This is a genomic window from Leptolyngbya sp. GGD, assembly GCF_026735145.1.
Classification (GTDB): domain Bacteria; phylum Cyanobacteriota; class Cyanobacteriia; order Leptolyngbyales; family Leptolyngbyaceae; genus Leptolyngbya; species Leptolyngbya boryana.
On sequence record NZ_JAPQKE010000012.1, the window covers coordinates 1 to 57,671 of the forward strand.

The window sequence follows — 57,671 nt, forward strand, 5'->3', positions numbered from 1 at the left end:
AATGCCTTCTTGCAACATATTGAGCGCCATCTCAGAGACTGTCTCTTGTCTGCCTTCTTGTCTGCCTTCTTGTTTGCCCTCACGCTTCCACTCTTCTACTCGTTTAAGATAAGCCGCAGATAGCTTCATGATTAGTTCCTCCTCTTCAGATGTCAGCTTGCCACGAGTCTCTAAAATGGTACGATAATCGGCTAATAAATCTCCAATACTATTATATAGCGGAAGTTCAGCAGGTATCTGGGCGAACTCCTGAATCGCTCGTTCTTGCTCGTTTTCGCGACCGAGTAATCGCAACCATAATGTCTCCTCAGTCTTCTCTAGCTGATGCACCACGATCAATTTAATTCGCTGTAGGCTCGGAAACTCATATACTCCTGCTGCGTCAGTCTCCACAACTGAAAATCCCTGACGAATCTCAGCCGAAGCAGTAGGCATCAGCAACCATAGATACGGTAATTCCGCCTCAGTAAGTCGCTGATTCCGTCGCTTTGCCTTTCGGAGTGATTCTCCTTCGGCAGAAATCAATTTTCCCTGGCAGGCGCGGATTTCGATCGCGGTTGCCGCATTCCGAAACACCTCGATAAGTCCATTGCGTGTGAGCAATCGTCCTAATAATCCCAGTTGCGATCGTTGTGCTTCCAATTGAGGATTCAACTCAAACCAAAGATCAGCCGCACGACTCTCAGCTTTGAGGGGACGATTGGGACGTGCTTTGCCGATCGTATTTAGTAGCTCAGCTAAATAAGCTTTTGCAAAATCATCATGCGGAAATTTGGACATTTGCTGGATTTCGAGCAGAATTCGTTCAATTGTACTATTAAATAACGCTTTCCAGAAACGAAATTTGTTCGATTTCTCTCTTAGCTTAGATCAATCAAGCTTTTTAACGTTTTAGCGCTTTTGATTTTGGTCTTGAAGAACTTAGAGTATTGTTATTCATACAGATAGATGTCGATCGCGATTACAAGAGCCGTGACTGCCTTGAGCGATCAACAGAGCTAAGTCGCAAGAGCCGTGATTGCCTTGCTAACAGACTCATAAAGTTTTAGCAATTTGCGCTGTGAGGAAAGCCTCACACTTGGAGTTTTAGCAATGACTCGTATCGTGCAGTCAAAGTCCCGGTTGGACTTGAAACATCGATTTGTGCAATTTTTTCGGCTTGATGAGGGATCGTTTATTCGTGAACATTGGGATTCCTTTTTACCCGTCGGTTTAGGACTGACGTTGTTTCTAGAAGACCGAATTCTAAGAGATTCAACGCTCACAGCATTTCTGATTCTGTTTGGATTGACCTTTCTATTTTCATTGATTCCACAACTCACACACCGAATGCAGCGCGTTTCTAAGCCGATGCAGTATGCGCTAGCAGGTGTTTGTGTCAGTGGAGTTGTTGTAATTGCGGCTCCGTTAGTTCTAGCTCAAGCTGCTCCAACTGCTGCTCAATGTGGCGGTGGATTATTTGGACCACTCGCACAGTTCTTCAGTACTGCTTTGGGGGCGACTGGCGGAGGTGGAGGTGATGTCTGCACGCTGTTTGGACTGATCCAAGCTGCGCTCGTGGTTGTCTTTGTGATTGCGATCGGGGTTGCCGTTTACCAAGTCGGTCAAGGAGCCGAATTCCGGACGGCGTTTACTCCTGTTGCTCTAGCATTGGTCGTCGTCGTGGCAGCAGGCATCATCATTCGATTGTTTATGGGCACTGGAACAACAGCGACTCCAACAACAGGTGGTTAAAGATGCAATCTCCTAAACCTCGTGCTGTGAATCGATTGGTGGGGAAACAGCCGAGCATTGGATACCTACCCGCAAATCAACTGCCCTTCTGGGTTGGCTTTATCCTTGCTGCAACCTTGCTGTGGCAGTTGTTCAATTTGACTCTGGCGCAATTTCTACTCCTTGCGTTCTTGCCTTGCATTGTGTTTTGGTCACTGACGGGGCAGAAAGAATGGAAATTTTTAGAGAAATTCCATGCGCCGCGACAGTGGGGAGTTGGAAAGGTGCGATGTCAATGGCAAAAACATTCTCCATTGCCACAGCGTCCAAAACTGGGCAAGCGTCGGGTCAGACATTCTGGTACAACTCAGCTATTTCAACCACTCGAGGATATGTTGCATTTAGTTTGCTATGGGCAGATCAATCTGCAAAATCTTCAAGTTGGATTCGAGCTACTAGAGCGACGGCAAGGGAAGCAGAGCAGCGGCCAAGAATTGCGATTCGTCTTTGGATTTCGGACAACAGGCATTCATGCAACGCTCTCTGAAGCACAAGCAGAGGCAATTCTACAGCGTCTGGAAGCTGCGCTGAAAGAACTGCCGCCTGGTGAGCGGTTAACATTTGAATACTGTTCATTTGCTGACGATCGCGATCGACAAACTGAACTCGATTCATTGCTAGGAACCCAAGTCAATCGTTTAGCTGAACTGTTGATCTATAGTCAGAAGGTGCGATCGCGGGAGCTATATCAGCGCGGTCTACGCCAAATCAAGCGCATTCGGATTCTGGGAACTTACACCGTTACAACGACTCAGCAGACCCAGAGCGATCGCGATTTAACGACTCAGCTCTTGCGATCGTTTGCCAGCTTCACTGAATGGTTTGCAGGCGAAAAAGAGCAAGCAGACGCGACGCGACTGCAAAAAATGGTGCATCTCGCATTTACGGAAGGCTTCCTGCGTCTAGAGTCGATTCTGACAACGCTGATGGGGCTAAACGTCGAGCCTTTAACCGCAGAGGAACTATGGGCATCAGATTATGCTGAACTACACACTCAAGCGACTCCTCCAATTCCACAACTCCTGATTCTGGATGAAAAAGGCTTGCGGTGTGAAGTGGCAAGCGCCGTTCATGCGACTAGCATTTTACTACGAGGAGAAAAGGCAGAAAGTGCAGTTCCGATCGCTGCAAGAGAATGGATTTACATTCCCCGCAAACGAAAGTACGCAGGCTTTATGCAGCTTGGTAAACCCTCAGCTTTTCCGTCCGCGCGAGGGCAGGTGCGCTACCTCTGGGAACCGATCGCCCGGAACCGACTGCGAGATCTCAAAGTTGTCACCGAACTTTCGACCTCAAATCGTGGGCTGCAAAAATTTAATCTAGAGCGACTAACGCGCAACTCAAAAGAACTCTCGATGCGGGCGTTGGGAGGCAAAACAGTTGATGTTGCTTCTGATATGAAAGTGAATGAAGCGATCGCAGCACGACAAGCCCTAGAACGCGGCTCTATGGTCGTGACTGTTGCTTCGGGCATTTGGCTCTACCGGAATAATCCAGCTGCCCTAGAGCAAGATTTCAGCTACCTCACGGACTGCCTAGCGACTTCGGATTCAGAGCGAGCTTACGAAATTACAGAAAATCTCTGGCTTCAATCGCTGCCGTATGTGTGGGATGGCTTGCTGACTAAACCTTACGATCGTCAAGATTACTATCTCAGTGATGAAGCCTCTGGACTTTTACCCTTAGTTGCACCACAGACAGGTGATCCGCGAGGGTTGGAATTTCTCACACTCGAAGGTGGAACTCCGGTTCACATTGATCCATTCACAATACTGATGCACCTGGCATTTTACGCGACGACGCGCGGTGGCAAAAGCGTGTTGCTGGCAGAATTGATGATGGGCTTTTACCTGCGTGGAATTCCAGTCGTAGGATTTGATTTTCCGCGCCCGACTGATGGAACCAGTTCATTTTCTGACTTGACTGCAATTTTGCAGCGTTTAGGAGCTAAGGTTGCCTACAACGACACTGGCACTTGCGCGAACAATCTGATCGAGATGCCGGACTTGCGGAATGTTCCGAACGCCAAGGAGCGCCAAGATGCGATCGTAGATTTTCAAATCGATGCGATTGTTGTCATCGTCATGGGCGACACCGATGATTCTTTTATGGAAAAATCCGTGAGAACCTTAGTGGCTCAATCGCTGCAAGATTTCCATACCATTCCTGAAATTAAAACGCGATACGATAACGCGATCGCAGCAGGCTTCGGAACCGCAGCTTGGGAAAAAACTCCTACCCTCTGGGATTATCTGGACTTTGCCAACGATTGGCTCAAAGCTCACTTACAGCAGAATGAACTTACTGTTTCTACTGTGATTCGAGAGGCAGCGGGGCAAATCCTAGAACAGCTACGTGGCTGTCTGAAGAGTGGATTAGGTCGAGCGATCGCCCGTCCAAGTTCTTTTCAATCTGATGTCTCGCTACTCATCTTCGCGCTGCGAGGCTTACGCAGTCGGCAAGATGCAGCAGTGTTAGCATTATCTGGCTACTCTGCTTTACTCAGACGCGCCCTCGAAAGCCCAGCTTCGGCATTCATCATTGATGAGAGTCCCATTCTATTTGAGTTTCCTGCGATCGCTCGAATTGTCGGGCAACTCTGCGCCAATGGTTTGAAGTGGGGCGTTCGCACCATTATCTCAGCCCAAACCGTCTCAACAATTTACCAATCCGCAGCAGGTAAGCAAATTGTTGAAACGATTACGACAACGCTCATTGGCTACATCAAACCGAGTGCTGTTGATTCATTCGTGGACTTGTTGGGCTATGACCGTGAAGTAATTGCTCAGTGCGCGACTTCTAGCTTTGAACCATCATCGCGAGAACTGCGATCTCACTGGATTATTTGCAAGGACGGCATATATACCGAGGTTGGCTTCTACCCCAGTGCAGTATTACTTGCGCTCACCGCCAACAACATGGAAGAACAGGAAGCGCGATCGCGGGTCATGAAGTCCTACAACGACCTATGTGATGGCGTTGCAGCCTTCTCTCAACTTTACACAGCAGCAAGACGTAAAGGCTTGCCCATGAACGAAATTCAGCCACAGTTACTTTTGACTGGAACAGATTGATAAAGGAGCATTCTCATGATTCAACTCAAACTATCTCAGCAGCATCCGATTCGGTCTTGGAAGCGATTTCGCCGAGTCTTAATGATTGGTGTAGGAGGAAGTTTAGGAATTACGATCGCTACGGGTTCAGCGATCGCACTTGATCTAGGGGGCGTTCAGAACACTGTAAATCAAGTTGGTGGAGCTTTGGGAGCAGCAGGCGTTCCAGTGCAAGGAACCGTTAATCAAATTAATGGGACGCTCTCAGAAATCAATCAGTATCTTCAGCAGTTGCAGAGCTTATACAGCTTGATTGCTTCTGGCAACCTAAGAGGACTTCTTGGAAGCCTAGATGGTGTTCTAGGAGAATTAGGACTCCCTGATCCTGAAGCGACTCAAGATGCTGTTTGGTCTGAGCGCGTTGGAGATATGCCGGGTAGTACAACTACAGCATCCGGGAGCAATCCAACCTCATCAGGTTCGATTCGCGATCTTGGCAGCATTACTCAATCGGTAAATCGAGGAATTGCTCAAGCAATTACTGCATCGGTATTGAGTAAAGCAGGACAGGAAAAACTGATGGCACAGCAGAGCGCGATCGCACAATACATCCAGCGCAGTGGGCAAATGGCTACTGAAGCACAAAGTAAAACTGTGACCCAGGATGTTCTCAAAAGCGTCTCCCAGCAGCAAGCGATCTCCGCTCAACTCGAAGGACATCTTTCGACTCAGCTCACTCAGCTTGAAATCGGTCAAGCCGCGACAAACTTACAGCTTGGAAGCATTGATTCAGGCGTTGGGCAACTGAATCAAACTCAGCAAAGTGAGCAAGCGCGACAGGCGGCAGTACTAGGTCAGGCTGGATCAATGGTTTACATTCCCGGACTTTACGCAACGACCCCGTAACATGACGATCTGGACAACTTCGACAACATTTCTAGCGGCTCAAGGCGGTGTTGACAAGCTTCAGGGCAGCCTCAATCAGCTTCAAAACACCGCTCAGTACTGGCAGACTGTTTGGCAAAGCACATTCTCACAGACGAATCCAACGAGTTCGTATTACCAAATTAGCTACATTGCAACGGTCATTGCCGTGATTGCTTCGGTGTTTTGGCTCACGCGATGGGCACACGAAATGTCTGGAAGTGGAACAGCTTTAGGAGCATTACCTAAAGTGCTGTGGCTAGTTGCAGTCCTGATTTTTCTCGGAAATCATGGACAGCGCCTAGCAGAGTTCAGCTTGGGCATTCATAACCTGCTTCATTCCTGGCAGAGTGGCATTATGCAAGTTCAAATTGCTGGAGTGCAGGCGCAAACTGTTCTCAACGATCGTTTAGCAACCGATCAAGCCAAAGATGAAGTCAAAACACTTCTCGCCCAGTGCGATAACCTCCGCGCCCCGGATGTTGCCATTCCTTCCCTTGATCCACCAGCCGATCGAAGTCAATTGTCGCAAGATCAAAAACAGGTCTATGCCAAGCTCGACTGTTATCGATCCGTTCAACAACAATTACCCGCCATTCAGCAGAAGTATGAGTCTGCTTACTGTGGTGGCGGGTGTGCTGGACTTGCAAGGCTATTTTCATCAGCAGGAGAAGCCTTTCAACGAGCATTTGATAGCCTTGGCAGGGAGGTTAACCAAAATGGCATCAATGCAGACTTTACCTCCTTCATCAATAACTTGGTGGATTTTGGAGTAGGTACGGTTGTTAACGATAACCTCAAATATATTCTCTACGCGATGCAGTGGATATTCAGCAACCTGATGGAAGCAGGCGAATGGTTGAATGCGCTGATTGGTCCAATTATGTTAGCGACCTCAGTTTTGCCGATCGAGCGCCTCAAACCGATCTGGGTGTGGCTGATCACATTTTTCTCAATTGGATTGATGAAAATCTATTACGCCCTACTACTAGGGGTGATGGCAGCCGTGATCGCAGGAGCGCAATTAACCAGTTTCAGTGATTTGAGTTTTGCTTTTCTTCTTGGCTTTTTCGCGCCTGTGATTGCGTTTTCATTGGCAACAGGTGGAGCCTTAGCTGCGATTCGAGGAATGTCTAGCACAGGAGCACAACTCGCACAGGCTGGCATTCAGATTGGAACCTCTATCGCATCATCGTTTGTGAGTTTAATTGGTCGATTTTTATAAGCTATGCAGTTACCTTTCCACAAAGCTAGATTCCATTCCTCAGCAATCATGCCCTTGTTTGTCTTAGTGACTTTGGGGCTACACCTACTATTGACGTTGCTTGTGTTTTACGGCGGATTTCAAGTGAGTCGTCTTGCCAATCGTCCCATTCCAGCGGCGGTTCAGCTTGAAGGGGGACGAATGATTCAGCAAACAGCAATGCCGCATGATTTTCGGAGTGCGGATGCGATCGAAACAGTGGTTAAAAATTGGGCGATCGCAACCTTAAGTTGGCGATTAAAACCAGACCAAGGTGCGCTAGATGCTGGCAAAGAAATTGGCAATGGACGAAAAGTTCCTTCTGTGACTTGGAAAACATCGTTTTTACTATCTGAACAAGAGAATTTTCGTTTGAAATTCTTGCAGATGCTCTCACAACTCATTCCATTCTCAGTGCTGAATGGACAAGCAACTACGACAGCTGAAATCATCAACTTATCAAAACCGCAATCAGCAGGAACTGGGCGATGGGTCATAGATTTAGTCAGTAATGTTCTACTGTTTGATAACCCAACTGCTCCAGGGAGATTGCTATTCACCTTCAACAAGCGAATTTTCATTAGAGCAATTCCAGTCGTCATCAACCCACTGCCTGAGCAAGCCAATGATGTTCAAAAGTTGATCTTCGACTTGCGGCTGGCTGGCTTAGAGATTGATGAAATACAGGATTTGCCGAGCTAATCGGCTGAAGAGGACTTGAAACATGGATCGTCAGGAAATTGCTAAAGCAGCAGGTTGGGAGCCAGATCCCGTAGAAACAAAAGTCATCTCGTCCGAAGTGACTTCTAGTGCGGACGTTGGATTGCTCGACGCAGAGGATCACATTGCGCCCCAATTCGTCGATCAAGAGCGCCCGTTTTGGTCGCGTCCAATGCCGCGAATTGTGGCAGTATCAATTCCAGCGACATTGGGACTTTGGGGATTAGTCAGCATGGTCGGCGGCAATCGTCCGCAGCAGGTTGCCCAAAACTCCACTCCTACTCCTTCTCTAACCCCAACTCCCACGGCTCCAACTGAAGACGCTGGAAACCTGCGAACCCGTTTGGCGCTTCAGTCTCAAGCAAATCAGCTTCAGCAGCAAGCAAAGAAGACTCCTCAAGCTAGAGCTACCCCACCAGTTGCAAAAGCACCCATTATCCGCTCTGCTTCACCCGCAGTTGTTCAGCCTACTCGCTCTGCTGCAATTGCTCCGCAAGTTCCTGCTAGAAGCTCAACCCGAACTTCTTCTGCACCACAAGTCGTGCGAGTCGTCTCGACTCCAGCAGCCTCTAAGCCTGCGCGAGATCCAATGCAAGCATGGCTGAGTGCCGCAGACATCGGAAACTATGGTTCAGTTGCAGTGAAGAGCAATACTGCAAACGCCAGCATCAGCGTTGATGATGTTTCTGGAGGAGTTGGATTACCACCACCAGGCTCAACTACCCCTGCAACTACACCTCCAGTCACAGCAACGTTTGAATCAACTCCAACTGCCCAAATTGCGATCGGGACTCGCGCCCAAGGAACGCTAGAAACTCCGATCGCTTGGACAGAAGCAATCAATAACCCCGTTCAGAATTTCTTGGTGCGATTGCAGGAACCGATTAAGTCAGCCGATGGAGCGATCGTGCTACCGAGCGGTGCTGCATTAGTGGTGAAGGTGACTAACGCCACGAATTCGGGACTTGCTCAACTAGAAGCAACTTCAGCGATCGTGTCCGAAAACGGTCGCAATGTTGAAAAATCTCTTCCTGAACACGCCGTTCTAATTCTGGGAAGTGGAGGAAAACCGCTACAGGCATCGCGCGATCGCGCTAGTCATTTCGGCACGGACTTAGGAGCAGCTTTGCTTTCGGGCGCATCACGAGCGGCAGGGCTAATCAATCAGCCCCAAAGTCAAATCGTGACGAGCGGTACAGGTGGTATTCAGTCAACAACAACTAACAGCAATCCAAATTTGGCGGCTGGTGTGATTGAGGGCATTACTCAGTCGTTGCTGAAAAGTCAACTCGATCGCGCTCAACAGTCTCATCAAGCAGCAAATAATCAATCCTCGATTTTTGTTCTAGGTCAAGGAACTTCAGTTCAAGTGTTTGTGAATCAGTTAGTCAGTCTTTAAGCAGTGAGAGGATAGTATGCAACCCATTCAAAAGGCGTTGAGCAGTGCGCTCATGCTTTGCGTTCCGAGCGTCTTTTTAGTTCAAATTGCAAATGCTACCGTTGTTCGGAATGTATCAAGCGACCAAGCACAAGGCATCGTTGGAGAAGCAATCAGTTTGGATGTTTCACCGGGAGTTGGACTCAACATCAGTTTTATTCAGACAGGTGAACTCGTCAAAAAAGCTTGGATCGATGATCCCTCCCGCATTACGTTGAGCTTCGATGGAACGCTGTGTCAAACGATTTCTCAAGGACAAGAATGTGACAGCGACCAAGGTGCAAGCGTCGTTCACTTGCGGCAAATTCGCCCGATTCAGTTTCCTGACCTGCCTCGCAGCAATGCAAATGGAACATTACTAACGCTGATTACAGAAGGATCTGAGGGGCGAAAACTCTATCAATTTCGAGTACGTCCAGTCACACGAGAACCCAAATACACCACGATCGCAGTGCGCCCGATCGCAAATCAATCGCTATCAATGGCGAACGCTCCAGAGCCTTCGTCGCAATTGTTCGAGTCCTCAGAGACTACTAAATCTACTGTAAAAGCTCCAGTTCCAGTGATCGCGCCTCTTCCGCAAATTGCATCAGTTCGTCAGTCGGCTATTGGGCGCGAACTATCTGAGCCTGAAGAACTGCGATCTCTGCGCGAGCCAGCTGCGATCGTAGAACAGCTATCAACACAAGAATGGGCAGACAGCCTTTCTTCAAGCACTTACTTTCAGGAGCTATCCAAGCTCTGATTTTTCAAACATTCAAATCTTTTTTCATCGCGTTATTAGATACGCACGAAGTTATGTCACTGCGTAGTCTCTACCGATTGCTTGTCGCTTTACTTTTCATCGTCAGCCTTGTGCTGATCATGCTCGGTTCAGTTTCTTGGATGTCCCGCAAATCTGTACAAGCGTTTGAGGCTTCCCCTTCGGTGTCCACTTTGTCCTACACGATGGGCACACAAACCGCGAAGGGACCAGACTGGAACCACATTCAATTTAGGACGTTGCCTGCGATTCAAGAACCAGGCTGGATCAAGATGCCTGCCAATTCAGTGAAGCAGCTAGGTTATGATCCGTCGCGCACTTGGTCAGCAGGTCAGACACCCGATCAGTTTGTCATGTTGGGCGATGTTCAAGATGCGTTTCACTTAGAAAAATTCAATCTACAACAGATTTCTCAACTGAGTCAGAATGCGATCGACACGCTCAATCTCAATGATTTTGGTATGAGTCAATGGCAAACTCCAAAGTCATTAGTCGAAGCGATTCCTGCGATCGCAGAACTTCCACTTAACCAAATCAAACCCCTGCAAGATCTGTGGACTAAGCAAGGTAGTGGAGCATTGGGAACAAACACCTTAGCGCAAATCGTTGAGCATGTTCCTACCTTTGCTGCAACGCCATTAGGTAAAAATCTCGATCTCACTCGATATTCACTCAATTCGATTCCAAACCTGACCTCTACATCGTTGTCACAGTTCAAAGGATGGCAGCGTAGCTTTGTCGAACAAGTACCAGGGCTGAATCAGGTTCCCTTTAGCCAGTTTCCTCAAGCGCCTGCGAGTGGAGTTGGAATCGCAGCGATCGCAGATGTCGTTTGGAGTGCTGCCGAACATGGCGATCCGAAAGTGACCGCCAACTCTTTTGTCACCGGAAGCGCTCTAAAAACCGGGGCAACGGCCCCAGTTGCTTGTGAAGCGGGAAAGCCCTGCTCTTATGTGGAACTCAGTGACCTGACCGGACAAACAGGCGCAATGCATGGAAAACGTTGGGCATCCGGAGCAACCCAGCGCGTAAAAGGTGGCTATGGCTTTTTAGCGAAAGTAAATGGAGGATGGGAACCGACTGGAAGGCTCGTTTACGGTTCTGCTTTCAAGGTGGTGATGACCAAGGCAAATGAAGCAAAAGGACAGGCAGATTTTGGCTTGTATTTGCGAGCTTGTATGCATGGCATTGTCGATTTAGGCTGTACGCCTTACTTCATTGGTCCGGTTCCTTGGATTCCAGTCCAAGAAAAAGGGTTGGTCATCATTGCTGGCAAGAATGCTCCAGCTGTCAAAATTCCGTCTGAGTTTCAGAATCAGGTGAGTACGATCGAAGGTCAGTACAACGCGATCGCAAATCCGGGTGGCGCATTCGATGATTGTGGAGGCGGTACTGTAAGTGGTGAAGCTGTAAATCGTGCGATCGCGGCGGCTCCATCGAGCGATCGTCCTTATGCTCAGAAAGTCATTCCACTGGTACTTGCAGATGCGAAACGTTACGGCGTGACCGACCCAGCGCAAGTGGCTTACATCCTAGCAACCGCACAAGCGGAAGTGAACTTTAATCCTCGCGATGAAGATGACGATTATTCTCGTTCTGGAGCCTGTGGGAACTATTGTGGGCGCGGACTGGTGCAATTAACCCATCTTGAGAACTATGATCGCGCAGGAAAAGCGATCGGAGTGGATTTAGTGAATCAGCCGCAACTCGCAAACCGCCCTGATATTGCATCGAAAGTGATGGTGATTGGAATGCGTGAGGGCTGGTTTACAGGCGTTGGATTAGGCAGCTATATTCGCGGTGGTTCGACAAACTTCTCTGGAGCGCGACAAATCGTGAATGATGGCGATCGCGCTGGCGAAATTGCTCAATACGCTCAACGCTACTATGAGGCAATTCGTGGAACCAATATTTCAGCACTAGCAGAGAAACCAGGACAAAGCTGTGCGCCCAAAGCAAAAGGTGCAACGGCTCAAAAGATTGCTCAAGCTGCGAGTCGTTCAGTTGGAGAAAGTACAGCAGCTGGACCAGGAGGCGGTAATGTTGCTTGTGCCTGGGAAGTCAATCGAGTTTTAGCAAAAGCAGGAATTCCCTCGATCGATGGCGATTCTGTACCCAACATGGTTGCGATATTAGAGTCAGGGCGAGGGCAGCGTGTCAATCCTGCCCAGGCAGAACCCGGAGATATTGTCATTGCCCACGATATGCAGCACGTCGGCATTTGCATCGATCAAGGCTGCAATCGGGTGATGTCGAATTCGAGCAGCCGAAAACAGTTTAGTTGGCAGTCTGATCGCAATTTTGATGGATTTTATGGAGGTGCAAGTGAAGGCATTTACCGGGTTAAATAAACTGCATTTTCAGCCGTGGATTGCAACTTTTTTGGCAACTCTCATCGCCTGGAGTATTCTTGTGACTCCTGTTTTTGCTCAAACTCAGTCCACGATCGCATCACCCGTTGTGCAGGCAGTTCAACAAGCCTTACAAAAGAATATGGACTATCCGAGTAAAGCAAGGTCACAGTTCGGAGTCGGACAAGTCACAAAAGTAGCTGTTCTTCCACCCTATGCGATGGCGACTTGGACTTGGGGACCGACGGGAGGATGGGCAATTTTGATTGAACGGAATCGCAAATGGCAAGTAGTAACGCGGCGCGACGACTGGATCGGATTACGAGGAGTGATCAAGTTCGGTGTGCCAGAATCCGTTGCGATTCAGTTGCTTGATCAGATTATTCCCGATTGGAAAACATTACCATCAGAGTAAAGAACTAGCCATGCAATTACTTCACACCTATCAACGAACTCGAAAACAGATTTGGAGATCGATCAGTTGTACAATTTTGATACTTCTAATTTGGGCAGTATCCTCTGAAGCTGTTCAGGCAAGCCCCTTGCTGTTCCCGGCTCAAATTCCGCTTGAGATTGCACAACTGCAATCAACCTCATCCATTTTTGAATCTATACTGAACGCATTACGCCAAACTGGAGTGCCGCTCCGTTTACCGCCCCGAATTCCCCTTAAATCTCCCATTTATACTGTCTTATGGAATGCTTCCAAGCAAGGCTATCAAGTGGCATTCACGACAAGTTCCGACTGTCGTGCAAACTACTGCCGTAATGGATTCATCAGTGCCGAAAAGCTGCTGCCGAATACGCCTGCTGTCAAGTTAGAATATGCATTTTTGAATGATCCAGCCTTTCGTCCAATTGCGCGATCTCCAGATGCCTTCGGAGCAGTCCAACTTGAAAAAGGCATTCAAGGCTTCTTTGTTCCTTGGGTACTGGGTGCAAATTACAGCGATGCCAAAGTCATTTGGGAGCAATCTGGCTACCGCTACACGGTCAGCTTGAAAAAGGGCGATCGCCAAGCCTTGATCGAAATGGCAAACTCTGCCATCAACTCATCACCTTGATTTGACCTTATGCCAACTCAACCAAGTCCCAAAACTAATGATTCAACACCTTCACAAGCGACTACAGCACAGCCACGATCGCTGACTCAAGATGCTCTGAATGGGTTAGCTCCCCTACTTCGATGGGACAGTGGAGGGCTACTATTTGGGTGTCTTGTTCTGGCACTTCTAATGGCGATCGGTGGACGGAAAAAGCACCTTGTCTTCGGACGTAAAGCAGGAGTATGGGAAAAACTAGCTGCCACACGACGCGCAGAACAACAAATGTGGAAACGCCAGCATAATCGCGTGACACTTTATGTAGGCACACCTCGCAATCGTGGACTCGCAGCACAACTAACAACTCTAATGGGACAACTTCCAACGCTGTATGTTCCTAATGCGAATGAAGGAATTACCGTTTGCGGTGGACCCGGAAAGGGGAAAAGCTATGCGTCGATCGATCCATTAATTCGATCGTCTTTAGATCAAGGATTCCCCACAATGATCTACGACTACAAAGGTGAACAACTCCGGCGGCACGTTGCTTATGCCGTTACCAAAGGCTACGAAGTCGCAGTCTTTGCGCCAGGATTTGACTATAGCTCAGTTTGCAACCCGCTTGACTTTTTAGAAGATGAAGTGGACTCCACGATGGCAAAACAGTTCGCGATTACGATGAATCGTAACTCAAAAGCTGGAGAAGCTTCTGGTAAGCAAGATGAGTATTTCAAGCAGGCTGGAGATTTACTGGTACAGGCAGTGTTAATGCTGGCAAAAGGAACACCTTACCAAGATTTGACAATGGTATGGGCGATTCTAAGCTGTCCTGATTTAGCTCGTCGAATGCTAGATGCTCAAACTCATGGAGAATTAGATGTTTGGGCATCAATTAGTGCAACAGCATTGACTTCGGTTGCTCATGCAGAACAAACAGGCGGCGGAATTATCAGTACAGCCGTCGCGACCTTTGCACCTTTAATTGATAAGAAGTTTTTGACTTGCCTTTGTGGGAAAACAACGCTACCGCTCGATCTGGTTGGGAAACGATTGATTGTCTTTCAGTTAGATCAACGCACTCGTGATGTCGTTGCACCGATCGTCGCGACGATTCTCAATCTATTAGTTGTTCGCAATCTTTCTGAGCGCCGTAAGGAGCCGCTAATTCTGGCAATGGATGAATTTCCAACGCTGTATCTGCAAGCGATCGTGCAGTGGGCAAACGAATACCGCGAAAACGGACTTGCGCTGATTTTGGGCTATCAGAACTATGCACAGTTGGAGAATAAATACGGCAAAGAAATGACTCAAAGCATTCTCGCAGCTTGTGCCACGCAGTTTATCTTCAATCCACAGCATGAGGAAAGCGCTCAACGCTACTCCAAGTACTTTGGCGAAGAAGAAGTGATCATTCGAGCGAGAAGCCGCAATCAGGGCAAAAGCTCAGGTACATCTCAATCCGAGCAGTATCATAAGCGTCCTTTGTTTGAGGCACGATTCCTGCTCACTCTGCCACGCGGAAAATGTGTGTTTGTGAATCCAGCGTATCAAGGTTCCGGTGAAGCGGCGATTCCCTTTTGCCTAGACGTGAAAATTCCAAAATGCGATGATGCAGCTCAACAGTGGAGCGAAGAAAAGTGGGACACGAAAGTACGGCAACGACTGGTTGATCGCGTTACTCGCACTCAGACAAACTGGACACCTGAAGCCATGAAATCACAGCTAAGAGAGCGATTTGAATTTGTGGATCAAATTTTGCTGCCAATGCTAGAGAGCGATTCGTCAGTTGATCCAATCGAAAAGTTTGAAAGCACGACGTTTGAAGAACTTGCTAACAATTGGTAGCCGGAGGAGTTATGCCATTATCATCCGATGATTTATCTTCCATTCACAGCGACGCTCAAAACGTTGGGGTTGAGATGGCGCAAGCGGGAACACAACTTCTCCGCGATGGAGTTGAGGCGTATGCAAGACTGCGGAATCAACCGCGATCGCTGAAAATTGAAATCACGTCTCCTGATCGCACTGTTGCCTTACCTTATGACTACTATCAACGCGGACTCCAGGGATCTCGCATTCAAATCGATTTAGGTGCTTCACAACGCGCCCTGAATCACCATTCTCCTGCGATCGTGCAACGAATGCTGACTAATTCTCCGCAAGTTCAAACGATCGCACAAAATCAAGGTTCTGCGGCGGCTCAAACCTACATTTCGCTGATCATTCAACGAGCCGAAGCAAATCAGTATCGGCAGCACTCAGGAATGTCATCTGCTGAACGAACAATACAACGGCAACCGTCTCAAAACCCTCCACAAAGGTAATCATGGTTCATACCCTCACTCCAACTCAACATCAATTTATCGAGCAAACGCTTCCAGCAGAAATTGCTGTAATGTGCGATCGCTACCCCAACACAATTTACGAAGTTGCATCTGCTTGGCATTATCCTGAACTTCCGGTCGGCTATTTGCCAAATTTGATCGAAGTGTACTACAGCGATGATGACGGCACAGATACTCCTGATCTAACGATCGAGCAAGGACATCTCACAGGAGTTCAACTGCCGATCGATGACGCGACCTGTGATGTCATTCAAATTGAAGTTGATGGGCAATGGGCATTTATTCAAATCGGCTCTCAGATTGTTCTCGATCGCTTATCAGGGCGAGTTGTTCTGCCAGAGGTGCTACTAGATGCGGCGCAGTTGGCAGCATCTTTTATTCATGCAGTTGCATAGTTCTGGAAAAATCATCATGTCTGGAAACTCAAATTCTGCCACGCCAATCACCGTTCTTGAACATCCAGTTCAAACCGTTCCCACAATCGAAGTTCCGCGTCTTACGCCTGACCAGCAGACAAATTTCACCCAACTATTGCAACGAATTCGCCACTCAGCGGTGATTGCTGGCTATCTTGATACTTACGCCCCGATCGTCATCCGACATGGGAATCATCGCCTATTTGAGGCAGTAACCGGAGAAGCGCCTCGGGTTGATCGTATGGAGCCAGAACACCTTGCACTCTTGCAGGCAGCATTAGAACGTCCAGAGAGCATTCGAGGAACCGTCAAAATTCTGATTGGCGATCGCGAAGTTTACCGTATTCAGGCTGGAGAAGTTAAGACTGATTTGTTGGGATTGGCAGCACAAGAGCGATCAACATCTCCCAATCCTCACGCTGCCGAAACAACGAAGGCAACAAATAACACCGAAAACAAGGCTAAGGCAGGTTCAGCAGCTAAAATACCCTCTACTCTGTTGCCAAACTCGCAAACAAATGGTCATCTTTCTCGATCACTCGCCACTTCAGAACAGTCTCAACCAACTTCGAGGAATGGTTCAAATCATCACACACAAGAAGTGAGCCAGCCAGCCACTTCGATCTCTCATTCTGCTTCTCAAACTGACCTTGAACGATTGCGATCGCAAATCGAGCAGCTAGAAAACCGTATTCAACAGTTGAACCGTCAATTGCAGTCGGTTCAATCGACTCCAGCACGGTGGGTTGCAACAACAGAACAGAATTTGCAGTCCTGGACGCAAGCGGTTAAACGAGCGATCGCAGAGCCAATGGTTCGATCGATGGAAGTTGGATTACGGCAGGCAGTAAAGCTAGTCGGCGAAACGCAAGCAGATGGCTCAATATCCTACGACTCAAAGCGAGATCAACGTTACGTAATTGACAGAAATTACATTGCTGTGTCAGGGCGAGAAACTGGGCAAAATTCAACTCAAACAGCGGCTATTCATCAAACTCCTGCAGATCTCTGGAATCAATACACGCAAGGAATTCAGGGATCACCCAGTCAAGTTACGATGCAGGCAGCGCGGCAGGCGTTAAGCGATCGCATTCCAGTAAAGGACGTGATTCAAATGCTGCGATCTAATCCTCAATACCAGAAAATTGAAGCACAGCAAGGATCTCAAGCGGCAGAGCAATATGCGGAACTGGTGGTCGGTCGCGCAAGTTATCAAGTGCTTCAACAGGTTCAGGCAAAAGAAAATCCACAAACCTCAAAGCAGACTCGATCAATCTCCCCGCAACTGTAACCTAATGGTCTTTCTAAGAGAGTTCCTTGGCTCGAATTTCTTCTACGGCTTTGAGGATATCCAGTGCGATCGCAGAGACCGCCTCGTCCAGATTGCTCCAAGTCGTAACCGCTTTTGCACCTGCACCCTGCGTGATCGGAAGAGCCTGAAGCTTACCAAAGGGGGCAGATGTCCAGTCGCAGGGTCGTAGAATAATAGGAATGACGCGGGTTTCTTGCGTGTTGTGACACTTGATCTCTCAGTTCATCTCTTTGGTAATGTTCTCCGTTCTGTTTAGAAAACGGGGAACTGAGAAATTTACGTCGCCTATAGATTAAGCACAGAGTAGGGAACTCTAACGCAAGCGAACAAGCATTTTATTGACTGTGCTTGATATAGTGCCCGTTCACATTCATTCAGAGACTCATCTTGTCCATGAAACTGAAGCAACTTGTCATTGTCGCGGCAACTGCCCTTCTCGGTTGGTTTGGGATTTCCCACGGTATTAAATTGGCTCAAGCCTATACAAGCCAGCAACAAGCGTTAGGCCGAGTTGCCTCTCTTCTCAGTGAGGTTGGCGATCCCAATCAAGCACCGAACCTAGAGACTCTAAAGCATTCGCAAAAGAAGCTTCAAGGAACCATTTCAGTCTTAGAAGCTATTCCTAACTTTCCAGGTTTTGAGGCAGAACGAGCAAAGGCGGATCTTGGCAAGCTTCGTCCTCTATTTGATGCGGTTAATGGTCGTATTCAGCGCGAAGAACAAGCTTTAGCTGACCTCAATGCAGCACTCAATTACGATACTGAAGCCGCAGAGATGGTTAAAGACTCACCACACCCCGCAGAGGTGTGGCAGCAAGCGAGAGATCGGTGGCAGCAATCAATCAATCTGCTAGAAAAGATTCCTCCTAACTCCTTTGTTGCCGTACAAGCGAAAGCAGGACTCGAAGCCTGTCGAACCAATTTCAAAATTGCAGACACGCAGTGGATATCTGAATTTCAAGCCCTAAAAAATATTGATTCAGTCCTGGCATTAGTCGAACAGGCAAAGAAGAGTATTCAAACTCGTCCGTACCAACTTACAGAATTACAAGATGCTCGAAAACAATGGCAACAGTCATTAGAGCAACTCAATAAAGTTAAAGATACAACCACAGCTTATTCTGATGCTCAACTTCTCGTGGATTCGCATCAAGCGAATATTCTTAAACTAGATAGTGCGATCGCTCAAATCAGAAATTGCCAGAATCGCTATCAACTATCTGGGATTGATTCGACCAGCACAAGTTTATGCGGCTACGATGTGAGTTTGGATTTAGATGATCCCAAAGAGATTCTGATTGCACAGGCTGAGCCTCAAGTTGGAGAAGTAGAGATGGTTGATGACGATCGTGATATCACCATTACTTCAGTCTCTAATACGTCAACAGGTTATTACTCTCGGTATCGTCAGCGCATAAGCAGCAGGATTAACAGCGAAACAAGTGGGACGGGCGGAACCTGGGTTCGGGGCTATACCCGAAGTAATGGCACTCATGCTCGAGGCCATTCTCGCGGTGGTTCTAGTACTAGAGTTAGTGGATTCGGGGCATCTCGATCTGGGGGTGCAAGTTCATGACGCTCAATCGATCTCAGTTTTATGAGCAGTATCGGCATGTTTTCAGTTGGTTCGATACAGAAGATGAATACGCCTGCTTTGATGTCTTTCCAGTCGAGCGTGACCGGATTCAAGCCATTCGACAAGTCGCAGAAGATGTTTGGCGCGTTCTAGTGCAAGCGGGCGAATTAATGAAAACGTTCGATGATGAAAAGCTGTTAGCGTACGGCTACCCGATCGAGACGTTAGATTTGATTCGGACGAACACTCAACCCCCCTTTATTGCTCGATGCGATTTTGCCGTCACTGAAGAGGGCATTTACCTCTTGGAATGCAATGCTGAAGTTGCAACATTTGTCGTAGAAACTTTCAAGATGAATGATTTAGTGGCACAGCACTTGGGTCGAGAAGGAGTCAACGCTGAGGCTGAGTCCATCTTACGAAGAGAGTTGAATCGCTATATTGAGATCGCATCTAATTCCATTGGGAAACGTCCTGAAGGCTGTCGCATTGTGTTCTCAGCACTTTCTCAAGCAAGTGAAGATATTGGCACAGTTGAATATATTCGATCTCTGTGTGAGTATGACACTCATTTTTGTGCGATCGAGTTCCTTTCAATGGATGAAGATGGCATCTACGATCAGGCAGGCGAACCTGTCGATCTGATTTACCGAGTTTACCCAACAGAATGGATGGTTGAAGACTGTGATCCTACTTCTGGAGTTAGATTGTGGGATTATCTAAAACCTTTAGTCTTCGAGCGTAAGGTTGCTTTGATCAACCCAATTTCATCATTTGTGCTTCAGAATAAAGCATTGCTTGCTTTAATTACAGATGTATGGAGTAATCAGATTGATCATCCACTCTCTTCGATCGTGCATCGACACTTCTTACCGACGGTGATGACCCCTAATTTGATTTCAATTCCTTATGTGGGTAAACCAACTTTTGGGCGTGAGGGGCAAGAAGTAGAGATTGTGAGAGAAGTAGGTGCAGTTCTTTACAATGGGTCAGCAGAGTATGCTGCTTTTCCCAAGGTCTACCAGAAATACGTTGATTTACCGACTGTTAAGTTGAACGGTAAGCATGAAACGCTTCAACTTTCCTGCTTCTTGATGAATGGAGTGGCAGCAGGGATCTCCGCTAGAGTTGGAGATAAGGTAATTGGTAATCTATCGAAATTTCTGCCTGTCTGTTACTCGTAGTAAAGCGTAGTTTAGTTCTGATCGACCTAGAGTCGTGCAACAGCATTATTACAAATTCAATGAGCCAATTCGCAAGTTTTTATAGGTCAAAAATTTTGTGATTTGTCAAAAATGAGTGTTGAAGAGACGTGAGCTATCACAAATGGCTCTGTGCGTTATCCCTGACCGAATTGTGAAGTATGGATTCGACGTTAGCTTTTAGTAGGGGTAGGACGATCCTAAGCATTAAGTATTTGAGTACTCAAACGCGCTGGAACTGCGTCAAAAAATGTCGCAAACTGATAGGACTGGCATCCCCGAAACTTCAGCTAATTTTTTGTGTCCGCAAACTCAATGTGGAAGATCCAAAATCATGCGTCGTGCGGATGGCTCTTTCCGCTCTGACAAATGATTCACCAAAAGCTGACATGATCTCAAAAACATTAACAGGAGTAGGAGATGAATACTGGAATTAAAACGCTAATGGGATTGAGTGTGGGAATATCCGTATTAGGAACCGCAGGAGAAGTGATCGCTCAATCACATCTTGCCTATGATGCTCAGATGGCTAGTCTGTCTAATCAGGTGAAGTGTGTCACTTGGTCTACTGCTAGCCAAGAATTAACACCAGACAGCGGCGGGCGCGGCGGAATTTGGTTGGCATTTAATGAGCTTCCGAAGGCTTTTCAAGAAGGCTGTATGTTCTTTCAAGATAATAATTCATTAGATGTTGCGTACATTCTTAAGAATGGATTGCAGCCTCATAGTAGTTATACAAACGGAGACCTAACCTATTTGGGTGTTCCCAGTATTGGACATAATAATCGGGAGGGAGGCGAAAGGCTAGAAAAGCTGGCAAAGCAGGGAAAAGCCCTGATCATCACCTGGCTAACCCCAACGAATGGCTCAATTCCTTATTTGCGCTCTCTTCCCAAGGGAGCCTTCCGACGAGGTGATGGCATGACGTGTTTAAGTACGGTGTGCATGTACTCTGCCGCAGTCTCCCATCAAGAACTTTCTCGCCTGCTCGAAGAGTTTCGCCGACCAAAGGTGGAAGAGCAACCTCCGTCTCTTGAGTCGATCGTCCCTTCTGGCAATGCGAGTCCGCGTCAGCCTTCTGCAAATGATATCGCATTGCTTAATCGGCAAGTTCGGATGCTCAATGCCCAAGGAACTTTACCGCAACTCAATTATACTCAATCTCAGGAGCGCAAAAGTCTACAGAATCAATCCTCCAAATTTCTCGCTCCCTTTGTCGGAGGCTGGATGACGCCACAAGGCGATCGCTATTACGTTTACCCTTCGATCCGCAAGGATCGCCAAGCATGCATCATTGTGGAGAAGAGCGGTGCTCCTCAGACGTTGCAGATTGGTGTTGCAGTCGGAGGTACAATCGGAACCGATTTATCCATGGGTAAAGAGCGTCTATTCAACACAAAGCAGCCTAATGTACTTGGTTTGCGGCGCTCTGGCAGCGATACCTTGCTTCCTGCGCTTGCGGCTCCGATGGCTGTTGAACTAACCGCTGGTAACCGCGAGGCAATGGAACAGAATGGTTGCATAATAGGCTCTTCAGCCAATGCTCAGATGAGGGAGAAGTCATAATTAGACCTGTTGGGGAATAACGAGAAAAATCGCTGAAAAGCCTATGCAGAGCGAGTTTCAAGGATTTTGACAAAAAAATCGCTGTAACCCTTACCAGGAGAAGGTTTCAAGGATTTTTGAGCTTATTACCCAACAAGTCTATTAGAGACCAAGGTGTTGGAGGAAACGCGATCGCGAGTCGTGGAACTCCTTTCACACCTTGTTTATCAGTTTAGAAGATCAGCGATACAGCCTGCATCCCTAAACTATTTAATAGCAAGAGAGAGGTTTACTCACTACTGCAATCTAAAGGAAGCGCTGCCCTTACGTGTTACATAACCTTGGTTAGGCAGTAAGCCTGCTAGCGGAATGTTCAGTTGAGTAAGATGTTTCCATTCACCACGCATTGTATTGTTAGCATCGAAGGCAAAGGTATACTCTGTTCCTAACCCAAAAGGGTCGCGACCGTCTAACACTGCAACGGTCGTGAATTGAATTTTGTCATCTGTTAAGGCTCCCTCAAACCGCTTCACTGATGAACCAAATTTGACTTCCCCAGTTAAATTCCCACTACCTTCGTCAAATGAAGTAAAGCGAATCTGCATCTCCTGAGTGTTTTTTCCGCTAGGATTGAACTCCCCACTCGGATCGGTCCAATCCCCAGATAACCACGCGCCACTCTTGATTGCAGATAGGAGAGTTGCTCGCTCTTCTTCAACTTGCTTCTTGATGGCGGCAGCGAATTCTTCCTCTTCCTTGGAGTTACGCACAATATTTCTAGCCCCAAAGTAGTGGCGAGGTTGTCCATAGTTACCTGTTGGGTTGACATCAAACCTGAATTCACTCTGCCACTTTTCTGCAACTAGTTTGGAGGTTGAGAAACCGAATAGTTCAACCTCTTTTCCTTTTCGCTCGACTGCAGATATAAAGACAACACTGTTTTGCTTTTTGGCAGGAAGTCCATCAATTTTACTGGCTTCAAAAAATGTGTCTGTTTTGAGTCTGGCTTTTGCCCGAAACCTTTGAAAGATGTAAGGATCAACTTTTGTTCCGGTATTTTGCTTTTCTTTGATTTCGATGGAAGTAATTTCCCAATAGTCAGGGAGTTGGCTTTGCAGATGTTGTTTAAGATCTCCTCGACTCGGACCGCCTAAATCCTGGACAAAACTCACTACACCGCCTACGGTATACTCGACGGTTTTGAGTCCAACACAAACACCGACCGTTGGAACTGCAACCAGAACAATTACAGCACTCCAGTTCTTTGCAGCGACGTTTGTTTGAACTTTACGGATATAGTCGCTACCAACTTGAATGCACTTCTCTTTGAGAGGTTCAAGTTTAGCAGCTAAAGCAAGTAGCTTTTCCGATGGGTTGTAAGCGTTTTCTGATGAGTTGTAAGATTTCATGTGTGTAAATCAAGAGAATTCAGTACGATCAACGGTCTAATCTTCTGTTTTTTGAAATGGTGCGATCGCAGTAGTGAGCGATTGCGCGTTCGACAAACTAAATCCGAACGCCTGTCAGTTTCCATCCGAGACCCGATCGCGAAAATAGCAAGCTCAGAGAAGATGACTTTAGCTCAGATGGTAAATTCACATCATTTTCGTCTAGCGTCACTACAAAAGAATTGAGGGATTCATATCGCATCATGACTCGATTGCTACCTATACTTACGACATTAGATTTTGAGCGTTCAGGAACAAAATTCGCAGAAGACTGCCTAATGAGTGCAGTGAGTCCTTCAGGCGTCACAATACTATCGACCATTGAATCAATAAAAGGTCCCGCCATCATTGTGCTGAGTGCCGCCATTGGATTATTTTCTGATGTTTGATTCGCAATCTTCACTCGTGCCTCAGCTTTAATGCTTGATCGCAGGGCTGCAAAATCCACATTTTTCGCGACGGCTGCACTATCTCCCTGCTCGACCGCGCTCTGCATTGAATTAAAGGTGAGATAAGGTGATGCGTAGACGCCAATGCCGACACAAAGAGCTGCACCTGCTCCCGCGATCGCAGGAAATTTAGGATGTTTGATCATTCGGGTCACTAAAGACCATAGCTCGTCGAAATTCATAAACACTGGGGTCCTATAAACTATGAGTAAGAAAAACGGCTATCGATTACGAAATAGAGGAGCAAATAACTGGTTGCTCTCTAAATTGGTCGAAAATTTGTCGGGATAACTTTGGAAAAATTTCCCAATCATCGGCATAAGCCTTGTGGTCTCCAAACACGGTGAGAATATAGTGTGCTGTCCCATCTGAACTACGGATAATCGCAGTATCTTGGCGGGAACTACTTGTCCATCCAACCTTTGATGCAAAGTAGGTATCAAGCGGCAAAAGCTCTCCAAGAAAGCCCTCAATCGAGTTGTATTGCTCCTTCTTCCAGACTTCCGGGCGCAGATCGCGTTGCATCATTCGTTCCATGCGATCGCTATCTTGAGGCGAGATAGCTTGATTGCTATGAATCTCGTAAGTTAATCGAGCCGTCTCATAGGTAGTTAAAGAATTGCGAACCGGATTCTGTAAATCCCCACGCATCTGCAAATCTCTGCCTCTCGGCTCTTGTAGCTTCAAGTATGGAATTGGGAAGTTCTTTTGACTAATATTGATTGACTGATAACCTGCTGCCTCAAAAAAGCGATTGAGTGACTTGCGCTTCTCTAGCCATACTGCAAACTCATCTTTCGGAAGGACTTCCCCTGATTCTGCATCTGTAAGCGTGTCTACAACAATGCTGGCAATTTCATTGTCAGATTTATTGATCATCTTGTAGAGTTGCCGATCAGTAATGGCAGTTTCAGGAACTACATTCTGGCGCATCTGCCCCAACAGCGCAACCATCCAAAAAAGCTTACTGATGCTTGCAGGAAATCGGGGTTGGCGATCTTGAAATCCTGCATAAAGACTGCATCTCGTATCTCGAAGACTAATCAGGCTAATCGATAACGGCTCTATAGGTAGCCCCTTCGATTCAGCGGTTTTTACGGCGTTATTCACGATTGCTTGCAATCTTGTGCTTGTCATCAAAGCAGGAGTGCCTGCAACATTGTAAGCCAGTTGAATTGGAGGTTTGGCAGAAGCAACGAGAGGCAATTGTAAAGGAGTAGAGCGTACAACAGGCTGTTTAGCCATAGCAATATTCGACTTAACTTGAGAGCTATTCGCTCTATTATTATTGATGGGTTGCTGCTCTACTTGATTGCGCCCACCAATATCTGAGAAATAAACAAGCGGCACAATTACTGATGGAATGAGCAACATCACAGCATACTGGGCTAACTTCAGTTGCTCAAATCTGGATTTTAGTATTCGATTCGTCATTGCAATGTCGCTTTTCTTAAGGAGGGCTTTCAGGCAAGTAGTTGAATGTGTAACCGCCGAAGAAGCTGTATTTACTTGTAATCGGCAACCTTCCAAACACCGTTTACATTCTCGAAGATGTAGCGTGTAGTTTTAGTTTTGAAATCAGTTTCCGAGCCATCAACGCGACCATTCACATAAAAGACCCGCTCTTCAGTAACTTGCGCTTGAACTGAAGCCACATTGCCGCTGACGCTAAAATCTCGAACTGCGTCAACACGCTGCACCCCAAATCTGTAGTAAGAACCGTTGTTTTTTAACCAGTCAATAGAGCCGCCTGGCTTAGTGATATCCCAATACAAACTTCCTGTCGTCACGGCTGCGGCTGCTTGTGAACTAAACGGAGGCGCAAAAATTTGTCGCTTTGCACTTAACCAATTCTCAACTAAAACTTTCGCGTCTGAGGCTGTAAACGATGAAGTGACAGAGGCTGGTGTAGAAGACACGGGAGGGACAGGTGCAGGAGGTGCAGAAGCGACAACCGCAGGAGTTGGAGAAACTGCGAGAGCAGATGGGGGAGATGGGGCTGCAGGAGGCGCAGATGGAGATGCTTGTGGTGCAGATTGAGAGGATGCGGCAGTAGTTGCGGATGTTGCTGAAGAGCCTTTGGATTGAGTTTCTCCATTACTGCGTAATAGCACAACCACGAAGATCCCGACTAGTGTCATTAACATTCCAGTACCCAAGGCAATCATCCATCCCTGTGTGTTATCTTTCGCAATTGGAGGATAAACTTGAGATGGTACAGGCGGCGAAAATTGAGTGTTTTGACTTCCCGTAGAAACTTGTGGGGCTGAAATCACGGTGTTAGTCTGCAAACTACCCAAAGGTGGTAGGACTCCACTAGAAACTAGAGTTAGTACTGCGGTTAGCATCTCTTGAGCCGATGCGAATCGAGCCTGTGGGTTCATGTGGATCGCTCGATTTAGAACTGCTACAAATCCAGGACTGGCATTCGGAGCGTATTGATGCCAAAGAATTTCTCCTGTATGAGGATTAGTTGTCAACTCCTGAGGGATCTTTCCAGTCAGCAGATAGATAGCAGTCATGCCCAGGCTGTATAAATCGCTGGCATAAACGGGACGACCTGCAAGTTGTTCAGATGGCATATAGCCCGGAGTGCCTACTACCATTGAATGCGAGCTATTGCCTTGAGAATTGATGATGGTGTGCATCGTTTCCTTGACTGCACCGAAATCAATCAACACAGGCTTACGATCACTAGACCTCAAAATGATGTTGTCGGGTTTCAGGTCACGATGCACAATCTGTTGCTGATGAATGTGAGCGATAGCAGGCAATAGTCCACACAAAATTTCCCTGACTACCCCTTCACCCAAAACTCCCTCACGCTGCACTCTCTGCGTTAACGTCTCGCCATCAATCCATTCTTCAACTAAGTAAAAGTGATCCGCCTCCGAAAAGTGAGCGTAGAGCCGTGGAATTTGATCATAGTTCTCGCCCAGCTTTTCAAGAATGGCAGCTTCGCGTTGAAAGCGTTCCCGCACCATCTGATAGATTTCAGGATTGTCGCTCACAGGCTTTAGCTGCTTGAGAACACACTTGCGTTCAGAAGGCATATGTACGTCTTTGACAAGGTACGTCTTCCCAAAGCCGCCATCACCCAAAACATCTAGAACGTGATAGCGATTATTCAATAAAGAAGCAGAAGATGCAGTTCCGTTGAGGTTCGTCATGGTCTTGATTGAGGTGAAGAGATAGCATCATGGAGAATTCGCTCAACAGGGATGTTATCGTCCAAGGTTCCCGCGGGAGAAATTAAACTATCAACTTTCTGACATAGTTTTTTGACAGGAAAAAATCGGGCGCAGCGAGTGAGCTTAGAAAAAATTGGGGAATTTTTAAGATGATATTTGACTTCGCTGTTGGTCAGCGATCGCGACGATGAGCCAAACGGAAATTCAGACGCAGACTGCTTATCTTGAATTGAATAATCAGGGGCAAACGCTTCGTTTCACCCTCACAAAAGCGGAACATCGTTTAGGGCGCGACGATGCTTGGGCAGATTTGGTCATTCCCGTGAGTGGATGGGAAGTAATTTCGAGTCGTCATGCAGTCCTACGCAGAGAAGGCGATTTTTACTGGATTTATGACGGGGATGAGTCCGGGAAGCCGAGTACTAATGGATTGTTCATAAATCACACTCGAATTAAGCCCCAAACTGGATTTTGCTTAGACCAAAACGTACAGCTACAAATTGGTCAAAATCCACAGAATGCGATATCCCTCGTTTTCTTGACCTCTCAAAACGCCAATATCACGGCAATTCCCAATCGCTTCCGCTTAAATCTCAGCAGCGTCAAAGATTTCCCTGTACAAATTGGACGAGAACCTCACCAGCAATATGGTGCAATGGTATTGAACGCGCCAACAATTTCTCGCTGTCATGCAACGATAGAGCGTCAGTCCAATCATTACATTCTGCGGGATCATAGTGCGAACGGAACTTATGTCAATAAACAACGAGTGACGACTCCAGTTGCACTGAACGAAGGAGATACAATTCAGATTGGTCCTTACACTCTGATTCTTCGAGGATCAATGTTGGAAGTCTTCGATCGCGGCGATCAAATCCGATTAGACGCGCATCAACTGACCCGTAAAGTACTGGATGAGTCCCGTCAAGAAAGGACAATTCTCAACAATGTATCACTCGCGATCGAGCCGGGGCAGCTAGTAGCCCTGGTAGGCGGCAGTGGCGCAGGTAAATCGACGCTGATGAAAACGCTATTAGGAATTGCTCCAACAACATCAGGCGCAGTGCATCTGAATGGGGACAACCTGCGTCGGAACTTTGACCTCTATCGTTCGGAAATTGGCTATGTGCCCCAAGATGACATTGTGCATCTCAATTTGACGGTTGAAGAAGTTCTCACGTATGCGTGCCGTCTTCGCCTACCGCCCGATACGAATATTCAAGAAGCAGTGACCCATGCTTTAGAGGAAGTCAAGCTCAGCCATGTCCGCAATACGCTGGTGCAACGGCTAAGCGGTGGACAACGCAAACGCGTGAGCATCGCCGTTGAATTGCTCGCCAATCCAAAATTATTTTTCTTAGATGAGCCAACTTCAGGACTTGATCCAGGCTTAGATAAGAAGATGATGGAACTTCTGCGAGAGCTTGCTGATCAAGGACGCACGATTGTTTTAGTGACACATGCCACGTCCAACCTCGAAGTTTGCGATCGCATTGCGTTCATGGGCATGGGCGGGCGACTGTGCTATTTCGGTCCGCCGAAAGAAGCAATGCGATTCTTTCAAGCACCTACTGAAGATCTCAAGTACTTCGCAGATATCTATATTCAACTGGGAGAAAGCGAACAGGCAGTTGAACACTGGTCACAGCGATTCCACCGGTCACAGACACACGATTTGTATGTGAAGACAGTCCTCAGTACAAATCAGACTAGCCTGCAAAACGCTGCATCTGCTCAGAAACCTCAAGTTTCTTTTTGGCAACAATGGTTGATTTTGTGCCAACGATCCTGGAAGCTCATCTTGCGCGATCGCTTCACCCTGATTCTCATGATGTTGACCGCTCCGGTTGGGATTGGACTACTAACCTTGGCGCTGCAGGATTATGATGCGATCGCGAAGCTGGCAACCCTTACTGTTGCGCAAGCCTCTACAGCCTTGCGGGTTCTATTTGTATTTACCTGCGCTGCATTATGGGTCGGTTTATCTTCTACAGCACAATCCATTGTTCAAGAGAATCACATCTATTACCGGGAACGGTTGGTGAATTTGCGATTGCTTCCCTATCTAGGGTCAAAATTTTCAATTCATGCAGGTCTAGCCGTTCTGCAAACTGTGCTGATTGTGATTGCGATGCTAATTGGATTTCGTGCTCCTCAACCGGAATTGCTGCCCTGGACGGTGGGTAGCGGCATCACAACCTTTCTGACATTGCTTGCAAGTGTGAGTTTAGGACTGATGATCTCAGCACTCGTCAAGAATTCAAATCAAGCGAATAGTACGCTACCGCTAATTTTGATTCCACAAATCATTTTCTCTGGCATCTTATTTAAGTTAGAAGGAGCCGGAAAGGTATTGTCTTGGCTAATGGTCAGCCGGTGGTCAATTGGGGCTTATGGCTCGGTTGTGGATGTGAATGCTATGGTTCCTCAGCTGCCTAAGACACCTGGAGTTCCACCTCAGCCTCTACCGTTTGACCCCAACCCAATTTACGATCCAACCTGGGCAAACATCGGATTAAACTGGGGGCTACTAGCCTTGCACAGCGCCATTTATTTAGGACTAACCTTCTGGCTACAGAAGCGCAAGGATGTTTTATAGCTTTGAAAACTTCAAAAGACAAATACGGGCAGTTTGATTGCTACGCTCTCTGCCCGCATGTGTTTTATTAAGGATACATCTGCGATCGCTGCTCGAACAATGGCAACGCGCGCGTAGCATAGTTATTTGCGTTCTGGCTGCATTTCGGATGAAACTTGTACGTTGCGGGTATAGGTAATGCCGCCCTCGGTGTATTTGAAGTCGAAGGAGACATCGTTCACTGTTTTCCCGTCTGGTAGGGTAACGGTATCGCCTTTTGTGATGGTGCAATCCTTTTTCGTATCGTTGGTGTCAAAGGATTCTCCATTACACGTCCGAATCGCAGTCACTTTATGATCGAACCATCGGCTAAAGCCAATCATATTTGCGATCCGGGTCGCGTGCCGAATTTTGACTGTTTTACCATTAGTGACGGTAACGATTGCCCATTCTGAGCGCCCTCGGTCTTTTTTGAATCCCATGCTTGAGGCAAAGGAGTCGTTATCAGCAGGCTGAGAAATCTCCCGCAATTCGATTTTGTATGTTTCTTCGGCTGCGATCGCGCGATCAATATGCATTTGGGGAATTGCGACCGTTCCCAACACTGCAAGGACAAGAAGTTGCTTTTTCATGATGATTGAGAAGATAACGTGGATAAACACTGATGGATGAGGAGCAATTAGTGATTATTAAGAATCGAGGATAGCGCTAGAAAGTGCTCCACATAATTTCCTCTAAAGAGAATACCCGCAGATCTAAAAATCAGAACATGAGATCAGTACACAGTAGCATCCTTTTCAAGGCGGGCAATCCCCTGAAAATGCCTCAGAGAGGCTTCCATAATTATCTTCCCTATCATTAATCTAGAAAATTCTTTTCCGGATTTGAATAAACCACCAGCTTTGCCTAGAGACAAAAGTGAGGATGCTCCGGAGGTTAACAAGCCTCCAGAAAATCCGCAAATCCACCACTATTTAGGCTCTAAGGAAAGTCATGAAAATTCAAAGGTTTTTTGCTCAAGCAGTTTCTGTTGCAGTGATGCTCGCTATTGGCAGCATGGGATTTGACAGTGCGGCTATGGCATCTAGCTGGAAAATGCCTTGGCGGGCAGGTCAGAGCTATGGAATCAACGGCAGTTGGCACTTTGATGGTTTTCTCAAAACTACAACGGCATTTGATGTCGCAATGCCAGCGGGAACAGAAGTACTTGCTCCGATCGAGTCTACAGTGATTTACCAGTGTGCTGCAAGAGGAGGTGACAACCATCGATCCATTTTGCTGCAAGCTTCGACAGGTCAGCGGTATACTTTGGTTCATGTCAAAACAACAGATATTTTCGTTGGTAAGAGGTATCGACAAGGTGATGTCATCGGTCGGATTGCAGGTGATCGGGTAAATGATGCTTCCTGTGCAATTTCTACTGGACCGCACTTGCACTTCGGACTGCCAAGCCAATCGTTCTCTGTTGATGGGCAACAATTTACTCTCTATGCAATTCCATCTCGTTTGAGTTCAACCAATGGAAGCATCGTTGCACCCTCTCCTGCTCCTTCAACTGGCGTGTATACCGTTAACTTTAGTGCCATTTCAGCGCCGACAGGAGTTAATGTTCGTTCTGCGCCTTCAACTACTGCGCCAATTGTAGGGCGGATTGCACCAAATCAGCACATCAACTTTGATGCTTGGACTTTCGGGCAAGTCGTGAATGATCATTGGATTAATACGCCTGATGCACGTTGGTACCGCATTGCTGGAACGAATAACTGGGTTGCTAGTGCTGTGGTGAATGGTAATGCTCCTGGTTCGCGTCCCATGCCGTAAGGATTTGTCTCCTTCTAACGCTTCTGTGTCAACTTAAACCTTGAGCGATCGCAACTCACTTGAGAAGAGCGATCGCTCTTCTCTCAAAAACACCATCATGAAGACTTCTCACTTTATTAGTACCGCATTTACTTCACTACTGCTCATTGTGTGCAGTTCTAACCTCATTTATGCTAGAAGCGAGGCCGCAACTTCAGAATCTAGAACTATTTAATGTGTTAACGAGGTCAAGGAGCGTGTTACCCGACAAGCCTGATAGGCTGCATTGGTGCGATTTCCGTCCCTGAAAATGACCGAACCGTGAGGTGTAGAACGTGACCGTTAAAGAGTGTTCTTAAGGGCTTTCAAAACTCTCAGATGCCCTCTCACACTGGTTGCGTTAACAGGAATATCAAGCTCCGGGGTGGGAAGCTGCTGCAAAACGTACCACATTGGCTCATACTGGTCAGCCTTGTCATCATCATAGCCCGGCGAGACATAAGGCTCTTCTAACAATAGAAACTCTGCCCATTGTGAAAGTTCTTCAGCGGAGACTCTTCGAGGAACTTGTTCAACATCAATATGATTGGTTCAGGAGTAACGTATACCTCAGCAGATGCTGAGGGAACTGACTTACCTTGTTCCAAGAACTTACCAATGCTCATCTCTCCCATCAAAACTTGTTGGTATAAGTTCAAAGCTGAATTCATATTTCTACATTCTTAAATCAAAACTTTACATCGAACAAATTGTTTTTGGTAGAACCGAGTCTCTGCCGCATAAGTTTACCAGAATCATCAAACGTAGTTTGTACAAGACGATTAGTCGTACCATCGGGAGCAATTTCAGAGGTTAGTCTTTGAAAACCGTCAGCCTTACCTGCACGTTCAAGTACTAAGCAAACTGATCCATCTGCGTTATCAGACTTAATAGCTACAGAATCCACTCTTCCTGATCCTAACTTCTTTAGGATAGATTTTGATTGAGCCTCAGTTAATTGAGAAAACTGTTCCTCTCGTAGAAGATTTCTAGCATCACTTTTAGAGCAATGACTCGGATTATGGTCAGGAGATTGGCATAAAATTTGACCGACTCTGACTTTTAAAACACCCTCTAATGACAATATAGAGTTCGATGTACTATGCTGGCTTTTTAAGATTGCTTTGTGTTGCGCTCATACTTGATGTTTAAGATAATCACTCTTAGCTCCCTGTCCGAATTCCGGGTGGCGTTTCAGCTTCTAATTCTCCAGATCGAATATGAATTAAATAAATCTAGTCTTTTTACCTGAGATGTAGGTGAAAGCAGTTTTCACTGTACACCTCAGCAAAACAACTTATTCCTGATGTATAAATCTCATTGTCGTCCTTTGGTCTTAGCTGTACTCACAAGTTTTGCTTGTTTTGTTTCTCGCCCTTCCACAGTTTATGCAGGAGGAGGTGATGAGATGAATCTACAACCGACATCGACAGAAACGGAGCGCAAAGACGCGCCAAAACCTGTCAACTTTGATTGGAAAACTTGGGAAGTAGCGCCATCCTCAAATGACCAAGTTTGTCGTGAATCTCAGGGCAACCTTGTCTGCCTAGATGCTCAAACTGCTCAAAGACTGGGATGGAGGTAGAAGTTCTTTTTACTAACTTAGAATTCTTGATAATAAATGCAGGGAGATCGGGGCTAACTTGGTCTCCTTTTTATTAATTATGCAAGTTCAAAATGATGTGGCTTCCAAGGAGAAATGGCTTGAAACTTCCCCGGGATAGGGATTTTCAGCAAATTTTGAAATTATCTGAATAAACCAGATTGCTTGGACGAGACGTAGGTGAAGGGATGGAACCATTTCTCAAAACTAAATCACTAGAACTTCTCAATCATGAAATTCAAGCTCTCACCTAAGTTTATCGCACTTGCTAGCATTCTCTCAGTTTTGATTCCGTTTAGTAGTGTTACAGCTCAAGCAAATGAGACATTTTCACTCAATGGTGGCAAAGCACTGAACACAAACAACAATTTCCGGCGAATTGATGGTCAGCCCAGAATGTCGATCTACCAGCACAATGTCAATGATCCGGATCAACAATTCGAGCGGCTTGGTGGGAATCGTGGTGGTACACTTCTGAGACATCGCTCGACCGGAAAATGCTTGAATGCCCATCGATTGTTCAATGGAGCCGAAATCAATGTATGGAATTGTGATCCCAATGATCCGGATCAAAACTTCAACATTGTGAGCTTGGGCAGCAATGTTGTTCAAATTCAGCGAACAGGCACAAGACTTTGTGTTGATGCTCCTACTCGTAACGACCAAGGCATCGTACACCTGTGGGAATGCATCGGTAATGTCAATCAACGCTTTACAAGCAGCCGAATCGCCTCTCCATCTAGCGGAGCCCTTCACATTGGAGTTGATTGGAATTCACCTGCCTACCGCAACAACAATCCGTTCTGGCGGAGATTTGCACCTCCCTCCATTGGCGGAACGTTAAACTCTTTCGGCAATTGCACTTGGTATGCAAATGGTCGCCTTCGCCAGCTTGGTTACCGCACAACTGATCTCGATCGCTTACTTGGGAATGCAAAAGAATGGATTACACAAGCGCGTAATGCTGGTATTCCAAGTGGAAGAACTCCCCAGGTAGGCGCGATCGCTCAGTGGGTTAGCGGTGGCGGAGGATTCGGACATGTTGCAGTTGTTGAACAAGTCAATACCAATGGCACGATCGTAATTTCTGAATCGAGCTACGCTCCTGGTGGTGGCTTCTTGTATAAAACGCGTACGCTTTCTGCAAGCCAAGTTGAAAACTACATTTACGTTCGAGGCTAATTTCTAAGAAAAAGCAGCGTTGTGCAGCTTGAGCAATGCTGCTTTTTCTCCACCACTCTAGTCTGTAAATTTTGAAGCGTTATGATGCTCACATCTCTCCAGCAACAATTAAAATCACGAGCGATTACGCTCGACTTTGCACTAAGCTCTGTGATTAATGAATCAGGTGTAGTCAAACTAGAACTACTAGATGCCGAATTGTCAGCCCGATTTTTAAAGCAAATTCGAGATCGTCAAACTTTAATCCCTGCTTTACCTCTTTTACATTGGCAAAACTGCTATTACTTGGGTGTACCTCGTAACCTTGAACCCTCAGAGATTCAATCGCTCGAAAACCGTTTGAATGCTAACATTCAATTGTTCACAATTGATGAGCTGAGCTATCGAAAATGGCATCGTCAACAAACTGTCGATCACAAAACGATCGCAACTAGCCAACTGATCAATCCTATAACAGGGGAGAAAGATACAGAAGATATTGCAGAGCTAACGCAACTCACCCTTGCTCAAACTGACAATCAAATTGATCGAGTTAAAGCAATTATTGCGTCTGCTATGCGCCACCGAGCCAGTGATATTCATCTTGAGCCTGTAGCAGATGGCCTACGAGTGCGCTATCGCATCGACGGTATCCTTCGTAATGTTGCTACGCTTCCTCCTGAGATCAGCCGAAAAGTCGTTGTTGCAATCAAAGTCATGAGCGAGATGGACATTGCGGACAGCCGTCGTCCTCAAGATGGGCGCATGGCAGAGCAATATATTTCGACAGATCAACAAGCGGAAGGACTGGATTTGCGAGTCAGCACACTTCCCTGCGTGAGTGGAATTAAGGGAGAAGTTGGAGAGAAAATTGTCATGAGGCTGCTCCGACAGCAGAATTCATTTCAGACGATCGCAGATATTGGATTCTCCCATCGCGCCCGCATGCTCTATGAACACTGGCTGACTCAACCTCAAGGGCTGATTATTTTTACCGGACCTACTGGTTCTGGGAAAACGAGTACACTTTATACAAGTTTGCTAGCAATCTCGGAAGATGCTAAAAACATCACCACCGTCGAAGATCCAGTCGAATACGTACTGCCAGGAATTACTCAGACTCAGGTAAATGAAGCTGCAGGAATGACATTTGCATCAGGGCTAAGAGCTATTCTGCGACAAGATCCAGACATTATTATGCTTGGCGAAATCCGCGACCATGAGACGGCGGAAACCGCCGTGAGAGCCGCTTTAACAGGCCACTTAGTCCTAACCACCCTGCATACGAATGATGCTGCTGGAGCGATTCCACGCCTTAAAGATATTGGCCCAGATCCAGGCTTGATCAGTGATGCATTACTAGGAGTGGTTGCACAGCGACTTGTCCGTCGAGTATGTCCGCACTGCGCTGAACCTTATCATCCCTCGGAAGGCGATCTCAAACTCTTGGGACTCTCTCCAGAATCCACCGCTACCCAAACCTGGCAAAAAGGACGGGGTTGTTCTCAGTGCTTCTACTCTGGGTATTTAGGTCGAGAAGCGTTGATTGAATTGCTGAATGTCGATGAGGTGATGCGCCAAATCATTTATGAAGGAGCAATGACTCAACTCAACCATTATTTGCAAGAAATAGAGTTTGATTCTTTTCGAGTGGCTGCGATCGAGAAGATTACGCAAGGCGTGACCACGATCGACGAAATTAAACGAGTTTTGCCATTTAGCGCATTGCATTCGAGAAACCGTAGTCGAGTGGAAGCTCGTCCGCTCATTGCTATTTCCTGAACTTCATTCTTCTTTGGCAGGATTTGGGTACGCTGAACACGATATTACACTTCTCCACTTTTAGAGCGTATGGGCGATCTTGAAACTCTTCTCACGGCTGTATTGTCACATCCAAAAGGCTCAATGCAGCGTAGAAAAGCTATGAGCCGATTTCTCAGCACTTTGCAACCTTTTCTAGAACAGTGGATTGCACGGCGAAGAGGACATCATGACAAAAAAGTACATCCTGATCTGGGCCAAGCTCTCAACGACTCACTCGCTTGGGTCGCAGAGCATATAGATGAGTTTGATGTCAGTTGTTCTAATTGGAAGAAAGAAGTCTCAGTCCAACAGGCTTTAATCAACTGGGTTCTTTACAAAGGGCGGTTAGATTATCGCATCCGAGATTTAGAGCATCTCCTAAAACCGAACGAAATTCCAATTGATGCATTTGAGCCAGGAAGTGCTGAATATCAAGCTAATGAGCCTCTATCTTCAAGCGAATTGGATGAGATTATTCAAGAAGGAAAGATTGACTTTGAACAAGTTCCAACCTTGAGTGGGTTAGATCAAGTCGTTCAAGCTTGGCAGCGCTTTGAAAATAAAAAAAGAACTGCGATCGAGCAGGCGCTTCAATACATCAAAACTGATCCAGAAGGCAAGCTACGGGCTTGTTTCTCCCGCGATCGTCCTGATTGCAATTGCCACATACTGTTTTTAAGGGTGACATTGGAGCAGTCTACAGATAATCTCAGTGAACTCGCACGAGAATTGAATATCAAGACACAAACTCTACATACGCTCAAGCGTCGCTGCCGCAAATTAGTTGAGGAACTCGTCATCAATCATCTCGGCTTCAATCCGCTCTTAATCGAAGCATAAACCCTGTGGAGACTCACGATGAAAATATATCTCACTTCTACTGCTCATAATCTTGCAACCGAATTTGCGCGTGAGCAAGTTACACCTGAAAAAAGTAAATCGGTTTATCTAAATACGTTATCCGTCTACGCCGTCGATCGCTACTTGCGAACGTTAGACATTCAGACAAACTTTAGTGAGGGTGACTGGCGGAATTCACTTTGGAGAGCGCTCTTAGATACAGCAGATTTAGCCATTCCTGGAGTTGGAAAAATAGAGTGCCGCTCGATCTTACCAAACCAAACGAAAATGAAAGTTGCAGCAAAAGCTGAAGATACGATCGGATATGTCGCTGTTCAATTTGCTGAGGCTTTAGATGCTGTTCAACTGGTTGGATTTATTCCGGTTGCTTCGATTCAGGAGCAAGATCAAATTGCGCTTTCAGACTTACAGCCTATTGAAGAGATGCTCGATCATGTGACCCCGGTAATTCGATTATGGCAGTGGACTCAGGGAATTGTAGATACAACTTGGAAATCAATTGATCAATCCATTCAGACTGCAACTGAGCAGCTTCAGGATCTCACTACACAACCTGCCTTCGCATTTCGATATCGACACGCTGGAATGGAGGTGAGCCGATATCGAGAACTCTCTCTTATGCAATCTCAACTTAAGCTCGTAATTGAGCGCATTGCTCAAGAAAACACATCAAAAATCCAAATCATCGTCAAAATCTGCCCTGTCGATGATCGAGCTGCTCTTTCGCCTGACTTACAGTTGATTGTGAGTTCAAGTGAAACGGTTCTTAAGCCTGCAGTAAAAGATATTGGCAACTTTATTGAGAAACGGTTTACAGGCGAATTAGGAGAACGATTTAGCTTGCAAATTGTTCAAGGAAATGCTGTATTCATTGAAGACTACGAGATTTAGATTATCTAATCATAGAAAGCAATGGTCAAAGTTGTTCTAGATCTAGTAGGGTCTGTAGAGATTGGATTTAGTGCTGCATTAGAAGTGATAGATCAAGGTGCAAATGCGAGTCGTCGGATCACAGGTCGTCTGGGTCAAGCGACTCAAATTGTCTCTTACTATCAAGATTGGCGATCGACTTATCGTGCATTAGGCACAGCCTTTCGCATCGAGGAAATTGAGGCTAATCGTACAATTTCGATTGTTGAGCTTCGTCCTAAAATTGTTCAAGTTCGACAATACTTTAACGAATGGCTTTCAGTTGAGACGTTTCAAGCGATTATAGAGAGATTACAACTCCAATTAGAACTGGCTCAACACAACCAGCAGGAAGTTCAGATCCTAATTCGAACGGATGATCCGCAACTTCGGCAACTACCTTGGCAAATCTGGGATCTTGTCGATCGTTACGATCATGCTGAAATTGCAATCAGTTCACCTTGCTATCAGTCTTCTAAAGCTTCTGAGCTAACAGGAGCGCTAAGAATTTTAGTAGTTTTGGGAAATGCAACGGGGATTGATGTTGAAGAAGACCAAAAGCTATTTAATCAACTACCAGACTCCCCCAAGGTTGAGATTCTCAAAGAACCCACTCGGCAGGAATTTAACGAAAAACTATGGGAGCAGACCTGGGATATTCTATTCTTTGCAGGTCATAGCCGGACAGAGGAACAGACAGGCTACATTGACTTAAATTCACACGATAGCCTACCGCTCAAAGAACTGCGAAAGGGCCTGAAACGGGCAATTCAGAATGGGCTACAACTTGCAATTTTCAACTCATGCGATGGGTTAGGGCTTGTTCAAGAACTCGAAACGCTAGATATTCCGCAGATGATTGTCATGCGAGAGCCTGTTCCCGATCAGGTGGCTCAAACGTTTCTCCGCTACTTTCTGCAAGCTTTCTCTCGTGGTAAATCGCTCTATGCCTCAGTTAAAGAAGCACGAGGCAAGCTCGAAGGGATTCAAAACCATTTCCCAGGCGCAACCTGGCTTCCTGTTATTTATCAACATCCAGCGAGTGAGCTTCTGACTTGGAGGACGTTTCGCTCGACGATTCAACCCGCGATTGAGAGGAAACACTCGCAGAGTTCGGGAACATGTGTCCGATCTCTCTTGACTCTTCTGTTCGCAAGTGCTTGTGTCACGACTGCGATAATGACCATTCGGCAGTTTGGCTGGCTTCAGTCTTGGGAACTGATGGCTTATGATGCAATGCTCCGCCACCGCCCGAATGTAATGGTTCCAGACGATGCGATTCGGATTATTACGCTCGATGATGATCAACTCACCCAGCAAAACCGTGCATCGGGCGTTTCTTCGTTGCCAGATCAAACTTTGAAACGGTTACTAGAAAAATTAGAGCGTCAAAAGCCTGCCGTGATCGCTTCGACGATCTTCCGTAACTTTCCGGTGAGTCAACGCTATGCAACCCTCGCCAATCAGATTCGAGACACAGATACTCTTATTTTTCCTTGCGATCAGAATAACGAAGCCCCGCCGGAGATTCCTGAGGATGCCCGAATAATTCGAGTAGGATTCATTGATTCTGATCCCGATAATGATGGGGTGACTCGTCGCCAGCATTTTAGTCGCGGACCAAGTTCTCATGCTAAATGTCCAACGGGCTATTCGTTTAGTACCGTCATTGCAACGCGCTATTTGATGGCCACTCAGCCTAAAGTTTTCGATCGCTTAAAAGGCGAGAATGGCAACTTTAACCCAGACAATTTGATCGATCGAGTTTTAAGCGAACATCCAGGAGCGTATCGTAGCGGTGTTGATCTCAGTGGTCGGCAAATTCTCATTAACTACCGCGCATTCAATCAGCAAGTTCGTGCCCAGCAAGTTTTTAAAGAAATTCCGATTCAACAAGTTCTACAAGATAGCAAGTCTGATGATCTCAAGGACAAGATTGTCTTGATTGGAGTCACCCCAACATCTGCTGAAGATTGGAGACCGACTCCTTATAGTCAAGATGTTAATCAGAACTTGCCCAGAGTCTTTTTGCAGGCACATCGAATCAGTCAGCTTTTAGATCATGCAATGGGGCAGCGCACGCTGATTTATCCTGCTGATGCTACTGTTGAACTCTTTTGGCTAGGAGGATGGGCAGTCCTAGGTGGAATTTTAGCTTGGCGATTGACTCAAGTCAGGCTCTACTGTTTTGGAGTTGTATTGTCTGTAAGTGTGCTTTTAATGAGTTGTCAGTCTACTTTAAATCAGGGTCTCTGGCTCCCTTGTGTTCCGACATTGATGGTTTTCTCTGGCAGTAGCGGTTGGGTTTGGATCATTTCCCATAAGAAGAATTCACAATCCGTTTCTCTAGAATCATGAGTAGCTATTTTCGTCGTCTTTGTTTGAGTATTTCGATGCTTGTTTTAAGCAGTGGCATGGGATTTGTCAATTCTGCGATCGCCAAGCCTAATGCTAATCCCACTCGATCAAATCGACCCTCTCGCCCCAAACCTGAAAAGCCTCGAACCATTACATTTAACCCACCTGCTTCAAGTGGCAGTCCGACGTTGCGCTCTACCGATGGCAGCCGGAATGGGAATCGATGCCCAAGCCAACTCCCCCAAGTTGTGACCTACTCCCAAGGATTTCAGACAAGTTTAAAGCGTCCCACTTTCTGGGTATATCTTCCTTATACCGTCGTTGATCGTGCTGCAGATCCACAGCAAAACGAAATTAGTCAGAATGCTTGGATGCAATTCATTGTCCGAGATTACAACTCTAGGAAGATTCTGCATGAGGAAAAGCGAATTGCTTATCCACGCTCTTCGCCAGGATTCGCTAATCTTGCACTGCCTGAGAGTAAGCAACTTTCTCCTAATGTTACCTATGAGTGGGTAGTCGAAATTCACTGTGAACCCCGTTCAACAGTTATGTCGAAGCCTGGATTGATCAAATACCTTGACTCGGTAACCAAATCAACTGGAAATCTTCCAACTTTTGAACAGATCGAAGATTATGGTCAGAATGGGCTTTGGTATGAAACGATCGATGGTCTTTTCACACTCAAACAGCAGGCTCCTAATGATCAGCAACTTTCTGAAAACCTAAAGCAATTAATAGAACTGACAGGAATCTCGACTCAGTCAGATAGGATTTTCTATACCAAAGAATAATTGTCTATTGGAAAGAACATGCTCATAATTGTGGGGTAATATTCTTTCTCTAAAAAGAGGGAAATTAATGTCTGCCCTGAGAGTAGTATTCGGTGTCGGTTCTGATTCTAGGATTCCTATGCTGAAAGGATTAGTGATTCTTTCAGCTTTGTTCTTTTCAAGCGGAATCCATACATCGGTTCAGGCTCAACCCATTGTTCCAGCAGCAGATGGCACAGGAACAAGTGTAAAGCTGATTGAGAACCAGTTCGAGATCACAGGGGGACAATTTTCTCAAGATGGGCAAAACCTATTTCATAGTTTTGAGAGATTTGGGTTAGAACCGGGACAGATTGCAAATTTCTTCTCCTCGCCCAGTATCCGTAACATTTTGGGACGGGTGAGCGGCGGGGAAGCATCGATCATTGATGGCATTCTGCGGGTCAGTGGAGGAAATTCGAGTTTATTCTTGATGAATCCCTCTGGGATTATCTTTGGCGCATCGGCTCAGCTAGAAATTCCTGGAGGATTGACTGCAACTACTGCCAATGGCATCAGTTTTGGTCGCCTTTGGTTGAGTGCATTCGGGAGCAATACTTATCAAGATTTGATGGGTTCTCCAACTGGATTCGCTTGGACGATGAGCAATCCAGGTACGATTATCAATGCTGGAGATCTCAGTGTTGGTGCAAACCAGTCTCTTACACTCCTTGCAGGAAGTGTCATTAACACAGGCAAGCTTTCTGCTCCAAGTGGATCTGTCACAACCGCTTCCGTTGCTGGAAACAGCTGGCTCCGACTGAAGCAGTCAGGTAGTTTTTTGAGCTTTGATATTCAACCGAGCGTACTAGAAAATCAGCCTCAAGCCTGGAATCTACCAATTTCGTCTCTTCCGTCCCTTCTCGCGCAGCATCCGGGGCGGAATTCGACAGGTTTGGCAATGAATGCTCAAGGAGAAGTGACCTTAACAGGGTCGGGAGTCGTACTCTCGCAACAGCCAGGAACAACGGTCGTGACTGGCAAGATAAATGCAACCGGCGAAACTGGTGGAATGATTCAAGTTTTAGGGCGCAGTATTGAACTTTCACAGGCTGAGCTTGATGCCTCTGGGCAAACCGCAGGTGGAACGATTCAGATTGGCGGAGCCGTTCGTGGGAATGGTCAAGTACCCAATGCCAATCAACTTACTGTCGATCGAGCGACAACGATTCGTGCGGATAGCCGCGATCGTGGCAATGGTGGCTCCGTCAGTTTATGGGCATCTGATCGAACTGATTTTCTCGGAAATATTAGCGTTCGCGGTGGCTCAAATTCAGGAGATGGTGGTTTTGCTGAAGTATCTGGTCGGCGATATCTAACATTTGATGGCAACGTTGATACAGGAAGTCGCGTAGGAAATTCAGGCACATTACTTATCGACCCAGACGATATCCTAATTTCTGATAACTTATCTGATGCCAGTCCAGGTCAATCCTTTCTGAGTACGAATACTCTGTATAGCCTAGACAGCAATCTTATCATTGAAGCAAATAACAACATTCAGATTGCAAATGGCGTTTCGCTGACCTTTCCACGAGATGGGAGAGATATTGTCTTCAGAGCCGATGCTGACCAGAATGGAATTGGCGACTTCATCATGGATACAAACACTACAATCTCAGCTGCAAGTCCGGTTGGCAGCACGAGTGGAAGAACGCTAACGATTTCAGGTGCGAATTTACGGCTTGGAAACATCAATACTCGTAGTGGTGTTGATCTCGCTACTCAGCAACCTGTTCCAGGTGGGAATGTTGTGCTTAGTGCTAAGAAAGACATTACAGTTGGCTTTATCACAAGTTTTGCAGACTCAAATCTTCCTTCTACCGCAAATCCTGGAAACGCAGGGAAAATCGAGATTACGAGTCAAGAAGGAGGAATTACAGTGAATGGGATTTTGTGGGCAGAAGCTGCACAAGGTCGAGGCAATGATATTACTTTAGAAGCTCAAGGCGATATCATGGCTCGTACAATCAGTACAGGCACAGTCACAAGTGAAAGTGCAGGTACAGGACAGATCAAGATTATCAGCCGAGCGGGTTCTGTGAATGTAGGCAACCCAGTCACTCAAGATGGAGCGAATCCATTTCCAGGTCAACAGCAGCCGAGCGGCGTTAATTTCTCGACTTTCGGCAAAAATGCAGGTTCATTGCTGATCGATGCAGCAAAAGATGTTGTTCTCAATAGAAACATTAACGGCAGAGCGAGTAATACAAGCGGAAGCGTTAGCATTACGAGTCGTAGCGGTACTATCAATGCGACCAATACCATTCTTGACGTTAGTTCTGATACTGGGGCTGCAGGCAATGTGGTATTAAATGCACCAAACGGGCAACTCCTCTTGAGTGATATTAAAACAAACAGTCAAAGCCAAGCTGGGAATATCTCGCTTGCAGGCAGCCAGGGCATTCTGATCAAAGGAAATATTGCAACTCAGGGAGCAACGTCCAGCGGAAATCTTGATTTTAGGAGTCCTGTGATTTTGACGGGAGATCTGGCGATCGATGCGGGTTCCAGCGGAACCATTAATTTTGACAGTTCGATCAATGCCCCCTACAACTTGAGTGTCGTCGGTAATACACTGAGACTGGGCGGTGATGTCTCAGTTCGACAACTTGTTGCAAATGCTAGCAATACGATCGTGAATGGCAATCTCACGACAGATAATCAGTCGATTATTTTTGATCAAGCAGTAACGCTGAGTAATCGCTCAGTCTTTAATGCTGGAACAGCAGCTATTTCAGTTAATGCACCTCTGAATGCCAATAACCATCCGCTGACGCTGCAAGCAGATTCAGTGAATTTAAATGGTGTAATTACTGGAACGAATACGCTGAATCTACAGCCTACTAGTCTAAATCGTGCGATTGAACTTGGCACAAAAAATCCAAATGCTTTGAGTCTCACTGCTGCTGAACTGGCTCAAATTAGCGGGTTTCAAGGAGTCAAAATTAGCTCAAACGGTGGAAAGTTAAGTGTTCTCAGCCCATTAGCATTTAATGTTCCCGTCGAAATCGATCCTGGTGTAGGAGCAATTTTTTTAGGAGCGAACGTTAGTTCAAGTGGACAGAATTTAACCTTTGGTAGAGCAATTCTTGAAGCTGATACAAGAGTAAATTCTAATGGCGGTAACATCACGTTCACCGATACGATTGAGAGCCAAGCAAATGGGCAATATTCGCTTGCCACAGCCGCAGGCAATGGAAATCTGCGCTTTGGAGCAGCAGTGGGTGGAACGAATCGTTTGCGAAACTTTCAGGTTGAAAACGCAAACCAGATCTTCTTGACCGGCGGCATTAACATTGCTAGTGGCGACTTAGCGATCACTCAGCCCATTACACTCACAGGTGGAAGCACAACACTTTCGACAAATGCTGGCAATATCACTCTTGCCCAGAATGTGACAAGCCAACCGGGGCTAACAAGTAGCCTTCAGATTCTCGCACCAACTGGCAATATTACGACGGCGAGCATTGACACATCGAATACAACAGGTGGATCAGTCTTTCTGTCTAGTCCTCGTGGAATTGTAACAACGAATAACCTCATTACTCGTGGAACAACAGGAGGAGGTGATGTCAGAGTTATTGCATTCGATAGCATCAAGGCTGGAATCATTGATACGAGTACGAATACTGGAAATGCTGGCAATGTTTTTCTCGACCCATTGAACGATATTGAAGTCAGTTCAATTAATACTCAAGCATTGGCAGGTGGAATAGGTGGGAATGTGGAGATTTTCACCCAGCGCTTTTTCCGAGCCACTGGAAGCTTTATTGATCAAACAGGGTTGCCTGCTAGTATCTCTACAGTCGATGGTGGCAGCGGTGGTAATATCCTGATTACGCATGATGGTGGGGCAAGGTTTGTCACATTTGATGTTGGAGCAAATGCGGGTGTTGGAAGTGGTGGAATTAATGGCGCGATCGCAGCATTAAGAACGAGTTCTGGAAACACAATTGAGCCAACTCGCTTCTTTCCGGGTTCGTATCGACAAGGCAATATCGGGATTGTAACTTCACCGCAATTTGAGAACCTACTGGCGAGAATTGTTCCCGAAGGGCGCTTACCTGAACTGCTAGATGGAGATCCACAAGAAGAAGGCTTTGGGCTCGATTTCTATTTCACAAATCAGCTTGAAAAATATTTCAATCGAGAGCAAACTCGCAGTGCAACCCTCACAAAATCCTTGGATGAAATTCAAAATCGGCTCAACGAAATCGAAAGAGTAACGGGGGTTAGACCCGCATTAATTTACGCTGTATTTCTAGACTCTAAAATTACATCAGAGCAAATTCTATATCGCTTCCCACAAAACATTCAGCCCAAAGAAAATGATGTCTTAAATCTGGTTTTGGTTACAGGTAGAGCTAAACCGATCGTCTATCAGCTACCAGAATTTACTCGTGCTCAAATTGGTCAGGTTGTAACCGAGCTGAACGATGACATCGCATCTCAGAGTAAACGACAAGATATCAATTTTATGGAGGGTGACAATGCACTTGGAAAGCAATTTTATCGCTGGCTTGTCAAACGTTTAGAGCCTGATCTCAAAGCCTATCAGATTAGTAACTTAACTTTTATTCTCGATACTTATCTCAGATCGGTTCCCATTGCAGCTATGTTCGATGAGAAAGGGCAACCTTTGTTGAGATCTTATAGTTTTGGATTGATGCCGAGTTTTAGTATCACAGATACGCAATACAATCCGAGATTTAATCGCTCAAAAATCTTGGCAATGGGAACTGATGATTTTCGTCGATCGAGTCGTCCATCTATGTCACCTTTGCCTGCTGTGCCGCTAGAACTAGAAATTGTGAGCCGCCATCTTGGCACAGGACGAATTTTGCAGGGTCGTGATTTCACCGTGGAAAACTTGATCGAGCGACGCAATCAAGCGCAAGTTGTTCACATTGGAACGCATGGCAGTTTTATTCCAAGTAATTCCAAAGAATCTTTCATTCTCTTTGACAATCAGGAGTGGCAATTAACTCGGATGAGCCACTTTAAACTTCATCATCCGACTGTAGAACTTCTAGTGTTGAGCGCTTGTGAAACAGCGATCGGTGATCCTTCTTCAGAACTGGGTTTTGTCGGTCTTTCTGCTGAAGCAGGAGTACGCTCTTCAGTTGGCAGCCTCTGGCAAGTTAGCGACTATGGCACGCTGAGCCTCATGGCGGAGTTTTATCGTCAGCTTGAAATGGCTCCAATCAAAGCCGAAGCATTGCGTCGCGCCCAACTTGCCTTGTTAGACGGCTCTGTACGATTTCAAGATGGCAAGCTCATCTACTCTGGGGGTTCAATCCCCTTGCAAGGAAGGCTTCCAATCACGGAAGATCGGAATTTTTCTGCTGGTTATTTTTGGTCAGCTTTCACACTCATTGGCAGCCCTTGGTAGGTTAGTGGTTACTTATTCTTCTCATTAGAAATTTATGCGGTTGGGTTACTTTCTCTTTCTTTATCTAATATTAGGGTGTTCAGTTCCTGTTTTAGTGACTGCAACTGAAGTTGCGACTGTTCAGACGATCACGGTGAAAAAGATTCGCCTGATCGGAGAAAACATTCCGCCAACTGAGGAAGTTACTTCAATTCTGACAGCTTATGAGCAGAGGTCGCTCACACTGCAAAATCTTCAAGATCTTGCTGATCAACTTACAAATTTCTATGTTCAAAAAGGATATGTTACATCGCGGGTGATTTTAGCAGACCAGAGAATTGCTGCTGGTGAGGTAGCAATGTTGTTTCAAGGAGGCAAGCTTGAAACGGTCGAAATTGAAGGGACAAAACGTCTGAATCCAAGCTACATTCGCGATCGCATTCGTCCTGGACAAGATCGAATCATTGGACCTGAAGTTCAGAAGCAATTAAGACTGCTTAAAACCGATCCGATGTTTAGGACGCTTGAAGCTGCGATTCGTCCAGGCAGTACTGCGGGTGAAAGTAAGCTGATCATTACAGTCGAAGAAGCTGAGTCTCTACAGGCTTCAGTTGGAACTGACAATTTCTCTCCGCCCAGTGTAGGTGGCGAGCGCACAACCAGTACTGTAACTTATCGAAATCTAATAGGGCTAGGAGATGTGGTTAACTTCTCTTACAGTCGCTCTTTCTCTGGAGGACTGAATGCTTGGGATTTAACCTATCAAGTTCCGTTGAACTCTAAGCATGGAACCTTAGCGTTTCGAGTCGCCCCAACTCGCAGTCGTGTTACTCAGAGTGATTTCGCAGATTTCGGGATTCGGGGTCGTAGCACTGTGTATGAAATGAATTATCGTCAACCGCTAATTCGCAATATTAATAGTGAAGTCGCGCTTACGTTGGGGGTTACGGTGCAAAACGGACAAACTTTCTTGTTTGACGATAATCCTTTTCCATTTGGCATTGGCGCGGATGAACGTGGTAATAGCAGGCTACGAGTTCTCAAATTTGGACAAGAGTATCTTCGACGTGGTGAGTATGATGCTTGGGCATTACGATCTCAGTTCAATTTAGGGTTGAATATTTTGAATGCAACCTCGAACCCTGGCCCGATTCCTGATGGTCAATTTGTCAGTTGGCTAGGTCAGATACAGCGCATTCAGCAGGTTGGAAATGATCATCTTTTGGTTCTACAAGGCGACTTACACCTAACTCCAGATAGTCTCCTACCTGCACAACAATTCATTTTGGGGGGTGGGCAATCTTTACGGGGATATCGCCAAAGCGTTCGCTCCGCAGACAATGGATTTCGATTCTCTATCGAAGATCAGATCACACTTCAACGGAATACGACAGGGCGATCAATTCTACTGTTAGCGCCTTTTTTTGAGCTAGGAAGTGTTTGGAACAAAGCCAATAATCCCAATCGGCTTCGGGGAGAGACGTTTTTGATGTCTACAGGATTGGGTTTAGTTTGGCAGCCAAGTCGAAGATTTCAAATGCGCTTAGATTACGGATTGCCTTTAGTGAAGTTGAGCGATCGTTCTAGCAATCTTCAGGATCAAGCATTTTACTTCAGCGTAAGATATGGTGTACGTTAAACAATCAGTTGCTATATTGAGTGCAATGGGCACCTATCGCCCTAGAATTGTGGATACCCGAATGAAACAAAGCCTAACGCGATACAGACACATAACAGATCAAAGGATCACAAGGTTGCAGGGAATGCAGATACTAGAAGTTGTGAATTTGAGGCTCAAGATTGTTTCTCTAGATCGGTTAACACTACTTCGTTAAGTAGTCTCAGAACTTTCTAAAGTAGGCTTAGGAACTCATATGCTAGGGTATACATGGTCTTAAAAGACGCAGAGAAAGTTGTCCGAAAAATTATGGTGTATGTGGAACAGTTTCGAGCAGAGCTAGGCCGGAGTGAGCGGCGAGTTAAAGATCGCTACCACAAGAACATGAAAAACGCCCTCATTAAGGACGGGTGAAAGATTACGGATGATCCTTTGCACCTAAAATGGAGTGACAAGGATATGTATGTCGATTTGGCAGCAGAACGACTGATCGTTGCTGAACGAGGACAAGAGCGCATTGATGTGGAAATCAAGACGTTTGGCGGTGCTTCTGATTCCTGAGTTTAGAGAAAGCAATCGGGCAGTATTGTGTTTATCAAGCTGTGATGGAAGGAACTCAGCGAGATTATATGCTGTATCTTGCTGTTCATGCGGAAGCATTTTTTGATGTCTTGAATGAACCACTTGGTAGACTGTTATTGAGAAAGTATCAAATTCCTGTCATCGTTTTTGATTCTGAGCGGGAGGTTATTCTGGAATGGATCAACTCGAACACTACAGACACCTAATTCAAACGATCTTGACTGAGCATACTCGCGTTCCCTTCAAAGGGAGCGATGTCCAGTTTGAAACCGTTTTTGATACGAAGCAGGATCGGTATCTTGTCATGATGTTAGGACGTGAACCTGTTTATGACCGCCCCTATGCAGCCACGCGGCGGGTTCATAGCTGCCTCATCCACGTTAATTTAATTGATGGCAAGGTCTGGATTCAGCGGGACGGAACTGAGGAAGGAATTGCATCAGAATTAGTTAAGGCAGGCATCCCCAAAGATCAAATCGTTTTGGGCTTCCGATCACAGGAATTGAGGAAAGATACAGAATTTGCAGTTCAATAACTGTCGATGTTCTACATCTGCGATCGCTGACTTTCAACTCTCTGATTAGGCTGAGTCGTTGAATGCTGACTTTCCGAAACACTCTTACAAGCGCGATCGACAATTGCCTGAACATATTGCTCCGCCTGCTGAGGCTGCCGCATCGTTTCCACTCGTTCAGCCGTCATCAGCATCGATCGCACCAATTCCATAGGTTGACCTAGCCGTAATGCTCGTTTTGCCGATTCTAGAAGAATTGCGGTGGGTTCGCCCGTGAGTCCTTGACGATAGTGGTGCAAAAGTTGAGCAGGATTTTGATGTCCCATCTGAAGCAATTTTTGCCAGGTAAAACCATCGGGCACAGGTAATGATTGAGATTGTCCAATCCCTTTCTGAACCCGTCGAATAAAGTCTGGATCGCCCGCAGCGATCGCAGTTTGCCCCGGCATTGCTGCCCATTCCTGAAGCGCTTTTGGCACAGAATCAGTAATGGCTAGGTAAAGCGATCGTCCAGGGTGTTCGAGCCGAGTGATATCGAGTTGAGCAAGTGCAGTAGCATCTTCTGGTGTTTCTACTAGCACCACACGATTTAGCGCTCCCTGTCCTGTTATCCAACCAAACCCTGAAAAATCGTTAGACTGGGAAGAGACAGGAATTGAAGCTGAATTTTCCAAAGTTTGGAAAATTGGAGGCGTTGATTCTAAAGAAGATTTTTCCAAACTTTGGAAAATTACTCGTTCGGAGGCGATTCGCTGACACTCTGCCACTGCTCGATCGAATGTGTCAGTGAGGTGATCGATTGCGTATGGCTGTTCAATTGCTCTTGTAAGTTCTGCAATACGGTTGTGAGCATCTCTAACGACTGCTGTAAGGTGGGATCGGGCGTTTGCAATGTAGTCTGTAACTGCTGCGTTTGCTCGGTAAATGCCTGCTGCAAAATCTGTAATGCTTGCTGCAACGTGGGATCGGGTTGCTGTAATTGCTGCAACAGTTCCAGATAAACCTGAGTGTTGGCTTGAATCATGCAGCGTAAGTTGGTCAGCGAGTCCTGCAAGCTCTGTGCGGGTCGCTTCGGTCGTTTCATCCGCGTGAAGCGCCTCAACTCGACGAGGAAACTGCGCGAATAGGTCACGCACTGATTCATGCCATCGTGTAAGGTCGAGAGCGAGGTGGGCAATGGGTTGAGTTGGGTAGTCAGTGCGTTGAGATGCTGCTCGATAGTCGGATCGGCTTGAAGGATCTGATTTTCCAGAACGGTGAGTCGATCGCTGAGACTGGCTTGTTGATTGCACAAAGTGGTGAGCAAATTCGCGATCGCGTCTTGCCGCTCGTTCAGCGTGGTGAGCAAGGTCAGTAAGGCTTGCTGTGAGGTCGGGTTGAATGGGCAGTCGGACATGATGAGATAAATGAGAATTTTCTGATTTCTGAACAGCAAAATTTTGGATGTGGGTAACGCTGTGGATCACTCCCGTCATGAAATGCTGCTGCTGGCTTAGGAATTGAGCCAGATTCGCTTGACTTTGAGAAACTGGGATTGCCAGCGCAGCATCAATCTGATGATGTAGGTGCGTCAGAACTGGATTTAGTGCGAACGCTGCATTCGATATTGCTTGCTGCTCTCGCCAGTCACGAAGTTGAGGTAAAAGCCGCGTTAGTTGAGTGGAGAGTGTCGCTGAAGTTGCTGAAGACGCTCCTGAAGGCGTTTTTCCTGCTGTTGAAGTAACTTCTGTACAGTCTTGGGTGAAGGTAGATTCGTTAGGAGATTCAGGTCTTTTGGATCTGGGCTTTGCATCGATCGCTGAATCAGCAAGCGGCAAATGAGATGTCGTAGCTGAGACAATTCTTGCTGGTTCGTTCGGGAAATTGTGTCGAGGCTGTCCTGAAGCTGTTGAAGGCGATTCTCCAGACGAGTCAGGCTTTGGTAGGGGTGATTTGAATTCATAAGATGCGATCGCATTTATTGAGGGGGTTCGAGGTGCATAGATAATTGCTGCTGCAAGGCATTCAGTTGTTCTAATTGTTTGCCCAACGAGGCTTGTGAGATCAGCAACGACTCGAACTGCTGACTCAAGTGCTGCTGTCCTTCGGTGTTGATTTCTAGATGTTCGCTCAGTCTGGTCAAGCTTTGCTGTAAGCCTTGTAATTGCTCGACCAAGGGGTTCGGTGACGAATTCGATGGCTTGCTGTTCAGAATATTGCTTAATTGAGCTAAGAAGGTTTCGAGCGTACTCCTCAAGTCGGCTTGGTCGGTTTGCAGGTGTTGTAGAGCATTCTGATTGGTTTCCTGCCAAGATCGAATGCTTTGAGTCAAATTCTGAAACTCGGTTTGCTGCTGGCTGAGAATTTGCAGCAGATCGATCGAGTTGGGTAGATCTGGGTGTTGAGTCATAGTTCAGATAGAGGTGAACTCGTGCTGAAGCATTCCGCAATTGATCAAATAAAGCAGGAATGCGATCGCTATATACAACGAGATTGTCGGGAAGAGCAGGTAGAGTTTGAATCCATCGTGTGAGAGAAATCGCAACAGGTTCAACTACAAGAAGCTGCTTGAGATTTGAGGGTGGAGCATCGTTTGTAGTAAAAATTCGAGCATCTTGGAAAAAGTAGCTTTGATGAGGGTCAAGCTGTTCAATTTGCCCATTTGAGTATTGAATTGACGCAGTGGTATCGGTAATTGCTGCGATCGTAAAATGAGAACCATCCTGATGCGGTATTGCCCACTGCAAGCGATCGCCCAAACTAACCGTAATTGGCTGTGGTCGGTAAAGGTGGTTGCGAAATTGCCGAGGTGCGATCGTCAATTCAGCCTGAGAAGAATCTCGTAGTGTAAAAGTTTTAGCATGAAGCGCCACGATCGTATAAGGCTCTCCTTTGTTCAAGCCCAAAGCAGGATAGTGATAACGAGGAATCACGACATCATTGATCTGAAATGACTGAACCCTTAACGCTTGAGAAACTGTGAGGGATTTCGGCTGAAGTTGCCAAAGCGTGAAGGTTGATTCGTGAGCCTGTTGAGCTTTGGCAAGATCTTGCTGAAGTCGATTTCGGCTATTTTCATCAGCAACAATCAAAGCGGTGTGGGCGCGATCGTTAGGCTTCAAAGCAAGATAGGCATCGATTGCTGCTTGAAATGGATTAGCAGATTCAAACACGTGATCGCATTCCAAAAGTTGAGCAAATCCATTCAGCGTATTCCCTTTTGCGATCGCACGAATCGCTGGAGCAACATCAACAGAGAAGGACTGCCGATCTGGAATTGTCCAATACTGATTTCCTACTGCAATCAGCTTTCCAGCTTGTTGCAATGCTTGAAGTGTTTCCAAAAAATCGCCATAGCTAAACGGCTGGACTCGATCAAAAATTCGACGTTCTAATTCTGTCTGCGAAAAGAGTGATCGCGTTCGGGTGCAGGTTGCGATCGCATCGGTCAAAATTGCATCAATCGAACGACTAAGCCCAGATTGCTCGATCGAAGCAGGATGGCGAATATCAAGTTGAAGTGCAGAATTTTGGGCTTGCCACCACTCATTCAATTCAGCAGCATCAATGTTCAAAATCTTGCGGGGACGAGTTGCGAGACACGCCCATTGTTTCATTGCTGGCGTTGCTGCTTCTCCCACCAGATCTAGAATCTGCTGACGGCGTTTACTAAAATACTGAAGTTGTTCCGGCGCGTATCCAGCCAGTTCAAAATGCGAATCGGGACGCAACGTAATCTCATAACCGAGTTGGCGGATCTGGTCAGCAAGCGCATTTGTGTAAAGCGCACTGAGTAAACTGCGATCGCGATAGATCCCCATCGTATCGATCGTTCGCCATTCCCCATTTGAAATTTGAGTCAGATTTGCAACCACACAATGAGTATGCAAATGAGGGTCATGAGCGCGAGAAGTTTCGTGCTGAAACGCGGCAATCACTAAATTCTGAGTGGGCACAAGTTGGCGCTGTCCTTGTTCACAGAGCCGAGTGTAGGCATAGCGTTGCTCGACGATCTGTAGAGTGTGCGCGATCGCTTGAGTATGAGCCGCAATCAGCACATCTTGCTCTCCCATCAGCGCCGCCAAGCTAACTGATTTTGGAGCATTGAACGTTAAATCAATTCCGGCTTGATGCTGAGGATGAATTTGCCGCCCCGGAAGCGATTCGCCCGTAGGATCAAGCCCGGAAAGAATGTTTGAGAATGCGATTTCATTGACTACTTCTGGGCAAGAAAGTGCGATCGCACCTTGCCCATACCATCGACTGAAATCTGCCGCATCCGATCCAGGTCGATGATTGTCCTGCATAAAATAGTGAACGCTGTTCTGTGAATGAACACGACCCAGAGTGAGCATAAAGCGTCTCAAAAATTAAATGCCAATACTAGAAAATGCACTCAGATTAGAGCAGTGCAGGCGCGATGGAGATAGATGAAAAGCTCTTACAGATGCTCGGTTGTTCAAGCAGTAAATTTGCCAGTTCTGTAGCTATAGTTAATGTATGCTGAAAGTACAGATATAGCAATAGTTTTGATGCGATTTTACAGATTTTTGTGCATTAGGTGTGAGGCTAAGGGAGAAGGGCAGTAAAGACCTTCAAACGGCTACTGTGCTGATTTTCAGCCAGCAGTATCATTGCTCTAAATTGCTCTAAATTGCTCTGATGCTTAACAAGATATTCCTTCTTGCTGAAGGAATGACACTAAAGTGCTAAAAAGTACGCTATCTCACCGTTTTATGTAGACAAGTAACAATGCTGCCAATAGATCGCATGATGTTGGCAGAATGAAGGACAGATAGCTTCACCTGAGTTCGCTGATTTCAGTTCTCTAGCAGAATTGTCATCCCACTTTTTTGATCTAATATGCATCGATTGAGTAATGTAGTAACCCTTACTAAGAGCCGCATATTGCAGTGCGGCATTGTTGAACGATCGTTTATTGAATGAATAGAACCAATGATTCAAACTCTGATTGACCTGGGGCAGTCCTTGACCAAAGTTGTGTTTAGCGATCGCGGTCGATTGGACTATCTCTTAATGAGTCCTGAAGTCACCAGTCCCCTAACCAAAGAACATTTACAGCTATTACAGATGCACAATGCAACCGCCGCTCCTGAGAATGCTGCTTGGTTAGAAGTGGGTGATGAACTACGAGTTGTCGGCAGCGCGGCTGAGAATTTCGGCGGCGATACCGGAGCCGATGAGCGTAAAGAACGACGAGCCGTGTTGAAAACGCTGGCAGTTCTCGGCGCAATTCGAGAGCGGTCGCAGCTACCCAGTCAACTGACTGCCCAAGTCGGGCTATTGCTTCCAATGACAGAATTTACCGATGCTCTGAAGGTCTGCACAAAGATTCAAGAAGCTGCTGCCGATTTTTCTTTTCGGGGACAACCTGTGAATCTATCCATGCCGCTTTGTAAACCTTATCCAGAAGGATTTGGATTGTTTCTGGGACGGCGCAGTGAACTAAGCTTGAGAAACATTGCTCCAGACTCGCGCACGTTTTTAGTTCTGATGTTGGGACATCGCAACGCATCAATTTTGGTATTTCAGAATGGACAACCTCAGCCAGGAAAATCCACTAGCAATGGACCCGGATTCAAGGAAGCGATCGAGAGCGGTGCTGCCGTTCAAGGTATCTTGGCGCGGGACTATGGCAAATTACTCAGTGCGTTCGTAAGCAAAAATCCCAAAGTTGTCTTTGCTGGAGAAAGTCAAGTGCGAGACGTGAGCGAAGCCTTACGAGTTGGACGAGCAACTTACTGGGGACAGCTTGAGAGCTTTCTAATTAACAACTTCGTTCGTCATGTCGATGCCACCTGCGAGGTCATTATTGGGGGTGGCGCATCAATGCTCATTGAGTCAGAGCTAATCGAATTTTTCAATCAACTTGGAATTGAGGAAGTGCGACGAAGTTTTGGTGAAGGGGTACGGCGCGGAATTGTCGATCGCTTTGGACACGATAAATTTGCGCTAGAAAATTCTTTAAGCATTCGGATGGTCGATGCGTTCGCTGCATTTCAACATTTTCAACGGCAGCAAGTCCCGATCTAAATACATCCAGTGAAATGACAACAGAATCCAAGGTTAGTAAAAGAAAAACAGTCTTGCGGCTCTCGGCAGTTGAAGACTCAGAGTGGGAATTGCTGTACCACTATATTCTGAACAGTTCCAAGCTGGGATCGCGGGAGCTAGTGAATCGATCACTGCGATCGTTCTGGCTCCCCTTCGCTTACCGAGAGACAGAAAAGTTTTCTGAAGCCGATCTTAAAGAAGTAGCACTTGACTGTTTAGCACAGCTATATGCTCAGATGTTGCTGATCAGTGAACGATTTGAAGTCACGCCTCAATTTATGAATCAATCTCCTCACACGGGAAGTGCGACAGCAACAGTAATTTCAAATCTTCCTGATAGTCGAGACACACCAGAACCAGAAGTCCCAGTTTTGAACTCGCCTGAATTCTTTGACTATGATGACAGTGCATTTATGAATATGTTGCGCTCATAATTGTGATCTCCTACTGGAGATAGAAATATGGCTGAATCGCGCTCCCCAATTGATGCAAGCGTGTATCGACTCGCTTATTTAGGTCTTGCTCGACAGGTGACAGGTCGAGCAACCCTTACAACCGAAGAATTGCATCACGAGTATGGTGGCAAGCCGGATGCTAAAAAGCTCGATCAATCGATCGTGCAGTTAGCTTTTCAGCAAGGACTGAACAAACAGCAAGTTTTTGATCTGCTAGCAGTCAGCCCGCAGATTCAACACGCACTAAAACAGGAGGGACAATCGATCGAGCAGGTCAAGCAGTACGCCATTCACCTGATTCAGCACACTCGGAATCAGGGCAGTTCGAGAGAACAGCGAGCATTACCCAGCATCGTTTCCAAGGAGCCGCGATCGCAATGAGGTTTATCGAGACACAACGCTTTGGGAATGACGACTGTTTTGTATATCGTCTGAAGCGAGAAGATTGGCAAGTTAACGAATGATGAATCTGGATTGAATCTGTCGATCGTGAGTGTTCTAATCAAAATAAATAGGCTTCCGATTGCGAATGAAAAAAGATAGCGCAATGCTCTCCCTATCCATTGTCGAAGTAGCCCAAGCTGATTTTCAGGAATGGCTCGACTTGGCATTAGAACTTTGGACTGATTACTCAGTTGAAGAAATGCAAGCGAGTCTGAACGAGATTCTGCACTCACCTCGGCAGTCAGCGGTTTTGGTAAAAACTGAAACAGGCAGTGCGATCGCATTTATGAATCTTTCGCTTCGGTCTGACTATGTTCCGGGTGCGACTCAAAGCCCCGTTGCTTTTGTCGAAGGAATTTATGTCAAGCCAGACTATCAAAAACAAGGGGTTGGCAAAGCCTTGATTCAGTATGCGGAGCAATGGGCACAAGCACATGGCTGTGTCGAACTCGCTTCGGATGCTTTACTAGAGAACACAACCAGCCATGCCTTTCACCGTCAGGTCGGCTTTCAAGAAGTGGAACGACTGGTTGCCTTTATCAAGCCCATTGCTCCTACAAACGACGCTGGTGCGATTAAACAGCCTTAATCAGCAACACCAATCGTTTTAAGCTCCCCGTTTGAGAAGTAAAAGATCTCTGACCCATATTCTACGGCTCGATTAAACCGCTCGATCTCAGACAACTTGGAAGACGTGCCAGATTTATAGTCATTGGGCGATCGCCAAACTTCGATCGCAGATTGAGCAATAAACGCCTCTCGCTCTGGAGTGTTCCGCTTCAAAGGGAAATACTCACGATTCGCTGGACCTTGCTCACCACTGCGTTTAAGTAGCATCGCAACGTACACAGGTTGACGGATACCCGCAGGTGGTCTGGGGTAATCTCGCACGATCGCGCTCTTAAAGATTTGATTGCCTTGATTGATCGCTAGGCGGAACTGTGACGTTTGCGTTTGAGGATTCACCAATAGCACCGCATAATCTTGCTGCTGGTCTTGATTGAAGTCAGCGGAAAAGATGCTACAGGTATAGCTAATCTTAGGACGATTGGGTTGCTCTGGTTGCTGCTCAAGTTTTTGAATGACTGGAATAAAGTCGCTGGGTTGGGCTAAGCGTAACCCACCAAAGGTTTTCTGTAATGCAACTGGCACTTGACCTCGGCATTGAATATCAGGGAGAGTAGCTGAGGGAGAATTTGAGGATTGAGCGGAAGATTGACTGAAGGTAGAACAGGCTGATAGTAGAATGAAAGAGGCTGGAACAATCTGGCGTAACATGAAATACCTCTCGAAAGTTAAAGCGGATCAACAATTGAGCAACAGCTAGAAGAGTTCGACTCGGTTTTAGAAGATAGTTGCTACGACATAATCAGGGTACAGAAGTTTCTTGCTGTTGCTCCATATCGACTGAGATTTCGAGTTTCTGCGACCTGCTCGACAACATCAACGACTGGATTAACTTTTTTCGCGATTCTCAATGGGTAGCAACGATTTAGGAGTTGCGCTTTGCGCTAATCGCATACAACACATCGACATTCAACGCTTGAATCTGCTGCTGCTGAAGGAACTGCAAATTTGTGTCTCGAACTCGTTGCTGAGCCGCTGTATCCAATTGGTCGATCGTGCCACGACAGCCACCGCCCAAACACATCGTCCACCAATCTTTCGGCGTATCCAGTGTGTGGGTTCCGGCTTCTGCAAACACCTCGACTTGAGTTGCTCCTCCCGCTTCTAGCAGCGCTTTGAGTGCATCAGGTTCTCGAATTCGATCCCACGGGGTGAATTGCTTGACTAAATCAGGACGCTCCGCACGAATCGCATCCCAGAAGACTCGATTCGCAGGTTCAAATACGTTCTCGCCCCAAGAGGTAATCGCCAGCTTGCCACCAGGACGCAGCATCCGCAATAGTTCCCG

General features: G+C 46.4%; 45 protein-coding genes (1 of these 45 running past the window's edge). 35 read left to right on the forward strand and 10 right to left on the reverse strand.

Annotation, left to right across the window (positions count from 1 at the left end; translation table 11 throughout):
* Nucleotides 1–780: hypothetical protein (locus OU814_RS29250; RefSeq protein WP_268243012.1), on the reverse strand; the 780-nt coding region annotated here is incomplete at its 3' end.
* 312 nt (nt 781–1,092) lie between these two features.
* Here OU814_RS29250 and OU814_RS29255 point away from each other — a divergent pair.
* The 17 genes from OU814_RS29255 (at nt 1,093) to OU814_RS29335 (ending at nt 21,724) form a co-directional block, all read left to right on the forward strand.
* A complete protein-coding gene (locus tag OU814_RS29255) occupies nt 1,093–1,734 on the forward strand; it encodes a hypothetical protein (protein WP_268243013.1) in 642 nt (213 codons plus the stop codon).
* Nucleotides 1,735–1,736: 2 nt separating this feature from the next.
* Complete coding sequence (locus tag OU814_RS29260) at nt 1,737–4,847, forward strand: hypothetical protein (RefSeq protein ID WP_268243014.1); 3,111 nt, start codon at nt 1,737–1,739, stop codon at nt 4,845–4,847.
* A 15-nt stretch (nt 4,848–4,862) separates the two neighbouring features.
* Entirely contained in the window at nt 4,863–5,732 is an 870-nt protein-coding gene (locus OU814_RS29265) for a hypothetical protein (protein WP_268243015.1), read from the forward strand.
* A gap of 1 nt (nt 5,733) precedes the next feature.
* On the forward strand, nt 5,734–6,975 hold the full coding sequence (locus tag OU814_RS29270; RefSeq protein WP_268243016.1) for a hypothetical protein: 1,242 nt from the start codon (nt 5,734–5,736) through the stop codon (nt 6,973–6,975).
* 48 nt (nt 6,976–7,023) lie between these two features.
* A complete protein-coding gene (locus OU814_RS29275; protein ID WP_017291853.1) occupies nt 7,024–7,695 on the forward strand; it encodes a hypothetical protein in 672 nt (223 codons plus the stop codon).
* Nucleotides 7,696–7,717: 22 nt separating this feature from the next.
* Nucleotides 7,718–9,112 carry a TrbI/VirB10 family protein gene (locus OU814_RS29280; RefSeq protein ID WP_268243017.1) on the forward strand — a complete coding sequence of 465 codons (1,395 nt, stop codon included), beginning with the start codon at nt 7,718–7,720 and terminating at the stop codon, nt 9,110–9,112.
* A 16-nt stretch (nt 9,113–9,128) separates the two neighbouring features.
* On the forward strand, nt 9,129–9,896 hold the full coding sequence (locus OU814_RS29285; RefSeq protein WP_268243018.1) for a hypothetical protein: 768 nt from the start codon (nt 9,129–9,131) through the stop codon (nt 9,894–9,896).
* Between the two features lie 53 nt (nt 9,897–9,949).
* Complete coding sequence (locus OU814_RS29290; RefSeq protein WP_268243019.1) at nt 9,950–12,265, forward strand: glycoside hydrolase family 19 protein; 2,316 nt, start codon at nt 9,950–9,952, stop codon at nt 12,263–12,265.
* Between the two features lie 31 nt (nt 12,266–12,296).
* Nucleotides 12,297–12,680, forward strand: a complete 384-nt coding sequence (locus tag OU814_RS29295; protein WP_268243020.1) for a hypothetical protein — start codon at nt 12,297–12,299, stop codon at nt 12,678–12,680.
* A 10-nt stretch (nt 12,681–12,690) separates the two neighbouring features.
* Nucleotides 12,691–13,329 (forward strand): hypothetical protein, encoded by a 639-nt coding sequence (locus OU814_RS29300; protein ID WP_268243021.1) that lies wholly within the window; start codon nt 12,691–12,693, stop codon nt 13,327–13,329.
* A 9-nt stretch (nt 13,330–13,338) separates the two neighbouring features.
* On the forward strand, nt 13,339–15,153 hold the full coding sequence (locus OU814_RS29305; RefSeq protein WP_268243022.1) for a type IV secretory system conjugative DNA transfer family protein: 1,815 nt from the start codon (nt 13,339–13,341) through the stop codon (nt 15,151–15,153).
* An 11-nt stretch (nt 15,154–15,164) separates the two neighbouring features.
* Complete coding sequence (locus tag OU814_RS29310; RefSeq protein ID WP_268243023.1) at nt 15,165–15,632, forward strand: hypothetical protein; 468 nt, start codon at nt 15,165–15,167, stop codon at nt 15,630–15,632.
* Between the two features lie 2 nt (nt 15,633–15,634).
* Entirely contained in the window at nt 15,635–16,048 is a 414-nt protein-coding gene (locus OU814_RS29315; RefSeq protein ID WP_268243024.1) for a hypothetical protein, read from the forward strand.
* Nucleotides 16,049–16,064: 16 nt separating this feature from the next.
* On the forward strand, nt 16,065–17,360 hold the full coding sequence (locus OU814_RS29320; protein ID WP_268243025.1) for a hypothetical protein: 1,296 nt from the start codon (nt 16,065–16,067) through the stop codon (nt 17,358–17,360).
* Nucleotides 17,361–17,774: 414 nt separating this feature from the next.
* Nucleotides 17,775–18,956 (forward strand): hypothetical protein, encoded by a 1,182-nt coding sequence (locus OU814_RS29325; protein WP_268243026.1) that lies wholly within the window; start codon nt 17,775–17,777, stop codon nt 18,954–18,956.
* A complete protein-coding gene (locus OU814_RS29330; RefSeq protein ID WP_268243027.1) occupies nt 18,953–20,140 on the forward strand; it encodes a glutathionylspermidine synthase family protein in 1,188 nt (395 codons plus the stop codon). The genes OU814_RS29325 and OU814_RS29330 overlap by 4 nt, the downstream gene beginning before the upstream one ends.
* Nucleotides 20,141–20,578: 438 nt before the next feature.
* Entirely contained in the window at nt 20,579–21,724 is a 1,146-nt protein-coding gene (locus tag OU814_RS29335) for a hypothetical protein (protein WP_268243028.1), read from the forward strand.
* 275 nt (nt 21,725–21,999) lie between these two features.
* Here OU814_RS29335 and OU814_RS29340 read toward each other — a convergent pair whose 3' ends face one another.
* The 4 genes from OU814_RS29340 to OU814_RS29355 all read right to left on the reverse strand — a co-directional run bounded on the left by OU814_RS29340 (nt 22,000) and on the right by OU814_RS29355 (nt 26,770).
* Nucleotides 22,000–23,112, reverse strand: coding sequence for a hypothetical protein (locus OU814_RS29340; RefSeq protein WP_268243029.1), 1,113 nt, complete (start codon nt 23,110–23,112; stop codon nt 22,000–22,002).
* Nucleotides 23,113–23,209: 97 nt separating this feature from the next.
* Nucleotides 23,210–23,782 carry a DUF2939 domain-containing protein gene (locus tag OU814_RS29345; protein ID WP_268243030.1) on the reverse strand — a complete coding sequence of 191 codons (573 nt, stop codon included), beginning with the start codon at nt 23,780–23,782 and terminating at the stop codon, nt 23,210–23,212.
* Between the two features lie 46 nt (nt 23,783–23,828).
* Nucleotides 23,829–25,034, reverse strand: a complete 1,206-nt coding sequence (locus OU814_RS29350) for a serine hydrolase (RefSeq protein ID WP_268243031.1) — start codon at nt 25,032–25,034, stop codon at nt 23,829–23,831.
* 71 nt (nt 25,035–25,105) lie between these two features.
* Entirely contained in the window at nt 25,106–26,770 is a 1,665-nt protein-coding gene (locus tag OU814_RS29355; RefSeq protein WP_268243032.1) for a protein kinase domain-containing protein, read from the reverse strand.
* 208 nt (nt 26,771–26,978) lie between these two features.
* Between OU814_RS29355 and OU814_RS29360 the strand changes: the two genes are divergently transcribed.
* Nucleotides 26,979–29,390, forward strand: a complete 2,412-nt coding sequence (locus OU814_RS29360) for an ATP-binding cassette domain-containing protein (protein ID WP_268243033.1) — start codon at nt 26,979–26,981, stop codon at nt 29,388–29,390.
* A 122-nt stretch (nt 29,391–29,512) separates the two neighbouring features.
* Here OU814_RS29360 and OU814_RS29365 read toward each other — a convergent pair whose 3' ends face one another.
* Entirely contained in the window at nt 29,513–30,001 is a 489-nt protein-coding gene (locus OU814_RS29365) for a hypothetical protein (protein ID WP_268243034.1), read from the reverse strand.
* 361 nt (nt 30,002–30,362) lie between these two features.
* Here OU814_RS29365 and OU814_RS29370 point away from each other — a divergent pair, with 361 nt between their 5' ends.
* On the forward strand, nt 30,363–31,190 hold the full coding sequence (locus OU814_RS29370) for a peptidoglycan DD-metalloendopeptidase family protein (protein ID WP_268243035.1): 828 nt from the start codon (nt 30,363–30,365) through the stop codon (nt 31,188–31,190).
* A 321-nt stretch (nt 31,191–31,511) separates the two neighbouring features.
* On the opposite strand, the gene OU814_RS29375 is transcribed toward OU814_RS29370, so the two are convergent.
* Nucleotides 31,512–31,685 carry a hypothetical protein gene (locus OU814_RS29375; protein ID WP_268243036.1) on the reverse strand — a complete coding sequence of 58 codons (174 nt, stop codon included), beginning with the start codon at nt 31,683–31,685 and terminating at the stop codon, nt 31,512–31,514.
* Between the two features lie 931 nt (nt 31,686–32,616).
* On the opposite strand from OU814_RS29375, the gene OU814_RS29380 reads away from it, so the two are divergent.
* The 12 genes from OU814_RS29380 (at nt 32,617) to OU814_RS29430 (ending at nt 48,824) form a co-directional block, all read left to right on the forward strand.
* On the forward strand, nt 32,617–32,793 hold the full coding sequence (locus OU814_RS29380) for a hypothetical protein (RefSeq protein WP_268243037.1): 177 nt from the start codon (nt 32,617–32,619) through the stop codon (nt 32,791–32,793).
* 249 nt (nt 32,794–33,042) lie between these two features.
* Nucleotides 33,043–33,993, forward strand: coding sequence for a CHAP domain-containing protein (locus OU814_RS29385; RefSeq protein WP_268243038.1), 951 nt, complete (start codon nt 33,043–33,045; stop codon nt 33,991–33,993).
* Nucleotides 33,994–34,074: 81 nt separating this feature from the next.
* Nucleotides 34,075–35,754 (forward strand): GspE/PulE family protein, encoded by a 1,680-nt coding sequence (locus OU814_RS29390; RefSeq protein WP_268243039.1) that lies wholly within the window; start codon nt 34,075–34,077, stop codon nt 35,752–35,754.
* Nucleotides 35,755–35,823: 69 nt separating this feature from the next.
* Nucleotides 35,824–36,615: a hypothetical protein gene (locus tag OU814_RS29395; RefSeq protein WP_268243040.1), complete on the forward strand. Its 792-nt coding sequence runs from the start codon at nt 35,824–35,826 to the stop codon at nt 36,613–36,615.
* 18 nt (nt 36,616–36,633) lie between these two features.
* A complete protein-coding gene (locus tag OU814_RS29400; protein ID WP_268243041.1) occupies nt 36,634–37,527 on the forward strand; it encodes a DUF1822 family protein in 894 nt (297 codons plus the stop codon).
* A gap of 21 nt (nt 37,528–37,548) precedes the next feature.
* Entirely contained in the window at nt 37,549–39,903 is a 2,355-nt protein-coding gene (locus OU814_RS29405; RefSeq protein ID WP_268243042.1) for a CHASE2 domain-containing protein, read from the forward strand.
* Nucleotides 39,900–40,697, forward strand: coding sequence for a DUF928 domain-containing protein (locus OU814_RS29410; protein WP_268243043.1), 798 nt, complete (start codon nt 39,900–39,902; stop codon nt 40,695–40,697). The genes OU814_RS29405 and OU814_RS29410 overlap by 4 nt, the downstream gene beginning before the upstream one ends.
* A gap of 118 nt (nt 40,698–40,815) precedes the next feature.
* Nucleotides 40,816–46,110 (forward strand): CHAT domain-containing protein, encoded by a 5,295-nt coding sequence (locus OU814_RS29415; RefSeq protein ID WP_268243044.1) that lies wholly within the window; start codon nt 40,816–40,818, stop codon nt 46,108–46,110.
* Between the two features lie 34 nt (nt 46,111–46,144).
* The gene (locus tag OU814_RS29420; RefSeq protein ID WP_268243045.1) at nt 46,145–47,728 is read left to right on the forward strand and encodes a ShlB/FhaC/HecB family hemolysin secretion/activation protein; all 1,584 of its coding nucleotides are present in this window, start codon (nt 46,145–46,147) and stop codon (nt 47,726–47,728) included.
* A 396-nt stretch (nt 47,729–48,124) separates the two neighbouring features.
* Nucleotides 48,125–48,268, forward strand: coding sequence for an element excision factor XisH family protein (locus tag OU814_RS29425; protein ID WP_326498338.1), 144 nt, complete (start codon nt 48,125–48,127; stop codon nt 48,266–48,268).
* Nucleotides 48,265–48,495 carry an element excision factor XisH family protein gene (locus OU814_RS31420; RefSeq protein WP_442786161.1) on the forward strand — a complete coding sequence of 77 codons (231 nt, stop codon included), beginning with the start codon at nt 48,265–48,267 and terminating at the stop codon, nt 48,493–48,495. The genes OU814_RS29425 and OU814_RS31420 overlap by 4 nt, the downstream gene beginning before the upstream one ends.
* Entirely contained in the window at nt 48,465–48,824 is a 360-nt protein-coding gene (locus OU814_RS29430) for a XisI protein (RefSeq protein ID WP_268243047.1), read from the forward strand. The genes OU814_RS31420 and OU814_RS29430 overlap by 31 nt, the downstream gene beginning before the upstream one ends.
* A gap of 11 nt (nt 48,825–48,835) precedes the next feature.
* Here the strand turns inward: OU814_RS29430 and mobF are convergent, their stop codons facing one another.
* Nucleotides 48,836–53,137, reverse strand: coding sequence for a MobF family relaxase (mobF, locus tag OU814_RS29435; RefSeq protein ID WP_268243048.1), 4,302 nt, complete (start codon nt 53,135–53,137; stop codon nt 48,836–48,838).
* A gap of 601 nt (nt 53,138–53,738) precedes the next feature.
* Between mobF and OU814_RS29440 the strand changes: the two genes are divergently transcribed.
* From OU814_RS29440 to aac(6'), 4 genes are all read left to right on the forward strand, one after another.
* Nucleotides 53,739–54,836: a ParM/StbA family protein gene (locus tag OU814_RS29440; RefSeq protein ID WP_268243049.1), complete on the forward strand. Its 1,098-nt coding sequence runs from the start codon at nt 53,739–53,741 to the stop codon at nt 54,834–54,836.
* A gap of 14 nt (nt 54,837–54,850) precedes the next feature.
* On the forward strand, nt 54,851–55,291 hold the full coding sequence (locus OU814_RS29445) for a hypothetical protein (protein ID WP_017291840.1): 441 nt from the start codon (nt 54,851–54,853) through the stop codon (nt 55,289–55,291).
* 27 nt (nt 55,292–55,318) lie between these two features.
* On the forward strand, nt 55,319–55,693 hold the full coding sequence (locus OU814_RS29450) for a hypothetical protein (protein WP_017291839.1): 375 nt from the start codon (nt 55,319–55,321) through the stop codon (nt 55,691–55,693).
* Nucleotides 55,694–55,841: 148 nt separating this feature from the next.
* Nucleotides 55,842–56,345, forward strand: a complete 504-nt coding sequence (aac(6'), locus tag OU814_RS29455) for an aminoglycoside 6'-N-acetyltransferase (RefSeq protein ID WP_017291838.1) — start codon at nt 55,842–55,844, stop codon at nt 56,343–56,345.
* On the opposite strand, the gene OU814_RS29460 is transcribed toward aac(6'), so the two are convergent.
* Entirely contained in the window at nt 56,342–57,034 is a 693-nt protein-coding gene (locus tag OU814_RS29460; RefSeq protein ID WP_017291837.1) for a hypothetical protein, read from the reverse strand. The genes aac(6') and OU814_RS29460 overlap by 4 nt on opposite strands.
* A gap of 214 nt (nt 57,035–57,248) precedes the next feature.
* Nucleotides 57,249–57,671, reverse strand: the 3' portion of a protein-coding gene (locus tag OU814_RS29465) for a class I SAM-dependent methyltransferase (protein ID WP_268243050.1). Its footprint extends 399 nt past the window's final position; 423 of the gene's 822 nt are visible here — the last part of the coding sequence; its start codon lies beyond the right edge, outside the window; the stop codon is at nt 57,249–57,251.

Bases quoted from the DNA above. Each gene is read 5' to 3' on its own strand.
- OU814_RS29365 (WP_268243034.1), bottom strand. From the start codon at position 30,001: ATGAAAAAGCAACTTCTTGTCCTTGCAGTGTTGGGAACGGTCGCAATT.
- OU814_RS29415 (WP_268243044.1), top strand. From the start codon at position 40,816: ATGCTGAAAGGATTAGTGATTCTTTCAGCTTTGTTCTTTTCAAGCGGA.
- OU814_RS29280 (WP_268243017.1), top strand. From the start codon at position 7,718: ATGGATCGTCAGGAAATTGCTAAAGCAGCAGGTTGGGAGCCAGATCCC.
- mobF (WP_268243048.1), bottom strand. From the start codon at position 53,137: ATGCTCACTCTGGGTCGTGTTCATTCACAGAACAGCGTTCACTATTTT.
- OU814_RS29350 (WP_268243031.1), bottom strand. From the start codon at position 25,034: ATGACGAATCGAATACTAAAATCCAGATTTGAGCAACTGAAGTTAGCC.
- OU814_RS29330 (WP_268243027.1), top strand. From the start codon at position 18,953: ATGACGCTCAATCGATCTCAGTTTTATGAGCAGTATCGGCATGTTTTC.
- OU814_RS29345 (WP_268243030.1), bottom strand. From the start codon at position 23,782: ATGAATTTCGACGAGCTATGGTCTTTAGTGACCCGAATGATCAAACAT.
- OU814_RS29320 (WP_268243025.1), top strand. From the start codon at position 16,065: ATGTCTGGAAACTCAAATTCTGCCACGCCAATCACCGTTCTTGAACAT.
- OU814_RS29305 (WP_268243022.1), top strand. From the start codon at position 13,339: ATGCCAACTCAACCAAGTCCCAAAACTAATGATTCAACACCTTCACAA.
- OU814_RS29310 (WP_268243023.1), top strand. From the start codon at position 15,165: ATGCCATTATCATCCGATGATTTATCTTCCATTCACAGCGACGCTCAA.
- OU814_RS29380 (WP_268243037.1), top strand. From the start codon at position 32,617: ATGAATCTACAACCGACATCGACAGAAACGGAGCGCAAAGACGCGCCA.
- OU814_RS29300 (WP_268243021.1), top strand. From the start codon at position 12,691: ATGCAATTACTTCACACCTATCAACGAACTCGAAAACAGATTTGGAGA.
- OU814_RS29335 (WP_268243028.1), top strand. From the start codon at position 20,579: ATGAATACTGGAATTAAAACGCTAATGGGATTGAGTGTGGGAATATCC.
- OU814_RS29385 (WP_268243038.1), top strand. From the start codon at position 33,043: ATGAAATTCAAGCTCTCACCTAAGTTTATCGCACTTGCTAGCATTCTC.
- OU814_RS29395 (WP_268243040.1), top strand. From the start codon at position 35,824: ATGGGCGATCTTGAAACTCTTCTCACGGCTGTATTGTCACATCCAAAA.
- OU814_RS29290 (WP_268243019.1), top strand. From the start codon at position 9,950: ATGTCACTGCGTAGTCTCTACCGATTGCTTGTCGCTTTACTTTTCATC.
- OU814_RS29255 (WP_268243013.1), top strand. From the start codon at position 1,093: ATGACTCGTATCGTGCAGTCAAAGTCCCGGTTGGACTTGAAACATCGA.
- OU814_RS29450 (WP_017291839.1), top strand. From the start codon at position 55,319: ATGGCTGAATCGCGCTCCCCAATTGATGCAAGCGTGTATCGACTCGCT.
- OU814_RS29445 (WP_017291840.1), top strand. From the start codon at position 54,851: ATGACAACAGAATCCAAGGTTAGTAAAAGAAAAACAGTCTTGCGGCTC.
- OU814_RS29260 (WP_268243014.1), top strand. From the start codon at position 1,737: ATGCAATCTCCTAAACCTCGTGCTGTGAATCGATTGGTGGGGAAACAG.
- OU814_RS29460 (WP_017291837.1), bottom strand. From the start codon at position 57,034: ATGTTACGCCAGATTGTTCCAGCCTCTTTCATTCTACTATCAGCCTGT.
- OU814_RS29430 (WP_268243047.1), top strand. From the start codon at position 48,465: ATGGATCAACTCGAACACTACAGACACCTAATTCAAACGATCTTGACT.
- OU814_RS29340 (WP_268243029.1), bottom strand. From the start codon at position 23,112: ATGAAATCTTACAACTCATCAGAAAACGCTTACAACCCATCGGAAAAG.
- OU814_RS29275 (WP_017291853.1), top strand. From the start codon at position 7,024: ATGCCCTTGTTTGTCTTAGTGACTTTGGGGCTACACCTACTATTGACG.
- OU814_RS29410 (WP_268243043.1), top strand. From the start codon at position 39,900: ATGAGTAGCTATTTTCGTCGTCTTTGTTTGAGTATTTCGATGCTTGTT.
- OU814_RS29285 (WP_268243018.1), top strand. From the start codon at position 9,129: ATGCAACCCATTCAAAAGGCGTTGAGCAGTGCGCTCATGCTTTGCGTT.
- OU814_RS29325 (WP_268243026.1), top strand. From the start codon at position 17,775: ATGAAACTGAAGCAACTTGTCATTGTCGCGGCAACTGCCCTTCTCGGT.
- OU814_RS29400 (WP_268243041.1), top strand. From the start codon at position 36,634: ATGAAAATATATCTCACTTCTACTGCTCATAATCTTGCAACCGAATTT.
- OU814_RS29420 (WP_268243045.1), top strand. From the start codon at position 46,145: ATGCGGTTGGGTTACTTTCTCTTTCTTTATCTAATATTAGGGTGTTCA.
- OU814_RS29405 (WP_268243042.1), top strand. From the start codon at position 37,549: ATGGTCAAAGTTGTTCTAGATCTAGTAGGGTCTGTAGAGATTGGATTT.
- OU814_RS29390 (WP_268243039.1), top strand. From the start codon at position 34,075: ATGATGCTCACATCTCTCCAGCAACAATTAAAATCACGAGCGATTACG.
- OU814_RS29270 (WP_268243016.1), top strand. From the start codon at position 5,734: ATGACGATCTGGACAACTTCGACAACATTTCTAGCGGCTCAAGGCGGT.
- OU814_RS29360 (WP_268243033.1), top strand. From the start codon at position 26,979: ATGAGCCAAACGGAAATTCAGACGCAGACTGCTTATCTTGAATTGAAT.
- OU814_RS29315 (WP_268243024.1), top strand. From the start codon at position 15,635: ATGGTTCATACCCTCACTCCAACTCAACATCAATTTATCGAGCAAACG.
- OU814_RS29370 (WP_268243035.1), top strand. From the start codon at position 30,363: ATGAAAATTCAAAGGTTTTTTGCTCAAGCAGTTTCTGTTGCAGTGATG.
- OU814_RS29440 (WP_268243049.1), top strand. From the start codon at position 53,739: ATGATTCAAACTCTGATTGACCTGGGGCAGTCCTTGACCAAAGTTGTG.
- OU814_RS29355 (WP_268243032.1), bottom strand. From the start codon at position 26,770: ATGACGAACCTCAACGGAACTGCATCTTCTGCTTCTTTATTGAATAAT.
- OU814_RS29265 (WP_268243015.1), top strand. From the start codon at position 4,863: ATGATTCAACTCAAACTATCTCAGCAGCATCCGATTCGGTCTTGGAAG.